Below are 57,671 nucleotides of genomic sequence, written 5' to 3'. Positions count from 1 at the left end.
GGTGACGAGATAGGCGCCGTCGGGCCGGGACGTGCGGACCTGTTCGGGGGGCACCACGGCCACGCCTTCACCGGTACGCGGCACATCGAGCACCACTTTTCCGGTGTGCCCGGCTCCGCCGACCAAACGAATGGCAACGGCAGCGTCGTGAATGGGATAGTGCGTGGTCTGCGGCACCGGCAGCGTGCCCTCGACCGTGTGTTGGTAGACGGTTTTCAGCAGGCGCCGGACGGTGTGCGGGTGGCTGTGTGTCAGCAGCGCCAAGTCGACGGCATACAGCGACAGGTTGCGGCGGAACGGGAACAACCCGAGCCGAGTGTCGCCGTAGATGTCACGTTTGCCGATCTCCACGAATCGCCCGCCAAAGGCCAGCAATTCGATCCCAGCACGTTGTGCGGCGCCGGGCAGCGAGTTGAGTACGACGTCGACACCATACCCATCGGTGTCGCCTCGGATCTGCTCGGCGAACTCGGTGCTCCGTGAGTCGTAGACATGCTCGACACCCATGTCGTGCAGCAGTTGTCGCCGCTGGGCACTGCCCGCGGTGGCGAAGATCTCGCATCCGGCGGCCCGTGCGATCGCGATCGCCGCCTGCCCGACACCACCGGTCCCCGAGTGAATCAGCACCTTGTCGTCCGAGCAGATGCGAGCCAGATCGTGCAGGGCGTACCAAGCCGTCGCGGAGGCGGTCGGTACCGCGGCGGCGGCGGCCACCGGCAGCTCGGGCGGGAGCGTCACCGCCAGCCGGGCATCGCATCTGACGAATGTGCTCCAGCAGCCATTGGCGGACATGCCGCCGACGTGATCACCGATCCGATGCTCGGTGACATCCGGCCCGACCGCGGTCACCACACCGGCGAAGTCGATGCCCAACTGCTGTCGGTAGCCCTCGAAGGTGGGATACCGCCCGAAAGCGACCAGAACGTCGGCGAAGTTGACACTCGATGCGGTCACCGCGACCTCGATCTCGCCCGGTCCCGGCGCGACCCGGTCGAATGTGACGAACTCCAACGACTCGAGGTCGCCGGGAGTGCGGATCTGCAGGCGCATACCGTCGCGTCTGTATTCGACGACGGCGGTTCGCCGTTCGGCCGGGCGTAACGGACCGGGACGCAGCCGGGCGGTGTACCAAATGCCATTGCGCCAAGCGGTTTCGTCCTCCTGCGACCCGCTCTGTAGTTGGCTGGCCACCAGGGCAGCGACGGTCTCGTCGTTGTCGACGTCGATTGCGGTGGCACCCAGGTGCGGATGCTCGGAATCGATCACCCGCATCAGTCCACGCAATCCCGCCTGTTCCAAGTTGGCAAGATCGCTCGGCAGCACGCTCGCCGCGCTCCTGGTCACCACGAACAGCCGCGGCGGCTCACCGGGCAGCTCCGCGAGCTCGCGGGCAATACCCACCAGCTGTGACACATAGTCGCGGCCGCACTGTGTCAAACCACCCGTTGGCGGGCCAGTCACCACGACAACACCGGTGAGCCTGCCTCCGAGCAGCGAACGCAATTGTGCGACATCCGACGCCGAAGCCACGCTAGTGCTCTGGGCACCAACGGCATTCAACGCGTCGGCGAGTTGCGCGGTCAGCGGATCAGCTTCGGACGCACTGAGCAGCAGCCAGGATCCCGCATCGATCTGCGGCACCTCAGGCAGCTCACCCCGCTCCCACTCGATGGTCAACAATCGCTCGTCGAACACCCGGTTCGCGCGTTCATGTTCGGAAATCCCTGCGGCCAGCCGTAATCCCTCGACGGTCAAAAGTACCGTTCCGGCCTGGTCGAACACGTCGAGATCGGCTTCGCATTCGCCGGCTCGCGACGATGACGTGACCCGGGCGAGGCAGTAGTGCGCGCTGCGCGTCGAGTGATAGTTGCGCAGCCTACGCACGCCCACGGGCAGCATCAGACCACCGACAGTCGCCTTCTGGACCTCGGGATGAACAAGCACCGACTGGAAACACGCATCAAGCAGGGCCGGGTGGCTGGCATATGCCGACTGCTGAGATCGGATGGCTCCAGGCAGCGCGACCTCGGCGAGCACTGTGGTGACGTCCCCGCGCGCCGTGTGCACCGCAACTAGGCCTGAAAAAGCCGGACCATACTGAATACCTAAGCTGTTAAACATTTTTCGCAGTTCCTCACCGCTCATGCTGGACTCATGGGCGGCGGTCAGAGCGTTCGTGTCGTACCCGGGCGGCTGCGGCATCTCCTCCAATGCGTGCAGCATCGCGCTGGCCCGCCGTGCGGGCTCGCCTTCCTGATGACTCTCGACTGCGAACTGTAGGATCCCAGGCGCGGCGATCGTCGCGGCCGATGAGACCACCGTCTGCTCGTCCAGCAACAGCGTCTGCTCGAACTTGATGTCGCGCACCTCCGACAGCTCGCCAAGAGTGGTGCGCGCCGCGGCCAATGCCATCTCACAGTAGGCCGCACCGGGAAACGCAGCCACGTTGTGTATCCGATGGTCACCGAGCCACGGATGCGCCCCGGTGCCAACCCCGGCCTGCCAGACGTGACGCTCCGGTTCCTCCAACAGGTGCACATGGGCCCCAAGCAGCGGATGAACCGCCTGGACCGCGCCGGTGTGCGAGCGGTGTGAATCCTCACGGCTGAGCATCAGGGTGTGGTGCGTCCAGCTCGGCAATGGCGCATCCACCAAGCGCCCATCAGGGTACTGGACAGAGAAGTCCACCTTGGCGCCGGCGTTGTGCACGTCGGCGACGAAGCCGCGCAACCCGAACGGCAGCTGTTCCCCGCGCCGCATCGCGGCAAGCGTTGCGATCGGCATGTCGAGACTGGCGGCGTTCTGCTCGACCGCGTAGGTGAGCAGCGGATGCGGAGCCAGCTCGCCGAACACTCGGTACCCGTCCTTGAGCGCGGCCTGTACCGCCGCCGCGAATCGCACCGTGTACCGCAGGTTTTCCACCCAGTACTCGCCGGTGAACGACGGTCGCTCGCGCGGATCCCACAACGTTGCGGAGTAATACGGAATTTCCGGCGCCGTCGGATCGACCTCGGCCAGGACCTCGAGCAACTCGTCCAGGATGGGATCGACCTGCGGTGTATGTGAAGCGACGTCCACAGCTACCTCGCGTGCCAGCACATCCTGCTGCTCCCAGGCCGCCACCAGGTCACGTATCGACTGCGTGGCGCCGCCGACGACGGTTGAGGTCGGAGAGGCAACCACCGAGAGCACGACGTCGGAGATCCCACGAATCGCAAGTTCTGACAACACTTGTTGGCCGGGCAGTTCCACCGATGCCATCGCGCCACTACCGGCGATGCGCGACATCAGCCGCGAGCGCCGGCAGATGACTCGCAATCCGTCGTGCAGCGACAGTGCTCCGGCGACCACGGCTGCCGCAGCCTCGCCGAGCGAGTGCCCGATGATGGCACCAGGACGTACCCCATACGACTTCAGGGCCGCGGCCAGGGCGACCTGCACCGCGAAGATGGTGGGCTGCACCCGGTCAATACCGCTGACCGTCTGTGGCGCCGACATCGCTTCGGTCACCGAAAACCCTGACTCCCTAGCGATCACCGGCTCCATCGCCGCGACGGTGGCGGCGAACACCGGTTCGGCTACCAGCAGTTCAGTGCCCATCCCGGGCCACTGAGAGCCTTGCCCGGAGAACACCCACACCGGCCCGCGGTCGTCGTGCCCCACTGCGGGCTGATAGGGAATCTGATCGCCAGCGACGTCCCGCAGCGCCGCGCTCAGCTCGTCAAAACTGCTCGCCGTCACAACCGTCCGGACGGGTCGGTGTGCACGGCGGCAGGACAGCGTGTAGCCCAGGTCCCGCATGCTAACTCGACTGCCCGCGTTGCCGTTCTGGTCGACCCAATCCGCCAGCCGGGCGGCCGTGACGTGTAGTTGCTCAGCCGAGGTAGCCGACACCGGAAACAACGCCAGCCCACCGGCTTCGGGAGTGAGCTCAGGTCCCGAAGCCGCTGGTTCTGATACCGGCGCTTGCTCCAAGATGGCATGCACGTTGGTACCCGACATTCCATACGAGGAAACCGCAGCGCGACGTGGCTGTCCGGTGTTGTCCGGCCAGGATGTATTCGCTTGCGGCACAAAGAGTTCAGTGTCAATCTCAGCCAGCTGATCAGGCAGCCGGCAGAAGTGCAGGTTCTGCGGCACAACCCCATGCCGCAACGCCAGGATTGTCTTCATCAACCCCAGGGGCCCCGATGCCGACTGCAGGTGACCGAAGTTTGTTTTCACCGACGTCAGCGCGCACGGACCCTCGGTTCCGTACACCGCGGCCAGGCTCGCGTATTCGACCGGATCTCCAACGGGGGTGCCGGTGCCGTGGGCTTCGACCATCCCCACCGTCGACGCTTCGACGCCCGCTGCAACCAACGCTTGCTGATACACCGCGATCTGAGCCTGCGCCGACGGCGCCGCGATATTCACGGTGCGGCCATCCTGGTTGGCTGCGGTGCCACGAACGATCGCCAGCACACGATCACCGTCGCGCACCGCATCCGGTAGCCGCTTCAGCAGCAGGACCACGCACCCCTCACCGGACACGAAGCCATCAGCTGCTTCGTCGAAGGCATGGCAACGCCCGGTAGGCGACAACATGCCTTGCAGGGAACCCGAGACGGACTTCCGCGGTTCTAGCGTGACAACCACACCACCGGCAAGAGCGAGATCGCTTTCACCGTCATCCAGGCTGCGGCAGGCTTGATGCACAGCCGTCAACCCGGACGAGCACGCGGTGTCCACCGTGACCGCGGGGCCATGCAGTCCGAGTGTGTAGGCCACTCGCCCGGACGCGAAACTGTTACTGGTGCCGGTGAATCCGTACGGTCCTTCCGCGGCGCCGCAATCCGCGGACAGCAGCTCGTAGTCGCCGTGTGTCAGTCCTACGAAGACACCTGTTTGTGATTCAGCGAGCGTCGCCGGGTCCACACCCGCGTGCTCGATAGCCTCCCACGACACTTCCAGCAGCAAGCGGTGCTGTGGGTCGATCGCGGTCGCCTCCCGCTCGGTCAGGCCGAAGAAATCGCAGTCAAACCCGCCGACGTCGTCCAGAAAGGCGCCCCAACGCGATACCGATCGACCAGGGACACCAGGTTCGGGGTCGTAGTACACGTTCGCGTCCCACCGGTCAGCGGGAATCTCACCCACCAAATCGTCGCCGCGTAACAGCGCTTCCCAGAGGCGTTGTGGGGAATCGATGCCGCCCGGGAGCCGGCAAGCCATGCCGATAACGGCGACCGATGTGGCGGTTGCGGTGCGCACTACGCAGTCCCCCTGTACCAGCCGTGGGTGAATGCTCCCAAACCCCATTTACCAACACATTCGGGCTCAGGATTGTTTAGCGTACTAACTTCATGGTAGTGGCTCAAGACGAAAGCATCGCATGCTGCAAGGTCCGATACAACGGGAAAACTGTTGTGGGACTTGTTAATCTGCAGGCCACAGCACGACGAAGAACACATTATCCAGCCAACTCACAGGCCGTTGCCATGCCGCTACCAGACGTCGTAGGCCTGGGAAAGTTAAGGTAGCAACACTGCTCGACAGCCACAGCAGCATGCACCGCGCGTGTGATCCGCACGAGCCGCACGGGCGCGAGCAGACGCAAAAGGCCCCGAAATCCGTTGGATTCGGGGCCTTTTGCGTCTGCTCGCGCCCAACGTGGGTGCTTGGCTAGGGTGAATCCTTGTGGATCCTCACCGCGACCTGGAATCGCGGGCCTTTGCCGGCAACTGGCGGGTATACCAACAGCAAGCGTTGGACGCGTTCGACGCCGACGTCGCTGCCGGCGACAACCGTGCCTATCTGGTGCTGCCGCCGGGTGCGGGCAAGACGATGATCGGCCTGGAAGCAGCGCGCCGGCTGGGGCGCCGGAGTTTGGTGTTGGTTCCCAACACGGCGGTGCAGGCGCAGTGGGCCGCCGCGTGGGATAACAGTTTTCCGTCGTCGGACCGGTCGGCATCGAAGTGTGGAACCGAGCGTGGCCTTGCCTCGGCGATGAACGTCCTGACGTATCAGTCGCTTGCCGTCATCGACGCCGAAACCGATTCGACAGTCCGGCGGGAAGTCCTGCGCAACCGCGACCAGCAAGCGTTGCTGGATCTCCTGCACCCCAACGGGAGGGCGGTGATCGAGCGGGCGGCGACGCTAGGCCCGTGGACGCTGGTGCTCGATGAGTGCCACCATCTGCTAGCTACGTGGGGCGCCCTGGTCAGTGCGTTGGCGTCGGTCCTCGGAGCGCAGACCGCGCTGATCGGTCTAACGGCGACCCCGGCCACAGAGCTCACCGCGTGGCAGCACACCCTGCATGATGAGCTGTTCGGCACCGCCGACTTCGTGATCCCGACACCCGCTCTGGTTAGGGAAGGCGACCTGGCTCCCTACCAAGAGTTGGTCTATCTGACCCAACCGACGCCCGAAGAGCAGGCCTGGATCGGCACCCACCGGGCGCGCTTCGCCGACCTCATGCTGGCCCTCATCGACCAAAAGGTGGGCAGCATGTCGTTGGCCGCGTGGCTGCACACCCGGATCGTGGATCGAGCGACGCGCGAGGGCAATCAGATCGCCTGGTCGACGTTCGAGCGTGCCGAACCCGACCTCGCGTGCAGCGGCCTGCGCTTCGCCTACGACGGCCTGATTCCACTACCCGACGGCGTGCGCCTGCGCGAGCAGCACCGAATTGCGCCCGATGCCCAGGACTGGGTTAACGTATTGACCGACTTCAGCGTCGGGCACCTGCAACAAAGCGCGGATCCGCGCGACGCGCACGCGCTGACCGCGATCAAGCGGGTGCTACCCGGCCTGGGCTACCGGCTGACCAGTCGCGGCGTACGCGTCGCGACCTCGCCAGTAGACAGACTGTGCGCGCTGTCCGAATCCAAGATCGCCGCGACCGCGCACATCCTCGACACCGAGGACGCCGTCTTGGGGGCGCGGTTGCGGGCGCTGGTGCTCTGCGATTTCGAATCGATGACCGGCGCCCTTCCCACATCGCTGAAGGGCGCACCCGTCAGCGAGCAGTCGGGTTCGGCCCAGCTGGTTGCCGCCATGCTCGCCGCGTCGGATCACCGCCGCCGCACCCCACTGCACGCCCTTCTGGTAACAGGTCAAACCTTCGCCTGCCCGGCCGCGATCGAAGATGACCTGATCGCCTTCTGCGCCGAGCGCGGCGCGCTCGTCACCGCCGAGCCGCTTGACGCCCACCCTAGTCTGCGGGTCATGCGCGGCACCGGCGGCTTCACGCCACGTACGTGGGTCGCGCTGGCTACCGAATACTTCCTGGCCGGCCGCGCCCGCGTCCTGGTCGGCACCCGTTCGCTACTAGGTGAAGGGTGGGACTGCGCGGCGGTCAACGTCAATATCGACCTGACGAGCGCAACCACCCAGGCAGCGATCACTCAGATGCGCGGCCGCGCCATCCGCAACGACCCCTCGGACGGTCACAAGGTGGCGGACAACTGGTCGGTCTGCTGTATCGCCACAGAACACCCGCGCGGTGATGCCGACTACCTGCGCCTGGTGCGCAAACATGACGGGTACTACGCGGCAACCCCGCAGGGGCTCATCGAATCGGGTGTGACGCACTGCGATCCGTCGCTGTCGCCGTACGGTCCTCCGGTCACCGATACCCACGCCATCACGGCGCGAGCGCTGCAGCGCGTCGCCGAACGCGCCCAGGCGAGATCCTGGTGGCGAATCGGCGAGCCCTACGAAGGAGTCGACGTCGCAACCATCCGCGTGCGCTCCCGCCAGCCGCTCGGGGTCGCCGCACCCCGCATCCCCGCCTCGGCATTGACCCCACCGGTGCCGGGACAGTTCAGTCCGGTCCGCCTGGCAAGGGGTGCCGTGGCCGCCGTTTCCGTGGTCGGCGCCAGCACCGCCACCGCAGTTGCCTCCGCCAATCTCGGCATGCTGGCGGGTGCCGGCACGGCCGGCGCCATCGTCGCGGCGGGTGTTGGCCTGGTGGCAACCGCTGCGGCGGCCGAAAGCCGCCGCCTGGACCACGCGCCCAACGCGCTCGAGCAACTGGCCGCCGTCGTCGCGGATGCGCTGTACGCCGCGGGCGGCGCACAGCGAGGATCCGCGGCACTACGGTTGGCCTCCGACCCCGAAGGCTGGATCCGGTGTCAACTCGACGGCGTGCCCACCGAGCAGTCCCTGCGGTTCACCGCGGCCCTCGACGAGCTACTGGCGCCGCTTGCCGAACCGCGCTACCTCATCGGACGCAAGATCCTCACGCCGCCCGCCCGGCCCGTTGCCCGGAGGCTGTTCGCGGTTCGTGCCGTCGTCGGGCTATCGCTGCCCGGCACGGTTGCCTGGCACGCCGTGCCCCGCTGGTTCGCACGAAACAAGGATCGGCGGCAACATCTGGCACAGGCATGGCGAAAGCACATCGGCCCACCCCGACAACTGCCAGCAGACTCCCCACAAGGGCAAGCCATCCTCGATCTGTTCCGCGGCGATAACCCGCTCTCGGTGACAACCCAGCTGCGCACGACCTGGCGGTGACCCGGCCGCAAGTTGCGTCTGTTCGCGCTAACAGGTGAGCCGTCCGACCGCCGCCGCAACCCGCTCGTCGGTGGCCGTCAGCGCCACCCGCACGTGCTGAGCCCCACCCGGGCCGTAGAAATCACCCGGTGCCACCAGGATGCCCCGCTGCGCCAGCCACGCGACACTGTCGCGGCACGGCTCGCCGCGAGTGGCCCATAGATACAATCCGGCGTCCGAATAGTCGACCGCAAAACCCGCGGAGCCCAGCGCCGGCAACAGCGCGGCACGCCGTTGTGCGTAGCGCTCCCGCTGTTGCCTTTCGTGCGCGTCGTCGTCCAGCGCGGCCACCATAGCCGCCTGTACCGGCGCCGGCACCATCATCCCGGCGTGTTTGCGCACCGCTAGTAGCTCGGCAACGATCTCGAGGTCACCGACGACGAAACCCGCTCGGTAGCCGGCGAGCGATGAGCTCTTCGATAGTGAGTGCACAGCCAGCAACCCGGTGTGGTCGCCGTCGCACACCGAGGGATGTAGCACCGAAACCGGTTCGGCGTCCCAGCCCAATCCCAGGTAGCACTCGTCGGAAACCACGAGAACGCCTCTGCCCCGGGCCCACTCGACCACCTTGCGCAAATGGTCGACACCCAGCACCCGTCCGGTCGGGTTGCTCGGCGAGTTCAGGTAGAGCAGTGCCGGGGATTGCGGACCCAGCTGGGTCAGCGCATCCGCACGCAGCACCCGCGTTCCGGCCAGGCGGGCGCCGACGTCATAAGTCGGATATGCCAATTCGGGCACGACGACCAGATCCGCACCGCCCAGGCCCAACAACGTCGGCAACCAGGCGATGAGTTCCTTGGTGCCGATAACCGGCAACACGGCCGCCTCGGTCAGCCTGGTGATGCCGTAGCGGCGAGCCAGCGCTGCCACCACAGACTCACGTAACCGTGCGGTGCCGGCGGTCGCCGGATAGCCAGGGGCGGCACTGGCCGCCGCCAGCGCCTCCTGGATCAGCGGTGCGACCGGGTCGACCGGAGTGCCGACGGAGAGGTCGACGATGCCATCCGGATGGGCCCCGGCCAGCGCTTTCGCGTCGGCCAAGGTGTCCCAGGGGAAGACGGGCAGAGACGCCGACACTCCGCCGCGAGCGGGTGCTGCCCCCAGCCGGCTCAGGCGTCCTCGCTCTGCGGCGCCAGATCCTTGACCGCTTGCGGGTCGTTCTCGGTCATGCCAACCTTGGCCGCACCGCCCGGCGATCCCAGCTCGGCGAAGAAATCGGCGTTGATCTGGGTGTAATGGCTCCACTGTTCGGGCACATCGTCTTCGTAGAAGATAGCTTCAACGGGGCAGACCGGCTCGCAAGCCCCACAGTCGACGCATTCGTCGGGGTGGATATACAGCATCCGGGCGCCCTCGTAGATGCAATCGACCGGGCACTCCTCAATGCATGCCTTGTCCTTGATGTCGACACAGGGTTCGGCGATCGTGTACGTCACGGACGTCTCCTCAACATGTCTTCCAGATACCGCTATGTGTGGGCTGCTGTCCACCTCGCCAAGGCTTCCTCCGGGCCCTGCTGAGGCAATGCGTTCGGTTACTGATACTAGACGTTGCACATACACGTCGACCACTTGGCACATGCGTCGGCGTACACGGTCAATATGCACCTAGTTGCATAGCAATCCGGCTTGCCGTCTATGCTGCCCGGATGGCGCTACCCCACGCGATCTTGGTGTCGCTGTGTGAACAGGCCAGCTCGGGCTACGAGTTGGCCCGCCGATTCGATCGCTCCATCGGCTATTTCTGGACCGCAACCCATCAGCAGATCTATCGGACGTTACGGGTGATGGAGAACAACAACTGGGTGCGCGCGACGACCGTGCTCCAGCATGGCCGGCCCGACAAGAAGGTATACGCGATCTCCGACAGCGGCCGGGCCGAGCTGGCTCGCTGGATCGCCGAGCCGCTCAGCCCGACCAGGCCCGGCCGCGGCAGTGCGCTGACCGACAGCAGCACGCGCGATATCGCCGTCAAGCTGCGTGGCGCCGGCTACGGAGACGTTGCCGCGCTGTATACCCAAGTCACCGCGCTGCGCGCCGAGCGTGTCAAGTCACTGGACACCTATCGCGGTATCGAGAAGCGCACCTTCGCAGATCCGTCGGCGCTCGATGGCGCCGCACTGCATCAATACCTCGTGCTGCGCGGCGGAATCCGAGCCGAAGAAAGTGCCATCGATTGGCTCGACGAAGTAGCTGAAGCGCTCCAGGAGAAGCGATGACAAATCCATACCCAAATCTGCTGTCCCCGTTGGACCTTGGGTTTACCACGCTGCGCAACCGGGTGGTTATGGGTTCGATGCACACCGGACTGGAAGACCGGGCCCGCCATATCGATCGGCTCGCCGACTACTTCGCCGAACGTGCACGCGGCGGCGTCGGGCTGATCATCACCGGTGGCTACGCGCCCAACCGCACCGGATGGCTGCTGCCGTTCGCCTCCGAACTCGTCACTTCGGCGCAAGCCCGACGGCACCGCCGAATCACCAGGGCGGTCCACGATTCGGGTGCAAAGATCCTGCTGCAAATCCTGCACGCCGGACGCTACGCCTACCACCCACTTGCGGTCAGCGCCTCGCCGATCAAGGCGCCGATCACCCCGTTTCGTCCGCGAGCACTATCGGCTCGCGGGGTCGAAGCGACCATCGCGGATTTCGCCCGCTGCGCGCAGTTGGCCCGCGATGCCGGCTACGACGGCGTCGAAATCATGGGCAGCGAAGGGTATCTGCTCAATCAGTTCCTGGCGCCGCGCACCAACAAGCGCACCGACTCGTGGGGCGGCACACCGGCCAACCGTCGCCGGTTCCCGGTCGAGATCATCCGACGCAGCCGCGCCGCCGTCGGATCCGACTTCATCATCTGTTACCGGCTGTCAATGGCCGACTACGTTGCAGAAGGCCAGAGTTGGGATGAAATCGTCGCGCTGGCAACCGAAGTGGAAGGGGCAGGCGCAACCATCATCAACTCCGGCTTCGGCTGGCACGAGGCCCGGGTGCCCACTATCGTCACCTCAGTGCCGGGCGGCGCGTTTGTCGACATCAGCAGCGCCGTCGCCGAACACGTCACTATCCCGGTGGTGGCGTCCAACCGGATCAACATGCCGCAGGCCGCGGAACGGATTCTGGCCGAAACCCAGGTGCGGCTGATATCAATGGCCCGGCCGATGCTGAGCGACCCGGACTGGGTGCTCAAGGCGCAGTCCAATCGGGTCGACGAAATCAACACCTGCATCTCCTGCAATCAAGCCTGCCTGGACCACGCATTTGCCAGGAAAACGGTGTCGTGTCTGCTCAATCCACGCGCCGGGCGCGAGACGCAGTTGGTGCTGTCCCCGACCCGGCGCGCCCGCTCGGTGGCCGTCGTCGGGGCTGGACCAGCCGGGCTGGCCACGGCGGCCAACGCCGCGCAACGGGGTCACCGGGTCACGCTGTTCGAGGCCAACGACTTTATCGGTGGACAGTTTGACATGGCCCGCCGCATTCCCGGCAAAGAGGAATTCAGCGAAACCATCCGGTATTTCTCGACGATTCTGGCCAAACACGGTGTCGAGGTGCGACTGGGCACTCGGGTGGCCGCCCAGGAGTTGACCGGCTACGACGAGGTCGTCTTGGCCACCGGCGTGGCACCGCGCATTCCGGCCATCCCCGGCATCGACCACCCCATGGTGTTAACCTACGCCGAAGCCATCACCGGTGTCAGACCGGTCGGGCGAACCGTGGCTGTCGTCGGCGCCGGCGGCATTGGCTTCGACGTCACCGAACTGCTGGTCACCGACTCCTCACCCACCCTCAACCTCAAAGAGTGGAAGGCCGAATGGGGGGTCGCTGATCCGCGAGAAGCCCGCGGAGCGTTGACGACTCCACTGCCGGCGCCGCCCGCCCGTGAGGTGTACCTACTGCAGCGCACCAAAGGCCCGCAGGGCAAGCGGCTCGGCAAGACCACCGGATGGGTCCACCGGGCGTCGTTGAAGGCCAAGGGCGTTCATCAGCTGTCTGGGGTGGACTACGAACAGATCAACGACGACGGCCTACACATCAGCTTCGGCCCGAAGCGCAGGCGGCCCCAGCTGCTGGCGGTGGACAACGTAGTGGTCTGCGCCGGCCAGGAACCGGTGCGAGATCTGGAGAGTGAACTGCGCCGGCACGGCATTAACCCGCACATCATCGGTGGCGCGGCGGTTGCCGCCGAGTTGGACGCCAAGCGCGCCATCAAGCAAGGCACCGAACTTGCGGCCAGGCTATAAACTCATTTCTCGGGCTGTAAACAACGTTGTTTCATCGCTGCTGACCTGCAGATTGGTATGGCCGCGCAGTGTCGCCCGATAACCAGTTTGAGAGAAGCAAGCCCACGGCGCCTGGTACCCTCGACCGCAGACGGCAACCGCTGGGCAGATGTCGTCGCCGTCTTAACGACGGTGCAATAGTTTGGGGAAGGTGTCCATAAATGAGGCTGTCGTTGACCGCATTGAGCGCCGGTGTAGGCGCCGTGGCAATGTCGTTGACCGTCGGGGCCGGGGTCGCCTCCGCAGATCCCGTGGACGCGGTCATTAACACCACCTGCAATTACGGGCAGGTAGTAGCTGCGCTCAACGCGACGGATCCGGGGGCTGCCGCACAGTTCAACGCCTCACCGGTGGCGCAGTCCTATTTGCGCAATTTCCTCGCCGCACCGCCACCTCAGCGCGCTGCCATGGCCGCGCAATTGCAAGCTGTGCCGGGGGCGGCACAGTACATCGGCCTTGTCGAGTCGGTTGCCGGCTCCTGCAACAACTATTAAGCCCATGCGGGCCCCATCCCGCGACCCGGCATCGTCGCCGGGGCTAGGCCAGATTGCCCCGCTCCTCAACGGGCCGCATCCCGCGACCCGGCATCGTCGCCGGGGCTAGGCCAGATTGCCCCGCTCCTCAACGGGCCGCATCCCGCGACCCGGCATCGTCGCCGGGGCTAGGCCGCAAGCAGGGCGTATGTGGTAGTGCGCTGGCGCGCCGGGCGGCCGATGCCTTCGGCGATCGCGACCAGCTCAGCGACGGTCTTGGCCGATCCGTGTTCGGAACCGGCCATCCGCGAGATGGTCTCCTCCATCAGCGTGCCGCCCAGGTCGTTGGCGCCACCTTCGAGCATCACCTGGGTGCGCCGCACTCCAAGTTTCACCCAGCTGGTCTGAATGTGCGAGATGCGGCCGTGCAACATGATCCGCGCCAAAGCATGTACCGCGCGGTTGTCGCGATGGCTGGGCCCGGGGCGCGCCGCACCGGCCAGGTACAACGGTGAATTCTGGTGCACGAACGGCAACGGGACGAACTCGGTGAAGCCGCCGGTACGGTCCTGAATATCGCGCAGCACGTTAAGATGGGCGACCCAGTGCCGTGGACTGTCCACATGCCCGTACATCATCGTCGATGATGACCGCAGACCCACCTCGTGGGCGGTCGTCACGATTTCGATCCACAATGACGTCGGCAGCTTGCCCTTGGTCAGCACCCAGCGAACCTCGTCGTCCAGGATTTCCGCGGCGGTACCCGGGATGGTATCCAGCCCGGCCTCGCGCAGGCCGATCAGCCACTCGCGAATGCTCAGCCCGCTCTTGGTGACGCCGTTGGCGATCTCCATCGGGGAAAACGCGTGCACATGCATGGAGGGCACCCGCGCCTTGACGGCACGAACCAGATCGGCGTAGCCGGTGACCGGTAGCTCGGGATCGATACCGCCCTGCATGCATACTTCGGTGGCCCCGGCGACGTGGGCCTCCCATGCCCGGTCGGCGACCTCTCCGACCGACAGCGAGTAGGCGTCGGCGTCACCCTTTCGCTGGGCGAACGCGCAGAACCGGCAACCGGTGTAGCAGATGTTGGTGAAGTTGATGTTACGGTTGACCACAAAGGTCACCTCGTCGCCGACGACATCGCGGCGCAACGAATCAGCCAGTGCGGCAACGGCTTCCAGCGCAGGACCGTCGGCGGTGGCAAGCGCCAGATACTCGCCGTCGGTGCAGCCGGCGGGCGCACGCTCCGCCGATCGCAGGGCGGCAAGCACATCGGTGTCAATGCGTTCCGGAGCGCGGACCGCCAGCTCGTGCACCTGCTCGCGGATCGATTCCCAGTCACCGAAGGCGCTGGCCAGGTCGCTGCGCACTGCGGTATTGCGGCCCTGAGTGTCGATCGCTGCGCCCAGATCGACCCGGCCCCAGGACGCCACGTCGTCGGGCTCCTGCCACGGCATGCCCACCGGGTTGACGTCGCGGGCCAGGCCGGTCGCCGGATCCGCCAGCGCCACCACATGTCCCCGCACCCGCGGGTCGATCCACGCCGCGCCCGCCTGTACGTATTTGGGTTGCGCGGTCAGCCGCTGCACCATGTCGTAGCCGGCTTCGGCGGTGACCGCCGCCAGCTCGTCCAAAGCGGGCCAGGGCCGTTCGGGGTTGACATGGTCGGGCGTCAACGGTGAGACACCGCCCCAGTCGTCGACCCCGGCGCCAACCAGCGCCCGGCATTCGTCGCCAGACACCAGGTTCGGCGGCGCCTGGATGCGCATGCCCGGGCCCAGCACCAGCCGCGCCACCGCAACCGTCGCCAGGTAATCCTCGATTCCGGCATCGGGGAAGGCGGCCATCGCGGTGTGTTCCTTGGCGCGGAAGTTCTGCACGATCACTTCTTGGATATGCCCGAACTCCTTGTGCGACTTGCGAATCGCATGTAACGTATCGGCGCGCTCGGATAGCGTCTCGCCGATGCCGACCAACAGACCGGTGGTAAACGGAATGGACAACCGGCCGGCGTCGGTCAGGACACGCAGCCGCACCGCCGGGTCTTTGTCAGGGCTGCCGTAGTGGGCGAGCCCCTTGGTTTCGAACAGCCGTCGCGAGGTCGTCTCCAGCATCATGCCCATCGACGGCGCCACCGGTTTGAGCCGCGACATCTCCGACCAGCTCATCACACCCGGGTTCAGGTGCGGCAACAGCCCGGTTTGCTCCAGCACACGGATTGCCATCGCGCGCACGTAGGACAACGTGGAGTCATAGCCCCGTTCGCCGAGCCATTCGCGTGCCTGGCGCCAACGCGCCTCCGGACGGTCACCGAGAGTGAATAGCGCTTCCTTGCAACCGAATTCGGCACCTCGGCGGGCAACGTCGAGGATCTCGTCGGGTTCCATATACGTGCTGGAACCTTGGGCGCGTAGCTTGCCCGGCACGGTGACGAACGTGCAATAGTGGCAATTGTCCCGGCATAACCGGGTGACCGGGATAAACACCTTGCGCGAATAGCTGATCGCCAACCTGCCGCTGGGCCCGTGCCGGCCGGCCGACACGAGACCCGCATCGCGCACCCGCGCGGCGCTCGCGCACAGGTCGGCCAGCTCGTCACCGCGTGCGGTCATCGCTATGGCCGCCTCATCCACGTTCAGCGTGACACCATCTCGGGCCCGTCGCAGTACCCGCCGCAACGCTGAGGCATTTGCCTGGGGCGGTACAACGGGACTCGGCAGAGCGGTGGACTTCCGACCTACAGGCTGCGGCACGTTGGTATACCTTCCCTGCAATCTGATATCATCCGCACGCCCCACCAGGTGAGATGCTGGCCAACCTTGGCGCCATAAGCGCAACAGTAGCGCCAGGCCGAGCTCGGCACGCCGTCGACCGTCCGGCACCAACGGTTTGGTGGAGTAAGGCGCAGGTCACAGCCGATCGCGATACCATCCGTGAGAGGCCAGCGTCTGAACAAGCCCCCGGCGACAGCCGCCGCGTGGTGAACCAGGAGAAGGTACGAGATGTCGTTTGTGTTCGCGGCGCCAGAGGCACTGGCGGCGGCCGCTGCGGACATGGCCGGTATCGGTTCGACTCTTAACGCCGCCAATGTGGTTGCGGCGGTTCCCACCACCGGAGTCCTGGCCGCAGCCGCGGACGAGGTCTCGACTCAGGTCGCCGCGCTGCTTTCCGCGCATGCTCAGGGGTATCAGCAGCTCAGCCGGCAGATGATGACAGCCTTCCACGACCAGTTCGTGCAGGCGCTGAGAGCAAGTGCAGACGCGTATGCAACCGCCGAGGCCAGCGCCGCGCAGACCATGGTGAACGCCGTGAATGCGCCCGCAAGAGCGTTGCTGGGGCATCCACTGATTAGCGCCGACGCCTCGACGGGTGGGGGCTCGAACGCGCTGAGCCGGGTCCAAAGCATGTTCCTCGGCACTGGCGGCTCCAGTGCACTTGGCGGTAGCGCCGCTGCAAATGCCGCTGCCAGCGGTGCACTGCAGCTCCAACCCACCGGTGGGGCCAGCGGTTTGTCCGCCGTCGGCGCCCTGCTGCCGCGCGCCGGAGCGGCCGCCGCCGCGGCGCTGCCGGCTCTGGCCGCCGAGTCGATCGGCAACGCAATCAAGAATCTCTACAACGCCGTCGAACCGTGGGTGCAGTACGGCTTCAACCTCACCGCATGGGCGGTGGGATGGCTGCCCTACATCGGCATACTGGCACCGCAGATCAACTTCTTCTATTACCTCGGCGAGCCCATCGTGCAGGCAGTCCTGTTCAATGCGATCGACTTCGTGGACGGGACAGTCACTTTCAGCCAGGCACTAACCAATATCGAAACGGCCACCGCGGCATCGATCAACCAATTCATCAACACCGAGATCAACTGGATACGCGGCTTCCTGCCGCCGTTGCCGCCAATCAGCCCGCCGGGATTCCCGTCTTTGCCCTAACTTCGGACTAGCCAGATCCGTCAGCTTGGACCCTGCGCCGCCACAGCACCCACGCCGGTGGCACGGCCCCTGCCACGACGAACACCAGCGCGCCGTAGACCAGCAGGCCCTGGCCACCCAGAATGACATCGTCGCCAGGGCCGCCGAAGCTCATCGCCGCTACCGTCAGTAGCCACGCCCACAGGGGCAGCGCGGCCACCCGCGACGATGTGGTCCATCGCGCTGCGGCCCACACCAGCGCAGCATTGACCAATCCACTGATCAAGGCACTGATCGGAAACGGAGCCGAGCCGATATACCAGGGCATCAGCAGAGCCCCGGCAAGCGCAGACACGACCCCGTCGACAGTCAACAGGGCCAGGACAACCAAACGGATTGCTCGATCTGTCGCGCCGGTGGTCAGGTTGGCACGCTGTCGATCTGAGAGAGTATCGACCCGATGACCCACTGCAGGCTGTCGAGTCGGTCCTGCCAATGCTGCAGGTTAGGGTCCAGGTCGGGGTCCATGGGGTTCCTTCCGTGGCTGCCTGGTTGGCAGCCTACGTGCCGGACGCGGTGAAGCCCAGACCGGCGAGCAGATCAGTTTCCCAGCCACGTTCATCGCGGGCGCCCGCGGAGCCGCCGGCGAGCACGTAATGCTCATCGGCCAGGATGGGCAGTGCCAGGTTGTTCGACAAGGCGGCGGCCCGGCCGGTCGGGCCGACGACAACTTGGGTGGCATGGGCAGCCAGTGCCGCAACCTTGGCGGCTCGCGCCTGCTCATCGGCCTCGACGACGGCGTCGATACCGTCGTCGGAGTACCCGAATGCAATCTCGTCGGCCCGCGGCAACACCCATTCGGGTCGCAGATCGTCGGGGACCAGGGCTCGCGCGCCCGAAATGAGCGCGCTCAGACCCAAGACCGTCCAGTAGAACTTCGGCACCGTCCACGGGTCGCCGGGGTGATCTGCGGTACCGGACCCAACACCCGCTGCGGCCACCGCGGCGGTAGTGACGGTGTGGGTGTGCACGTGGTCAGGATGACCGTAACCGCCATTGGGGTCATAGGTCACCACGACATGCGGCCGCAGCTCGCGAATGATCGCGACCAATGCCCCGACGGTCTGCCGGGGGTCAGCATCGACGAATCTCCGCTGACTCCGCTGGTCTGTGCCGGCCATGCCGGAGTCGCGCCAGCGACCCGCGCCGCCAAGGTAGATCGGTGCGCTGACCCCGAGCGCTCGCAACGCCGCGGTGAGCTCGCCGATGCGGTAGCCACCGAGTTGGTCCGCATGATCGGCGGTGAGTTGAGCCCAGCGATCGCCAATGACCTCGCCCTCCTCACCCAGGGTGCACGTGACGACATGGACCTGTGCGCCACGGGAGGTGTAGTGCGCGATGGTTGCGCCGTTGCTCAGGCTCTCATCGTCGGGGTGTGCATGAACAAACAGCAGCCGCGGCGTCTCAGACATGGAGGCACCCTACCGGGCGAGCGTCGAAAAAATTCCTCAACAGAATCGCTACCGTTTTGTGACCGAAGCCGTTATGGTGAAAATACCTTAGTGAACGATTCCGTCTACAATGCCGTGCGGAACCCCAAGTCGTCGCTGACCCCCACCATCAGACCACGTCAGTGGAAGGAGATGCACGCGTGTCTTTTGTCACCACACGGCCCGATTCGATTGGGGAAACGGCCGCCAACCTCCACGAGATCGGGGTGACGATGAGCGCCCATGATGACGGGGTCACGCCGCTGATCACCAATGTGGAATCCCCCGCCCACGATCTTGTGTCCATCGTGACGTCGATGCTGTTTTCCATGCACGGCGAGCTGTACAAGGCGATCGCGCGCCAGGCCCATGTGATCCACGAGTCATTTGTCCAAACACTTCAGACCAGCAAGACTTCGTATTGGCTCACCGAATTAGCCAACCGCGCGGGCACCTCCACCTAGACAGCGGTTGAGCGACAATGGATTTCACAATTTTTCCGCCGGAGTTCAACTCCCTCAACATCCAAGGTAGCGCTCGTCCGTTTCTAGTAGCCGCGAACGCCTGGAAGAATCTGTCCAACGAGCTGAGCTACGCGGCCAGTCGGTTCGAGAGTGAGATCAACGGGCTGATCACATCGTGGCGGGGGCCATCGTCGACGATCATGGCAGCTGCGGTCGCCCCATTTCGGGCCTGGATTGTCACGACCGCTTCCCTGGCTGAACTCGTCGCCGACCACATCAGCGTCGTGGCAGGCGCCTATGAAGCGGCGCACGCAGCACACGTGCCGCTGCCGGTGATCGAGACCAACCGACTGACGCGCCTCGCTCTCGCCACGACCAACATTTTCGGGATTCACACCCCCGCGATCTTTGCCCTCGATGCACTGTATGCCCAGTACTGGTCCCAAGATGGCGAGGCGATGAACCTCTACGCCACAATGGCGGCGGCCGCCGCACGGCTGACACCGTTCTCGCCCCCGGCGCCGATCGCCAACCCGGGCGCGCTGGCCAGACTTTATGAACTGATCGGTTCGGTGTCCGAGACGGTGGGGTCATTCGCCGCGCCGGCGACCAAGAATCTGCCTTCGAAGCTGTGGACGCTGTTGACGAAGGGCACCTACCCGCTCACAGCCGCGCGAATCTCGTCGATACCCGTGGAATACGTGTTGGCCTTTGTCGAGGGCAGCAACATGGGCCAGATGATGGGCAACCTCGCCATGCGGAGCCTGACACCCACGCTCAAGGGCCCGCTGGAGTTGCTACCCAACGCGGTCAGGCCCGCGGTGTCGGCAACATTGGGAAATGCGGATACGATCGGGGGGTTGTCGGTGCCCCCCAGCTGGGTTGCGGACAAATCGATTACGCCGTTGGCCAAAGCCGTCCCGACCTCCGCGCCGGGCGGTCCGTCGGGAACCTCGTGGGCCCAGCTGGGATTGGCAAGCCTGGCCGGGGGCGCTGTGGGCGCCGTCGCGGCAAGAACCCGTTCCGGAGTGATACTGCGGTCACCCGCCGCCGGCTAGCAAAAGGGCCTCACCTGATGCATCGATCGAACCGCGCCGGCGGAAAAGCCGCAGTTGGCTAGTATCGCAGCATGACGGTGAGCGCACCCGCAAAGGCCAACCCGTACCGGCGGCGCGGCGAGGTGCTTGAGCGTGCGCTCTACGATGCGACGCTGGCCGAACTCGAATCCGCCGGATACGGCGGGCTGACCATGGAAGGCATCGCGGCACGCGCCCAAACCGGCAAAGCCGCGTTGTATCGGCGGTGGGCCGGCAAACATGAGCTGGTGCTGGCCGCGGTGCAATACGCTTTGCCGCCGGTACCCGAGCCGCGCGCTGACCGGTCGGCAAGGGAGAATCTGCTGGCGGTGTTCACCGCCAACTGCGAAATCCTGGCCGGCAAGACGGCCCTCCCCAGCATGGAAATCGTCAGCCAGCTCCTACACGAGCCCGAGCTGCGCGCCATCTTCATCAACTCGGTGTGGGCCCCGCGGCTGCGAATTGTCGAGTCCATCCTGCAGGCGGGCGTGCGTTCCGGCGAAATCGACCCGGCAACTCTGACTCCGATGACCGCACGAATCGGACCGGCCTTGATCCATCAGCATGTCTTGTTTACCGGATCCCCGCCGGACCGTGAGCAGCTCACACGCATTATCGACGCCATGATCCTCACCACCGGCGAACGCCGCGAGAGCTAGCCGACGATTCCGCCGGCGTGACCAGGGCTATTGCCCGGTCTTCACCCATTGGCCGGCGTCGCCGACGATGCCCACTGGCACCGCACCAGACAGGCTGACGTTCTGCACGCTCGGGCCGGCCGCGACGATCGTGGTGTCCTGCAGGATCGGCAACACGGTCGACATATTCCACAGTCGCGGTTCGACCGCGGTGATCACGTCGTTGATGTTCTTGGTGCCATTGAGTGCGGCATCGATGTTCGACTGGATGCTGCGGTCGCAGATGCCGGTGAGATTCGACGGCGCTTTTACCAGCGCGCCCGGGTCGGATGGGCGGCGCGGCGCCGTTGGTGGCGGTGTCGCGGTGTCGGGCGCGGCGGACGGCGTAGGGCCAATGGGAGCGGACGGGGCCGTCGTCGGCGCATTCGCAGCCGGGACCGTCGTCGCCTGCAATGCGGGACAGCCGTAACGAGAGGCCAGCAGCGTCGCCAGGTTTCCGCCGGCTTGGCGCCAGCCCACAATGGCGTCTACCCGATTGTCGTTCAGCGCGTCGTGATAGAGCGTGACCGGGTCTAACGCCAGCACAGTCGCGGCGATGCCGACGTCGCGCAGCTGGTCGGCAGCAGTGTTGGCGACCGCCACCGAGGTCGGATCGTTCGCGGCCACCCCGATGACCAGCGTTAACTGTTCGCCGTCCTTGCTGATCCGGCCGCGGATGACTTCCGGCGGCCCGGTGCTCACCGACGTGGTCGTCGAATCGGGGACCGACGGCGCCGGCGACACCGACGTGTTGGTGTCGACCTGGAATCCCGATGCCTCCAGCAGACCCAGCGCGGCGGCGCTGCTCATTGCGGGAGGCGCGGTCGGAACATAACCCGGGTCACTCGGCGAACGAATCTGCGCCTGGTCCAAGGTGACGGTGTTGTCGGTGCCGGCGCCCACGGCGGCAAGTAGGTCCACGTCCAGCAACCCCAAAATCGCCTTGCGAACCTGGGTGTCGGCCAGCTTGGGAACGTTTGCCCGCAGCGTGAACTGCATGACCCGCGGTGTCACGATCCGGGCGGTCCGCACGTCGGGGATGGCCGACAACTGGGCGAAGGCCGCCGAGCCACCATGCACCTGGGCGACCTGGGTGTCTCCGTTACGTACCGAATCGGCCAGCGCGGCCGGCGCCCCGGCCCGGCGGAAGAGAATGATGCCGGGTTTGGAAGGTGGGCCCCAGTAACGGTCATTGCGGGCGATCAGGATCTCATCGCGCTGTGGGTCGATGTTTTCCACCCGAAACTGTCCACCTGTCACCGGCAGCGCTCGAGCCAAACCGGACGCGAAGCCCCCTGGTATGTCCTTGACGATGTGCGCCGGCAGGATGTCGGTGAACAACTCACGCCAAGCGGGGTAGGGCTGTGCGAACGTAACGACGGCCTGCTTACCGCCCTCGAGCGACTGGACACTGGTGATCAGGTGGTATCCGGCGGGGTCGACGACGCCCGGCTGTGTGACCATCTGCTGCCACAGATACCAGAAGTCGTCGGCGGCGATCGGGGCGTTGTCCGTCCACTGCGCCTCGGGCCGGATCTTGTAGGTCACCGTGAACGGGTGGTTGTTGGTCACGTCGGCGGAAACCAACAGGGTCGGGTCCATCTCCCAGCGCGAACCGGTCGGCGTGTTGGGATCCGGAATCGGCCGGAACGCGCTGGGCAACACCAACGCACTGATTGCGGCGTTCACCGGCGACAGGTCGGACAGCAAATGCGGGTTGAACCCGGGGCCGATCCAGTCGATGCCCATGATGATCTGGGTAGGGCGGCGCGGCGGGGGCGGTGTGCTGCGCGGCGTATCAGTGCTCTGGGGTGCCGGCGGCGGGCTGACCGTGCACCCGGCCAACACCATACACGCCAGCGCGACCAACGCGCCGACCGTCACACAGACGCGGCGGACTGGGCTGGGCACGCCCATCAGGCTATCCAGTACCCCCACGAGCGTAACCCGGCTGCGAAAAGCCGGGCTGGATTTCGCAGTGGCGTTACGCTCGCGCGGCCAGCGCGCCAAGTTGCTAGCCACGCGCCTTGGTGCGCGCCCGGCTGCGAGCCCGGGCGGCGGCGGCCAGCTCGACTTTGCGGATCCGCACGATCTCCGGGGTCACCTCGACGCATTCGTCGGGCGCACATAACTCCATGGCGCGCTCGAGATCCAGCTGCAGCGGCTTGGCCAGCGTCTCGATGACATCCGCGGTCGATGAGCGCATGTTGGTCAGCTTCTTCTCCCGGGTGACATTGATGTCGAGGTCCTCCGGACGGGGGTTGATCCCGACGACCATGCCCTCGTAGGTCTGTTGGCCGGGCTCGACGAAGAACTGCCCCCGATCGGCGAGTTGCAGCAACGCGAACGGTGTGATGGCGCCGGCCCGGTCCGATACCAGAGAACCGGTGTGGCGGGCCCGGATCTCCCCCGCCCATGGCCGGTATCCGTCGAACACCGCATGCCCGACACCGGAGCCACGGGTCTCGGTGAGGAAGTCGGTGCGCCACCCAATCAGGCCGCGACTGGGAACCACGAAGTCCATGCGGACCCAGCCGGTGGTGTGGTTGGCCATCTCCACCATGCGGCCCTTGCGCGCGGCCATCAATTGCGTGACCGCGCCGATGTACTCCTCGGGGCAGTCGACGGTCATCGACTCGAATGGCTCGTGCAGCGTGCCATCGATGGTCTTGGTCACCACCTGTGGCTTACCCACGGTCAATTCGAAACCCTCTCGGCGCATCTGCTCGACCAGCACCGCCAGCGCCAGCTCGCCGCGACCCTGTACCTCCCAGGCGTCCGGGGCGCCGATGTCGACGACACGAATCGACACGTTGCCCACCAGCTCGGCATCCAGCCTGCTTCGGACCATGCGCGCGGTGAGCTTGTGACCACCCACCTTGCCCGCCAGCGGCGAGGTGTTGGTGCCGATGGTGACCGAGATCGCCGGCTCGTCCACGGTAATCCTGGGCAGGGCAACGGGATTCGCGGAAGCGGCCAGCGTGTCGCCGATCATGATCTCGGGCAGGCCGGCGACGGCGACGATATCGCCGGCGACGGCAGCGTCGGTTGGTTTGCGTTCCACGCCTTCGGTGGCCAACAATTCGGTGATCTTGGCAGTGGTGACGGTCTGCTGACCATCCACCTGACGGATCCACGCAACCTGCTGGCCTTTGCGGATGCGGCCGTTGTAGATGCGGATCAGCGCCAACCGACCCAGAAAGGTCGACGCGTCCAGGTTGGTGACCAGCGCCTGCAGCGGTGCGTCCGGCTCTCCTTTCGGCGGCGGCACATGCTTTTCGAGCACCTCGAACAACGGATCCAGGTTGGTGCCGTCGGGAACCTGGCCGTCGGGCGGCGCCGTGGTGCTCGCCACCCCGGCGCGCCCGGATGCGTACAGCGTCGGCAGGCCCAGCGCGTGTTCGGCCGCTGCGGCCGCTTCGTCGTCAAGGTCGGACGCGACATCTAGCAACAGGTCGTGGCTGGCGTCCACGACCTCGGCGATGCGGGCGTCGGGCCGGTCTGTCTTGTTGACCACCAGAATCACCGGCAAATGGGCGGCCAGCGCTTTACGCAGAACAAACCGCGTCTGCGGCAATGGACCCTCGGAGGCGTCGACCAGCAGCAGCACCCCGTCCACCATGGACAGCCCGCGCTCCACCTCGCCACCGAAGTCCGCGTGCCCCGGGGTGTCTATGACATTGATTACGGTGACGGTTCCATCCGGGTGATGGCGGTGCACGGCGGTGTTCTTGGCCAGGATGGTGATGCCCTTCTCCCGCTCCAGATCGCCCGTGTCCATCACCCGTTCCTGCAGCTCACCGCGTTCACGCAGCGCCCCGGACTGCCGCAACATGGCGTCAACCAGGGTGGTCTTGCCGTGGTCGACGTGCGCGACGATGGCAACGTTGCGGAATGGCACGACGGTGATTGTGGCAGAGAACTACCACCCACGACGACGCGGCGCGGAACCGATCAATTCGTGCTTGGCCGCCACCTCGCGGCTGCGGTACACGATGTAGGGCCGGAACAGGTAGGCGATCGGCGCGCTGAACGCGTGCACCAATCGGGTAAACGGCCAGAGCGCAAACAGCGCGAGCGCGATCAGCACATGCACCTGGTAGTACAGCGTCGCCTGGGCCATCAGATCGCCACGCGGCGCTAGCATCCAGATCGAGCGGAACCAGACCGACACCGAGCGCCGGTAATCGTGCATATCGCCCTCATGGGTGGCGCCCATCAGCGTGCATGCCAGGCCAGCCACGATCGCGCACACCAGCACCAGGTACATCAGCTTGTCATTCCGAGTGGTAGCCAGCCACACCGGTGTCTGGATGCGCCGCCGATAGATCAGCAACCCGATACCGAGCAGAGTGGCGAAACCGGCGGGCGCGCCAAGCAGCAGCGCCTGCAGATGGTACAGGTGATCGCTCATGCCGAACGCTCTGGTCCAGGAATCCGGAATGAACAGGCCCATCACGTGGCCCATGATCACCAGCAAGCTGCCGAAATGGAACATCGGGCTGCCGATCGACAGCAACCGCGACTCGTAGAGCTGCGACGAGCGTGTGGTCCAGCCGAACTTGTCGTAGCGATACCGCCACCAGGTGCCGACCACCGCGATCGCCACAACGACGTAAGGCGCGGCATCCCAGAAGATCTCAACCAAGTCCAAGACGGCCAAGGTCAGGCCCCCTCGGCGCGCTTGGGCGGGACGGTCAAGGTAAACGGTTGCAAACCAACGGCTTCCGCGGGCGGCCCCGACTGAGCTAGGCGTTGTGCCCGACGCACTTCCTGGTTGGTGGCAGCGGGCAGTGTCTCGCAGATCGCCGCCACGGTGTACTCATAGGGTGACTTGGCGTCGGCCAGCGCGCCGCGCAACACGTCGATCGGCACACGGTGCTCGGTCAGCAGCCGACGTCCGGCCTCGGGGTCGACGGTGGCGGCGAACTCGAGCACGACGGGCAGGTAGTCGGGCGCCTCGGTACGCGGCGGCTTGACGCCGGCGTCTCGATAGGCGGTGGCGAACGCCAGCATCTCCCGGCCGCGGTTGCGGGTGTCCCCGGCGGTCCAGTACGTCAGATACATCGTGGATCGGCGTCGCATATCGAAGGTCTCGACGTACTGCGCCGCCGCGGCCATCGGCGCCAGGGCACGCAACTCCGCTACCGTTCGCCCTAGCAGCGCCGCCGCCGGGCCCGTTTGGTGGGCGCGCAGCGCATCGACCATGTGCAGCCGCTCGGCCAGCCCGTCATCCGGATAGGCCAGCAGTAGCGAGGCCGACTGCCACACCAGTCGGTCCCTCATTGTGGTGGCGCTCGACCGCTCTCGGACACGAGACAGCAACTTCATCGCTGGACCACATCCTTGCTGGGCTGAGGCTCCGGGAAGAGCCCCGCCGCTGCGCCGTTGGGGTCCCAGTTGAGCAGGTTGACCCGGGATCGGCCAGCGCCGCCGGTGGCCGCGCTACCGGCATGCTGCAGAGCGTGGAAGCTCTCCACGGCGATTGGCACCGGAGTAGGGCTGCCCTGCCCGAACGGACCGGACTCGTACATTCCCGGTCCGCCGTCGACCGACAACGAGCACCCCATATCGTCGGTCATCGCCGCGGCCGGCAGCTCCCCCGCGTACGACGTCGGAATGACATAGCGCTCTTCATATTTCGCCACAGCCAACAGTCGGTACATCTGGTAGATCTGCTCCTCGGTCATCCCGACCGATTCCGGGATGTGGGGCTGGGTCTCCCGGCCCAGGTTGATGTCGCGCATGTAGCAGCGCATCGCCGCCAGCCGCCGCAACACGCCCGCGACCACCTCGGTGTCGCCCGCGGTGAACAGCTCGGCCAGATAGGCAATCGGAATCCGCAGTGCGTCCAGCGCGCCGAACAAATTGCCCAGGTCCTCCCCGTCGTGCCCGTCGCGGCTGACCGCGTCGACCACCGGCGACAGCGGCGGGATGTACCAGACCATCGGCATGGTCCGGTACTCCGGATGTAGCGGCAGCGCCACCCGGTAGGTGTTGATCAACGCGTACACCGGGGACCGCTGGGCGGCCTCGATCCACTCGTCGGCGATGCCTTCCGCGCGCGCCCCGGCGATCACCCGCGGATCGTGCGGGTCCAGCAGGATCCGGCGCTGCGCCTCGTAGAGGTCGGTGTCGCTTTCCACCGACGCGGCCTGCAGCACCTGATCGACGTCATAGAGCACCAGACCCAGATAGCGCAGCCGCCCCACACACGTTTCCGAGCACACCGTCGGCAACCCCACCTCGATGCGCGGATAGCACAGGGTGCACTTTTCGGCCTTGCCGGTCTTGTGGTTGAAATACACCTTCTTGTATGGGCACCCGGACACACACATCCGCCAGCCGCGGCAGCGGTCCTGGTCGACGAGCACGATGCCGTCCTCGGTGCGCTTGTACATCGCCCCCGACGGACACGACGCCACACACGACGGGTTCAGGCAGTGCTCGCAGATCCGCGGCAGGTAAAACATGAAGGTCTCTTCAAGCTTCAGCTTGACCTCTTGGTTGACTTGGTTGACCTTCTTTAGCACCGGGTCGTTCGGCACGATCTCTGGCGACCCGGCCAGGTTGTCGTCCCAGTTGGATCCCCACGACACCTTCATCGGATTGCCGCTGATCAGGCTTCGCGGCGCCGCGGTCGGAAAGGTGTCACCCGCCGGCGCCGATGTCAGGTTTTCGTAGTCATAGGTCCACGGCTCGTAGTAGTCGCCGATAGTGGGCAGCTTGGGGTTGGCAAAGATGCGCAACAGCTTATGGATCCGGCCGCCGTCGCGCAGCCGCAGCCGGCCCTTCTTGTCGCGCACCCACCCCCCGCGCCACCGCTCCTGATCCTCGTAGGTGCGCGGGTAGCCCACACCCGGACGGGTTTCGACATTGTTGAACCACACGTACTCGGTTCCCGAGCGATTGGTCCAGGCCTGCTTGCAGGTCACCGAGCAGGTATGGCAACCAATGCATTTGTCGAGGTTCATCACCATCGCCATCTGCGCCATGACCTTCATCGTCTCGCTCCGCAAGCGTCGCTCGGGCCCTTCATTGGTCAGTACCGCACTTCCTGGCTGCGGCGGCGCACCACGGTCACCTCGTCACGCTGGTTACCGGTCGGACCCAGGTAGTTGAACGCGAACGCGTGCTGGCCGTAGCCACCGGCCAGGTGGCTGGGTTTGATTCGTACGCGGGTCAGCGCGTTATGGTTGCCGCCGCGTTTGCCGTTGGTCTCGGTGCGCGGCGTGTCCACGGTGCGCTCCTGCACGTGGTAGACGAACACCACACCCTCGGGCATCCGGTGGCTGACGATTGCCCGGCACACGTAGATGCCGTTGGCATTGACCGCCTCTACCCAATCATTGTCGCGCACATTGATTTTCGCCGCGTCACCCGGGCTCATCCACATCGTCGGACCGCCACGGGACAACGACAACATGTATAGGTTGTCCTGGTAGGTCGAGTGAAACGACCACTTGGAGTGCGGCGTCAGATAGCGCACGGTGAGCCCGAGTCCATCGTCGGTCGGTCCGAGCTCGGGCTGGTTGAACAGCCGCGCCATGTCCAGCGGCGGCCGATAGACGGGCAACTGCTCGCCGAGTTCTTCGACCCAGTCATGCGCCAGGTAGAAGTGCATACGCCCGGTGAGCGTGTGAAACGGCTTAAGATGCTCGATGTTGATCGTGAACGGCGCGTAGCGGCGGCCACCGCTCTCGCTGCCCGACCATTCCGGGCTGGTGATCACCGGCACGGGACGCGCCTGGGTATCGGCGTAGGTGATGCGGCGTTCCTCGCTGCCCTCGGCCAGATGAGCCAGCCGCTGCCCGGTACGCTTCTCCAGCTCGAGGAATCCCTCGACCGCGAGTCGCCCGTTGCATGTGCCGGACAGCGCCAGGATCACGTCAGCCATCCGCTTAGCCGTGGTGATCGCCGGACGACCCACCGCCACACCGGAATTCATCACCCCGAAGTTGGCTGCCAGCTCGCTGACCTCCCGGAAGGGATGGACGGTATATCCCTTGGTGGTCATCCCGAACTGGTCGATGAGCGGTCCCAGGGTCAGCCACTTGTCGTAGATCGCGGTGTAGTCCCGCTCCACCACAGTGAGCTTGCTCATCGTCCTGCCTGGCACCGGGACTTCTCCGGTCGCCAGCCAATCACGTTCGGTGCCATCGGGATATGCCATCTCATCCGGGGTGTCGTGCTGCAGCGCGGTCAGCACCACATCGGTGCGAGTGCCCAGATGACGTTTCGCCAGCGCACTGAAAGCACGCGCGATGGCGGCGAATGCGTCAAAGTCCGAACGGGTTTCCCACGGCGGATCGATCGCCGGACTGAACGAGTGCACGTACGGGTGCATATCGGTACTGGACAGGTCGGATTTCTCGTACCAGGTCGCGGCGGGCAACACGACATCCGACACCAGCGTCGTCGACGTCATCCGGAAGTCGATCGACATTATCAGGTCGAGCTTGCCCTCTGGAATGTCGCTGTCCCACACCACATCCCGGGGATGCACACCGTCGGTGGGAGGGTCGGACTGTACGTTGGAGTCGGTGCCCAGCAGATGCCGCAAGAAATACTCGCCGCCCTTGCCCGACGAGCCGATCAGGTTCGCCCGCCAGACGGTGAGCACCCGCGGCCAGTTGACCGGGTTATCCGGATCGGTAATCGAGAGCTTCAGCTTGTGCTGGGCAAGTTGTTCGGCGACGTAATCACCCACGTCGCGGCCCGCGGCGCGGGCCTCGTCGGCGACATCGAGACTGGACCGATCGAATTGTGGATAGAACGGGCTCCAGCCCATCGCCGTGGCCGAGGTCAGCAGGTCCATGGTGTGCTTGCCGGCGAACCTGCCGCGACCCACCGGGCTGGCAAGCTTGTCCGCGCCGTAGCCGTCGTAGCGCCATTGGTCGGTGTGCGCATACCAGTACGACGCGCCGGGCACCTGACGCGGCGGCCGCGACCAGTCGGTGGCCATCGCCATCGTCTGCCACCCGGTCAACGGACGCACCTTCTCCTGGCCGACGTAGTGCGCCCACCCGCCGCCGTTGCGTCCCATCGATCCGGTCAACATGAGCAGCGCCAACACCGAGCGGTACATGACATCGCTGTGGAACCAGTGACAGATTCCGCCGCCCATGATGATCATCGACCGTCCTCCGGATTCGGTCGCGTTGCGGGCGAATTCCTTGGCAAACCGGATTGCCTGCGCGGCCGGCACACCGGTGATCGACTCCTGCCAGGCCGGGGTGTTCTGCTGGGTTCGGTCGTGGTAGCCGGTCGGCCATTCGCCGGGCAGCCCCGCACGCGCCACCCCGTAGTGGGCCAACATCAGATCGAACACCGTGCACACCAGATGCTTGCCCGCCCGGCGCACCGGCACCCCACGCGACACCGTCTCACCGTGCCCGTCGATGGTGTCAAAGCTGGGCAGCGTAACCAGTTCAGCACTGCGATCGCCGTTGACAGCCTTGTCCATCTCCACACTTAGCGCCGGCACCACCGAACCCAGGTCCAGGTTCCACTTCCCAACACCGTCCTCACCGAAACGGAATCCCAGTGAGCCCTGCGGCACGACAACGGTATTCGTAAGCTCATCCAGCAGGGCGGGTTTGAACGCCGCGTTCTCACTTTCTTCACCAATGTCGGCCGCGGTCAAGAACTTTCCGGGAACCAGCAGGTCGCCCCGCTTTTCCAACTTGATCAAAAACGGCAGGTCGGTGTAGCGGCGCACATAGTCGACAAAGAACGGAACCTGGTTACGGACGTAACATTCCGACAGGATCACGTGGCCCATCGCCATCGCCAGCGCGGTATCGGTACCGGCGGCGCACCGCACCCACTCGTCGGCGAACTTGGTGTTGTCGGCGTAGTCCGGGCTGACGACAACGACTTTAGCGCCGCGGTAACGGGCCTCCGCCATCCAATGTGCGTCGGGCGTCCGGGTGATCGGGACGTTGGAGCCCCACATGACCAAATACGACGCATCCCACCAGTCGCCGGATTCGGGCACGTCGGTCTGGTCGCCGAACACCTGCGGCGAGGCCACCGGCAAGTCGGCGTACCAGTCGTAGAACGACGTCATCACGCCGCCGATCAGCTCCACGAACCGGGACCCCGCGGCATGGCTGACCATTGACATCGCCGGAATCGGCGAGAAGCCGGCGACCCGGTCCGGGCCGTATGTCTTGATGGTGTGCACGTGGGCGGCGGCCACCATCTCGCTGGCCTCGGCCCAGCTCACCCGGACCAGCCCACCCTTGCCGCGGGCCTGTTGATAGCGGCGTCTGCGCTCGGGATCCGCCTGAATGTCGGCCCACGCCAGCACCGGGTCGCCCAGGCGGGTCTTGGCTTCCCGGTACATCTCAACCAGCACGCCCCGGGCATACGGATAGCGCACCCGCGTCGGCGAATAGCTGTACCAGGAGAACGACGCGCCACGGGGACAACCTCGTGGCTCGTATTCGGGCCGGTCCGGGCCCACCGACGGGTAGTCGGTCTGCTGGGTTTCCCAGGTGATGATCCCGTCTTTGACGTAGATCTTCCATGAGCAGGATCCGGTGCAGTTGACTCCGTGCGTGGATCGGACCACTTTGTCGTGACTCCACCGATCGCGGTAGAACACGTCACCTTCGCGGCCGCCGCGCCGGGTTACGGTGCGCAGGTCGGCCGAGAACTCACCTGGGGTGAAGAAGCGCCCGCTGCGCTCCAGCAGCTCTTCGAGCGGTCCACCGACGTGAGGTGTAACGGTCACGGGATGACCCTCCTCGTCATGAGCGGTGTGGGGCCGGGCCGTCGGCGCGCGACCGCACTCGCTGGACGTTACGGGCTGGCCGGCCGCGCCGCATTGCGCCCGTCAAGCCCCGGTCCGCCGGGTCGGGGACCCCTCTCGTCAACATCGGGTATCTCGATGGATGGGCGGCAGCGTCCTGCCCGGAAGTTGTCGCCACGCGTCCAGAAAACCATCGTGATCGCTACGGGCATGCAAACCCAAGTTAACATTTTGTCACGTTGTTCTAACCAAGTTGACGGCGGCCACCGTCAACCACACCGTCGGTTTCCTAACAGCGACGGTGGACATCTGCGGCGGACCCGTTGAGGGTTCGCGCCAGGTCCGCAATCCAGCCGCGGTCGGCTGGTACCCAGTCGACATCGTGCAGTTCGGCCGCCGTCACCCAGCACAGCGCCCGGTGGTCACGCGCACGCGGTTCGCCGCCAAGCAGATGCACGCGATAGGCCCGCAGCGTCGTCGTGCCGTTCAACGCAATATCGTCGCCCACACGGTCGCCCACCGCGAGGTCGGCGACCTCGAGTCCCAGTTCTTCGGCGAGCTCTCGGGCCAGCGCGGCGCGCTCGGTTTCGCCGGCGGCGACCTTACCGCCGGGAAGTTCCCAACGACCCGCCAACTCCGGTGGCCGAACGCGTTGCGCCACCAAGACCGTGCAACCGCGGACGATGGCTCCGGCAACCACGATCTGATTCAGCATGACCTGTGACGGTATACCGTCGAGGTATGGCTGTGTTAACGGATGAGCAGGTCGACGCCGCACTGCACGACCTCAACGGCTGGCAGCGCGCCGGTGGTGTCCTGCGTAGGTCAATCAAGTTTCCGACGTTTATGGCCGGTATCGACGCCGTACGCCGGGTGGCCGAGCGAGCCGAGGAGGTAAATCATCATCCGGACATCGATATCCGTTGGCGAACAGTAACTTTCGCGCTGGTTACGCATGCGGTAGGTGGTATCACGGAAAACGACATTGCGATGGCGCACGATATCGACGCAATGTTTGGGGCCTAATTGGCCATGCGCCGCGGCCGAATGCGCACGTAACGCTCGGAGGCGGCGATCCAGCCCAAGGTCGCCAGCGTCGCCACCACGTAGACCAGACCGGCCCAGGCCAAATACCACGGCCGGCCGATTTGCCAGATGCTCGGTTGAGCAAAGCTCAGCAACCACGGCACGCCGACGATGGTCAACACCAACCAGCCCCAGCCCAAAATCCGGGCGCCCGGGCGCTCACGCGCTGGCCCGTCAATCAGCCAGATCATCAGCGGCACTAGCCACACCCAGTGGTGAGTCCAGGAGATCGGCGAGAGCAGCAGGCCGAACAACTCGACCACCAATAGTTTGCCCAGCCGATCGGACCTGTCGAGCGCACGCCAGGCCAGGATGGCCAATACCGCCGTACTGGCGATCGCAGCCAGAACCAGCGGACCAAAACCGGCGTCGTGACCGAGAATCCGGGAAATCGCGCCGCGCCAGGATTGATTGAAGGAGGTGGCGATGGGCCCAACCCGGCCTGCGTCGCCCAACAGGTCGGTGAAGTAGTAGCGGGCTTCATCGCCGACGACCAGTAGCGACACGCCGACGGTGGCAAGGAACACGACCACCGAAAATGCGGCCGCATGCAACCGCCGAACGCCGACGAGGTAGACAGCGGTAATCGCCGGCGTCAACTTGACACCCGAGGCCACCCCGACCAGCAGTCCCGATAGCCACCACCGCGGGGTGTAGACCGCCCAAAGCGCCGCCAGCATCAGCAGCACGTTGATCTGCCCATAGTCAAAGGTGCTGCGCAACGGCTCGATCCAGATGGCGATCGCCGTCCATAACATCGCGGCGAAATGACCGGTCTCAGCGGTGCCCCCCATCAGGCGCTGGCTGATCCGAACCGCGCCGTAGAGCGCGGCCATCGTCACTACTTGCCACAGCAGCGCGATCAGACCGAACGGCACCAAATGCAACGGGTAGAAGACCACAGCCGCAAACGGCGGATAGGTGAACGGCAGCGGGAAGTCCGGGGTCTGATCAGCGTAGACGTAGCCATACAGGGTGCCGGGATGGTCGAGGGACGCTGCACCGCTCACGTAAACGTGCAGGTCGACGAAGTTTGCGCCGTTGGGCGCCAGATAGGTCCAGGCGAGTCGCGCACCGACGCTGAGGACCAGTAGCAGCACGGCGGCGCGTGTCTCCCGGGCCGGTGGTGAGGTCACGCGCCTGGCGGCCGCCGGGGTGGATGAGGTGGTGTCTATCTGCCTGACTTTAGCGATCGCCGAGCGCACCGGGCCGTCGATCAGGGTGCGGCACATCACTCGGGTGCCCGGTCACCACAACCACTCGTATCCGTAACAATCACATAAATGCCACACGTGTCACTTGAGTCACATCTGCACCGCGATACGTTCGGCGAGACCCGTCACCGCTAACCAGGGAGAGACATGCCAACCATCTGGACGTTTGTCCGCGCCGCCGCCGTCTTGGTCGGTTCATCCGCCGCACTACTTACGGGCGGTATCGCTCACGCAGATCCGGCACCGGCGCCGGCGCCTGCTCCCAACATTCCGCAGCAGCTGATCAGCTCGGCCGCCAACGCACCGCAAATCCTGCAAAACCTCGCGACGGCTCTGGGCGCCACTCCGCCGCTGAGCGCCCCCAAAGTTGCGGAACCCGCACCCGCCGCCCCCGGGATAACCGCCACCTTTCCAGGACTGACGCCGGCCGCACCGGCGGCAGCCGCGGCCCCCGCGCTAACTCCGTCCATTCCCGGAGTGAACGCCCCGATCCCGGGGATAACCCCGGCGGCACCGGCGCTCCCCGTCACCGCCCCGGCGGCAGCTCCGACCATTCCCGGAGTGAACGCCCCGATCCCGGGGATAACCGCACCGGCCCCGGCGGCGGCCGCGGTGCCGGCCTCCGTTCCCGGCGTGCCGTCGGCGAAGGTCGACCTACCGCAGCTGCCCTACCTTCCGCTCCAAGTGCCGCAACAGCTTTCGCTGCCAGCCGACCTACCGGCGCTCGCATCGGGGGTCATTCCGGCAGCGCCCATCGCGCCGACGCCGCCGGCTCCCGGCGCGCCCGCGTTACCGCCCGGGCCGCCGTCGTTGCTCGCCGCGCTGCCCTGACGCATCTGTGAGAAGGCTGACCAACACCGAACACCGGGAGAACACCACCGTGGCAAGCACTTGGAGTGTGTGCAAAGGTTTGGCCGCCGTCGTCATCACCTCGGCTGCCGCGTTCGCGCTGTGTCCGAACGCGGCAGCCGACCCGGCGACGCCGCAGCCCAACCCCACTCAACAGCTACCGGGCTTGCCGGCGTTGGCCCAGCTGAGTCCGATAATCCAGCAAGCGGCGATGAACCCGGCACAGGCGACGCAACTGCTCATGGCCGCAGCGTCTGCGTTCGCCGGCAATCCGGCAGTGCCCACCGAATCCAAGAACGTCGCTTCCTCGGTGAACCAGTTTGTGGCTGAGCCGACCAATCCCGACTCTGCTGCCCTGGGTGTGCCGGCGCCTCATGGTGTCGCCCTGCCCGAGGCCATCCCGGTGCCGCATGTGCCCCCACTGGGCGCCGAGCCAGGTGTGCAGGCACATCTTCCGACCGGCATCGATCCATCCCACGCCGCGGGCCCCGCACCCGCTGTGGCACCTACGGTTACGCCGCCGGTCGCCGCGCCGCCGGCTTCCGCGCCGGCACCAGCACCTGACGCAGCCCAACCGGTTGCGGTACCGGGGCCGCCACCGGCGCCACCTGCGCCGCGCGCCGCCGCTCCGGCGCCGGCCTCGGCGGCACCGGCGCCAGCGGCCGCTCCGGCGCCTGCCTCGGGCTTCGGCGCCGACGCTCCGCCCACACAGGACTTCATGTACCCCTCGATCGGCCCCAATTGTGTGGCGGACGGCAGCAATTCCATCGCGACCGCGCTGTCGGTGGCGGGGCCCGCCAAGATCCCGCTGCCCGGTCCCGGACCCGGCCAGACCGCCTACGTGTTCACGGCCGTCGGCACGCCGGGGCCCGCCGACGTGCAGAGGTTGCCGCTGAACGTCACGTGGGTGAACCTGACCACGGGAAAGTCCGGCAGCGCCACCCTGCGGCCGCGTTCGGACATCAATCCGGACGGACCGACCACGTTGACCGTAATCGCCGACACCGGTTCAGGCAGCATCATGTCAACGATCTTCGGGCAGGTGACCACCAAGGACCGGCAGTGCCAGTTCATGCCGACGATCGGCTCAACGGTGGTGCCCTAGCACCAGCGGGAATGGTCCATCAGTACGCCATGAACAATATGGCGTCGCGGTCGTACTCCAGGCCGGGATGAACGCTGGCAAGGTGGGCCTGAGTCAGCTCGACCAGCTCGTCCTCGTCCTTGCCGGTGATGGCTTCGCCGCACGGACACGTCAGGTGTGTCTTCACGTTGGCGCCTTTCCCTCTGCCTTGGCCGCCGCTTTCCTTTGCCTCTTGTGCGATCGCACCTGCCCAAGCGACCCGGCGTCGACGATATCGGCGACGGATAGATAGGTGCCGGGCTGACCGAACTCCCCGGCTGCCACCTGCCAACCCTTCGGCGTCACTCCGTACTGCTTGCCAAGCAACGCGAGAAAGATCCGCGCCTTCTGCTCACCGAAGCCGGGTAACCCCTTAAGCCGCCGCAGCAACTCGTTCCCGTCAGGTTCGCCGGCGGTCCACAATGCGGCCGCATCCCCGTCGTAGCGGTCCACGATGATCTGCGCGAGCGCCTGGATGCGTTTGGCCATCGAGCCCGGAAATCGGTGTATAGCAGGCCTTTCCGAGCACAGTGCGACGAACTTATCCGGGTCGTAGTCGGCGATGTCGCCGGCGTCAAAGCTACCCATCCGATCGGCGATCTTCTTCGGCCCGGCGAAGGCGGTCTCCATCGGCACCTGCTGGTCGAGCAACATGCCCACCAGCAACGCGAATGGGTTGGCGTTCAGCAGCGCGTCGGCTGCCGGCTCTTGGACAAGCTGCAGATTTGGCACGTCCTCAGTGTAGAGCTGTCGGGACGGACCTCTTGATGAGCATCTTCGGCAACGTTCGGGTCGCCGCTGAGCAGCCGCGCCCCGTGGCTAGCCGCTCTTGCGGCGGAATTCCCGACGGCTCGCCACCGGACCGTGCGCCCGCGACTGCTTGCCGCCGCCATCCTTATGATCGGATCCGCTCGACGACTGTGCCATCTTGCGGTCGAGGGCTTCCCGGAACTTGCGCTTGGTCTCACCCTCTGAGCTGGACTCTTGCGGGGACTTCGATTCACCCATACCCGCAGCCTAGCCTCGCGACGATGCGGGCCGCAGGATGCGGCACGGCGAGGAGCGAGGCAATCCGACCCAGCCTCGCGACGATGCGGGCCGCAGGATGCGGCCCGCCGAGCAGCGAGGCAATCCGACCCAGTCCGTAGGTCCGCAGCCCCGGGGGTTAGCGCATACCGGGCGGCAGGCCGTATACGTGCGAGATCGGCAGCGTCAGCAACACACGCCGATCGGTGACCATCGCCTGCCGGTAGTCGTCCCAGTCCGGATGCTCGCCAGCGATGTTGCGATACAAGGCAATCAGCGCCTCCACGGTGTCGTCATCGGGCGCCGCCGCAGGAGGTGTCAGTTGCGCAGTGCCCTCAGCAACGGCGTATGACCATCCGTCGTCGGCGTCGACCAGGATCGAAGCCCGTGGGTCGCGACGCAGGTTGCGAGTCTTGGCTCGCGGCTCGGCGATCGATACCTGTATCAGCAGTTTGCGCGGGTCGAAGTGATATTGCACGTTGGACAACTGGGGGCGCCCGTCGTGCTTAATGGTGGCCAGCACCCCAATGGAGTTTCCACTGATTACGGCCAACAGCTTGTCGTCGAAGACTTGGCGGGCCATGCCAAGAGCCTACGTCGCCGTTGCGTCATTCTCCGGCGGCCTGGTGCAATCGGGTATGGCCAAGTTCGCGGCGTTTCTGCGCGGTGTCAACGTCGGCGGCGTCAACCTCAAGATGGCCGAGATGGCGACGGCGTTGACCGATGCGGGATTCTGCAATGTGCGCACCATCCTGGCCAGCGGCAACGTGTTGCTGGAGTCGACGTGCGGTGCCGCGGAAGTGCGCGAGAAGACCGAAGCCACGCTACGCGAACGATTCGGCTACGACGCGTGGGCGTTGATCTACGACGTCGATACGGTGCGCACCATCGTGGCGGCATACCCATTTGAATGCGAGCTCGAGGGATACCAGTCGTACGTCACCTTCGTTGCCGACGCCGCGATACTCGACGAGCTATCCGCACTCGCCGACACAGCCGGCCCTGACGAGAACATCAGTCGTGGACCCGACCCTCTTGGCGTCCTCTACTGGCAGGTACCCAAGGGCAGCACCCTGGACAGCACCATCGGCCAGACGATGGGCAAGAAGCGCTACAAGTCGTCGACCACGACCCGCAACCTGCGCACGCTGGCTAAGGTGTTGCGGTGAGTGCCCATAAGCCCGCCAAACAGCGGGTCGCACTCACCGGAGTCTCCGAGACCGCCTTGCTGACGCTGAACGCCCGGGCCGCAGAGGCCCGCCGCCGCGATGCCATTATCGACGATCCGATGGCGGTAGCCCTGGTCGAGTCGATCGACTTCGACTTCGCGAAGTTCGGCCCTACCGGCCAGGGCTTCGCCCTACGAGCACGGGCCTTCGACATGGCGGCACAGCATTATCTCGATCAGCACCCAGCGGCCACCGTGGTGGCGTTGGCGGAGGGCTTGCAAACCAGCTTTTGGCGTTTGGACGTGGCCATCCCGGGCGGCCAGTTCCGTTGGCTGACAGTTGACCTGCCACCGATCGTCGATTTACGGACACGGCTGCTGCCGAGCTCGCCGCGCGTGTCGGTGTGTGCCCAGTCTGCGCTGGACTACAGCTGGATGGATTCCGTCGATCCCGCCGGCGGGGTGTTCATCACCGCCGAAGGATTACTGATGTACCTACAACCCGAACAGGCACTGGGGTTAATCGCCCAATGCGCTCAAACGTTTCCTGGCGGCCAAATGCTCTTCGACCTGCCGCCGCGCTGGTTCGCTGGGTGGAGCCGGCTCGGGTTACGAACCTCGCTGCGCTACAAGGTGCCGCGCATGCCGTTCAGCATGTCCGTCGCGCAGGCCGCGGACCTGGTAAATAAGGTGCCTGGTGTCGTCGCGGTCCGCGATCTGCGGGTGCCACCGGGCCGTGGCCTGTGGGTCAATATGGCGCTGTCGACCGTTTACCGCCTGCCCGTATTCGATCCGCTGCGGCCGTGCCTGACTTTGCTGGAATTCAGTCGTCCGGCACGTGGGTGAGATAGCGCATCGCATCGGACTTCGTCAGCCCCAGCGCTCGCGCCACGCCGACATATTCCTTGGCCGCGGCAGCCATCGCGGCGTCGGTCGGATCGAAGCGGGAAATGAAAGTGCCGAAGCGTCCCCGCGTTTCGACGATCGCCGCCGATTCCAACTCGCGGTAGGCGCGGGCCACGGTATTGGCCGCCACGCCCAGCTGCCCGGCCAAGTCACGCACCGTCGGGAGCCGGGTGCCGGGCGGCAATGCGCCGGCGCGGACTCCGTCGATCACCTGGGTTCTGAGCTGGTCGAACAACGGCTTTCCCGCCTTCACGTCGACCCGTAACCAATCCCGCAGCTCCACGTACCCAGTATCTACCAAGCACAGCTATGTTTGTGGGATGCGAGTGGCGGTGCTCAGCGGCGCGGGGATCTCCGCGGAAAGCGGTGTACCGACGTTCCGCGATGACAAGAACGGATTGTGGGCCCGATTCGACCCTTACGAGCTGTCCAGCACGCAAGGCTGGCTGCGCAACCCCGAGCGGGTCTGGGGATGGTACCTATGGCGCCATTATCTGGTGGCCAACGTCGAACCCAACGACGGGCATCGCGCGATCGCCGCCTGGCAGGACCATGCTGAGGTCAGCGTCATCACCCAGAATGTCGACGATCTGCACGAGCGCGCCGGCAGCGGTGCGGTGCATCACCTGCACGGCAGCCTTTTCGAATTTCGTTGTGCACGTTGTGGTGTGCCCTACACCGACGCCCTTCCGGAGATGCCCGAGCCTGCGATCGAAGTGGAGCCGCCGGTCTGCGACTGCGGCGGTCTGATCCGGCCCGACATCGTATGGTTCGGTGAGCCGCTGCCAGAGGAGCCGTGGCGGAGCGCGGTCGAGGCGACAGGGAGCGCCGACGTGATGGTCGTGGTGGGGACCTCGGCGATCGTCTACCCGGCGGCCGGTTTACCCGACCTGGCGCTGGCGCGCGGCACTGCCGTGATCGAAGTCAATCCCGAGCCCACGCCGTTGTCCGGCAGCGCGACGATCAGCATCCGCGAGTCGGCCAGCCAAGCGTTGCCGGGGCTGTTGGAGCGCCTGCCCGCCCTGCTGAAATAGTCGCCTATGGGCGCCGAACGTGAACTCAGGGCGACGGTTTGCCGGGCGGAATCTCGCCCTGGATGCACGCTCGCCGGTCTCGGCTAGGGCGTGTCTCCCAATTTCGGAGTTCCCACTCGGGCGTGGATGACGGCGCAGGCCAGCAGGACGCCGCCGAGGTAGGTCAGGGCGTATTTGTCGTAGCGGGTTGCGATGCCGCGCCACTGCTTGAGTCGATGGAAGCCGCGTTCGACGGTGTTGCGTAGCCCGTAGAGCGCGGCGTCGAATGCTGGTGGCCGCCCGCCGGCAGACCCCTTGGCCTTGCGCCGGTCGATCTGATCTTGGCGTTCGGGGATGGTGTGCTTGATCTTCTTAGACCGTAATGCGGCACGGGTACTTGGGTGTGAGTAGGCCTTGTCGGCGAGTAAGCGGAAATCCGTGCTGCCCAGGGCGTATTCGGTGCTGGCATGGCGATAGTCGTCGAGCAGGGGCAGCAGTTGCGGGTTGTCGCCGGCCTGGCCTGCGGTCAACCGGATCCGCACCGGGGCTTCGCGCTGATCGGTCAGGGCATGGATCTTGGTGGTCAGCCCGCCGCGCGAGCGGCCGATCGCATGATCGTCGGGTTCATCGGCGGATTTCTTGTAATTCGACAGTGCCCCCTGTGGCGAGCGTGTCCGAGCAGGCGCCCGCCGAATGCTGGTGTGCCCGCACGTTCGTGGAATCCACCGACAGCAGCTTCTCGATATCCTCGGCCACCTCAGCGTCCACCCCGAACACCGCGGCAACGTGGGCGAACACCTCGTCGCAGGTACCATCCAGCGACCAACGGTGATGGCGCTTCCACACCGTTTGCCACGGCCCGAACTCAGCGGGCAGGTCCCGCCACGGACTTCCCGTACGGAACCGCCACGCGATCCCTTCCAGGATAAGCCGGTGATCGCTAAACCGTCTGCCGGGCTTGCCCTCATGCGACGGCATCAACGGCTCGACCACGGCCCAGAACTCGTCCGAAATCACACCCACTCGCGTCACCGGCCAATCCTCGCTGGCCAGTAACCTAAAAATTTGGGAGACACGCCCTAGTACTGCAGCCGTGGATAGGGATTGCTGACGCTGGCGTGTCTGCGTGCACGCGGCATTTGGTGGCGGCAGTCGCTATGGCGCGGCTGTTTTCGCTGTGAGCGAAACGTTCTGCCTCACTGATCATTCCGAGCCTATGACGGCCCGGTTCTTGTCAGTGGTGCTTCGTAGAATCCGAGGCATGAGGTCGGACACGCGCGAGGAGATCTCCGCGGCGTTGGATGCCTACCACGCCTCGTTGTCGCGGGTGCTCGATCTCAAGTGCGATGCGTTGACCACCCCGGAATTGCTGGCGTGTTTGCAGCGACTCGAGGTCGAACGGCGCCGCCAGGGCGCCGCCGAGCACGCCTTGATCAACCAACTCGCTGGGCAAGCCTGCGAGGAAGAGCTCGGCGGGACGCTGCGCACGGCGTTGGCCAACCGGCTACACATCACTCCCGGTGAGGCCAGCCGCCGCATCGCCGAAGCCGAAGACCTCGGTGAGCGCCGCGCCCTGACCGGTGAACCGCTGCCAGCGCAGTTGACCGCGACCGCGGCCGCTCAACGTGAGGGCAAGATCGGCCGAGAACACATTAAGGAGATCCAGGCCTTCTTCAAGGAGTTGTCCGCCGCGGTGGATCTGGGTATCCGCGAGGCCGCCGAGGCCCAGCTGGCCGAACTGGCCACCAGTCGGCGTCCCGATCACCTGCATGGCCTGGCCACGCAGCTGATGGACTGGCTGCACCCCGACGGCAACTTTTCCGACCAGGAGCGTGCCCGCAAGCGCGGCATCACGATGGGTAAGCAGGAATTTGACGGGATGTCACGTATCAGCGGTCTGCTGACCCCGGAGTTGCGGGCCACCATCGAGGCGGTGTTGGCCAAACTGGCCGCACCGGGGGCGTGCAACCCCGATGACCAGACCCCGCTCGTGGATGACACACCGGATGCGGACGCGGTGCGCCGCGACACCCGCAGCCAGGCGCAACGCAATCATGATGCGTTTTTGGCCGCGCTGCGGGGCCTGTTGGCCTCCGGTGAGCTGGGCCAACACAAGGGGCTGCCGGTAACGATCGTGGTGAGCACCACGCTAAAGGAGCTGGAAGCCGCCACCGGCAAGGGGGTAACCGGTGGTGGTTCGCGGGTGCCGATGTCGGACCTTATCCGGATGGCGAGCCACGCCAACCACTATCTGGCATTGTTTGACGGCGCTAAGCCGTTGGCGTTGTATCACACCAAGCGGTTAGCTTCCCCGGCGCAGCGAATCATGTTGTACGCGAAGGATCGTGGCTGCTCCAGGCCGGGTTGCGACGCCCCGGCCTACCACAGTGAGGTCCACCACGTAACGCCGTGGACAACCACCCACCGTACCGACATCAACGACCTCACGCTGGCCTGCGGCCCCGACAATCGCCTTGTCGAAAAAGGCTGGAAGACCCGCAAAAACGCCCACGGCGACACCGAATGGCTACCACCACCACACCTCGACCACGGCCAACCGCGAATAAATCGATACCACCACCCCGCGAAAATCCTGTGCGAACAAGACGACGACGAACCACATTGACACCCAACAACGAAGACGTTGCCGGTCGCATCACAGAATCACTGAAGCAGATGCGGACCGACCCGTCGGCACAGCCGGCACCAGAGCAGCCGATCGCCGCGGCGACAAGCTTCTACCCGTCGACGAACATGACACCCTGGTCACGGGTGAGCACGGACTTGATTTCTTCGCTATTGGTCGGCGCTGTTGAGGCACAGCACGCCGCTGACGGCCGTCGCGTCCTCGCTGTGCTCGGTCTGGTGGAGCGCGCTGCCCGCGGCCGAACATCGTAAATCAAGCGTATTCGTCAACAGATATCATCAATGTCGGCGCTGGACTATTCAAATCATCGATATACTGGTGGCCTGGTCCTTCGCCATCGATCAATGGCGATAGTCACGCAGATCGTCACGGACATCGTCGGCGTCCCAGCTGGCCCGTGCCAACAGATGCTGCAACCCATCGGGGTGGTATCACCGCGGTGCTCGGCGATGGTCCAGCAATTCTTGCGGTCCAAGCCCGAAACCATCCCGGCCATGAGTTCACCGGCATGGCGCAACGGCTGGTGCCGGGCGAAACGCGGCGCGATCCGATCCAGCACCGCCGAGAACTCCGCCTGCCACCGATCAGGGTCTACGCTATGAGCCGCGGCGACCGCGGCATATTGAGAAGTTGTCACAAACTGAAAACAATGCCGCGGTCACCGCCCTGACCAGCGCAGACACGCCAGCATCAGCAATCCCTATCTACGGCTGCAGTACTAGCTATAGCTAGGTCCGGTGCGCGCGGCCCAGAGCCAACTCTGACACCGGTAGCGGCACCCAGGCGGGAAATGCCCACTCCCGCCGGGAGCTGTCCACCACGAATCCGGCGTCGAGGATCGCGCGTTCGGTATGGCGATGCGTGTGACAGTTGCCCGCCAGCCTGGGCCAAAATGTCGCGTCGACGAACCGCTGCACCCGGCCCCGAGCGCCGGCGCTGGCCACATGCTCGAGATAGCGCAGCTCCCCGCCTCGCCGTAGTAGCGAACGCAGGTGCGCCAGCACCGCGCCCGGGTCGCTCACCGAGCACAGCACCAGCGAGCAAACCACCGCGTCAAACGTCTCGGTGTCGCGGAACTCCTCGACCGTCTTGTCCGTCACGACTATCGGAACGGGTGCGTCAGCGGCCGCGATGCGGGCCTTGGCAGCAAGCCGCGGCTCGGGCTCCATGGCGATGACCTGTTCGACGGCCACCGGGTAGTAGGCAAAGTTCGTCCCGACGCCGGCCCCGACTTCCAACACCCGCCCCGACAAACCGGCCAGATTCTCCCGGCGGAGGGCTCGTATTGCTTCGGCTTCGTGTGCGGCGACCACGGGCCAGATCCGGGCGAAAAGCGGGTGGTCGACCCTGGACGCCGAAGCGGCCGCGCCTGACGTCATGGCCAGGATTCCTCCGATGGTCCTCGTCGTTTCTCCGATGGGCGACGTGCCTGCACCCAGTCCGCCAGCTGCCGTAATGTGGCGTTGGGGCCCCGCCGGGCACGTTGCCGGCGAAGACCATTCATCGAGACGTCAACCATTGCGCGTCAGCGAGGCAGGGATCGTCTGACCGTCGCTTCGTCCGGCAATCTTGCCCAACCCACCGGCGTGGGAACGTCTCCTCGAAACCGGCTCTGCTGCCTCGCTGACACCGAACCGCTCATGCAGCCACGCCAGGGGTCTCGGTGCCCACCAATTCCAGCGGCCCGTCACATGCATGAATGCTGGGACCACGACCATCCGCACCAGTGTGGCGTCTGCAGCCACGGCTAAAGTCAGGCCGAGGCCGAACATCCGCATGAACGACACGTGCGCAGCGATCAACGCGGCGAACGACATGGACATCACCAACGCTGCCGCGGTGATCACCCGACCGGTGCGGGCCACGCCGAGCGCGACGCTCTCGTCGTTGGCGGCGTGCACCTCTGCGACGCTTCTTCGCGCGGGTCGCGCGGCTCCGGATTCCAACCAGTACTCCCGAATCCTGGAGACCAGAAACACCTCGTAGTCCATGGACAAACCGAATGCGATGCAAAACAGTAGGACCGGCATATTCGCCACCAACGTCCCGCTCGGAGTCGTTCCCAGGGCACCGAAATGGCCTTCCTGGAAGATCCACACCAACGCGCCAAACGCCGCGGTCAGCGATAACACATTACAAACCAACGCTTTCGCCGGCAGCACCACGCTGCCGGTGAGCAGGAACAACAGTACGTAGGTGATCGCGGCAATTAGCCCTAGCACCATCGGAAGCCGATCGGTCACCGCGTCGACACTGTCGCGGTTGACCTGCGCGACACCGGCCATCACGACGGATCGACCGGCCGGCCCTGCCACCTGGTGCAACCGCTTGAGCTGGATATCGGAGGCTCGCGAAAACAGCGGCGCCGTGCTGCTCACCGTCAGGAACGCGCTGCCCTCAGCCAACCCGGTGGCCCCGCGCGGCGTTCCCACCCAGCTGCCGTCTACGAACGTGCCCGTCGGGGCGGCTACCGCGGATACGTCGGGCACCCGGGACAACTCGGCTGCGTAGCTGTCAAGTTCGACCGGGCCGAGACCACGAGCGTCCGGGACGACGATGGGTATCTGCGTCGCAGGATCGTGGCCAAAGTCATCGCGCAAGATATCGCCGACTTGACGGGCCGACGCCGACCGCGGCAACACCCGGTCGTCCGGGAAACCCCACTTCACCGACAAGAACGGCAGCCCGAGCAGCACCAGCAGCGCGACAACAGCCGTACCGACCGGCAGCCAACGGCGCATCACGAACTTGCTCGACCGGTACCAGAACAGTTGCTTGACCGGTTTGTGCACCGGATCGGGCCGGCCCAGCAGCCGACGCACCAGTCGGCGCACGTCCAACGCATCTAGCCGAGGACCTAGCAACACAATCGCGGCCGGGGTGATCACGATCGACGCGGTCGCGACGAATGCCACGGTAGCCACGCCGGCGTAGGCGAACGACTTCAGAAAGTACATCGGGAACAGCGCAGTCGCCGACATCGACAGCGCCACGGTGACCGCCGAAAACAACACCGTGCGCCCCGAAGTCGCCATGGTCCGGATCAGTGCTTCGTCTCGATCACTGCCCTCGGCGAGCTCGTCGCGATAGCGACTGACGATGAGCAGCGTGTAGTCGATAGCCAACGCGAGGCCCAACGCTGTACTCAGGTTGAGCGCGAAGGTCGACACCTCGGTGGCAAACGTAACGAGTCGCAATACGGCCATCGATCCCACAACGGCCAGTACGGCCTGGGCCATCGGCAGCCCGGCGGCCAACAGCCCACCGAACACCCAGATCAGCACCAGGAAGCTCAGCGGAATCGCGATCAACTCCATCACCAGCAGGTCGTCTTTGTTCTGCCGATTGATCTGGGCGTACTCCATCGCCGAGCCGCCGGCACGGACGGTGACGCCGTCGCGGTCATGGGCGACTTCGTCTGACAGGGTTTGGGCGTGGTTCTGCGCGTCGTTTTCGCCGCCTTTGACGTTGACGACGATCAACCCCGATTTTCCGTCGGTGCTGAGCAGGTCGGCGGCGGCAGTCGGTGGCACAGTCCACGGCGAGGTCACGTTGTAAACCAACGGCGACCGCCGCAGCACCTCGACGATGTCAGTCCCGACCTCGCGGGCAGGTGGGCTGTCGGCGCCCGCGGCTGCCGTAACCACGATCAGCATTTTCTGACCGCTCTGGCCGAACTTGTCGGTCAACACCTCGATTGCCCGTGCCGACTCCGATCGCGGATCTTGGAAACCCCCGGGCGACAGGCTGTCAGCCACCGGAACACCGAAGACCGCTGCGGCGATGAAGACGAAGACCGCAAACCCGATGATTCGGCGCGGCGCAGCGATGGCGAGCCGAGCGATCCTCTGCAGCATGTTGCGTTTCCTCCGCAGCCGGTGCTGGTCGCGCGGACCCGCACCAAATCCGCGATGACTTATCTGCGATAAGTTACAACTGTCAAACAACGCCTGCCATAGATACGGATGCGGGCGCTCGAGTGGTTCACCTGCCGCATGCCCGCGATGCCGGCCACCATGCCGGCGCAGCACCCTACCGACCGGTAGGAATTGCCACTGTTTTCCGAATCGTGACTCACTAATTCCTTAATGGCGGCTTTTAGGCTCGCTGTCATGTGGATCGACGACTCGAGTGCCGACGTCATCAAGGCTGACTTCGAGGCTCTCTACCACGGCGACATGCTGGTAGAGGGCGACACCTCCGAGCAGCTCGAAGACTTGCACCCGCTGCCCACCGCGAGCTGAGCGACACCATGGGCATGCTTGCACGGCTCCTCATGGCCGAACCAGCCGTCAGCCGATGGTTTCGTCGGTAAGTTCTTGTTCCCGATTCCGGTCCCCCGCAACGCGGGGGTCTTTCTTTTGGTGCGGCTTAGCGCGGCGCCATGCGGATGGCGCCGTCCAGACGGATGACCTCGCCGTTAAGCATCGGGTTTTCGATGATGTGCAGAACTAGCGCCCCGTACTCGTCGGGGTTGCCCAGCCGCGAGGGATGCGGCACCTGTTGGCCCAGTGAGGCCTTGGCCTCCGCCGGCAATGAAGCCAGCAGCGGGGTGTCGAACAGACCCGGCGCAATGGTGACCACCCGGATCAGCTTGCTGGCCAGATCGCGGGCGATCGGCAGGGTCATGCCAACTACGCCGCCCTTGGACGCCGAGTAGGCGGCCTGGCCGATCTGACCGTCGAATGCCGCCACCGAGGCGGTGTTAATGATGACGCCGCGCTCTTCCCCAATCGGTTCGGTCTTGGCGATCCGCTCGGCGCCCAGTCGCAGCACGTTGAAGGTGCCGACTAGGTTGATGTCCACGATCTTGCGGAACGCGGCCAGCGGGAACACGCCGTCGCGACTCAGTACGCGAATCGCGTTGCCGGTGCCGGCGCAGTTGACGACGACCCGCACCGGGCCGAGCGAATCCGCCAGCTCTAGCGCGTTGCTGACGGCGGCTTCGTCGGTGACGTCGGCTTGCGCAAAACGCGCGCGATCGCCGAGCCCGCCAACCACGTCGTCGCCGCGGAGGTCCACGACGACCACCTGTGCCCCAGCGTCCAATAGCCGCTTGGTGGTGGCCAGACCCAGGCCTGAGGCGCCACCGGTGACAACGGCTACGGCGTCTTTGGTCTTCATACGAATCCTTCCCTATCCGTCCCAGTCGGTGAGCACTGCCTCGATGTCGATCGTGGCGGCCGGCGGGCGTGGCTGGCTCGAAGCGGTGCGGGAGAACCGCGGAGCCGGCATGGGTTGCCATCCGCCGTTGGCTTCATAAAAGGTGTTTCGCTCGATGATGTGCGGCTCGTTGTGCACCTCACCGAACGCCAGCACCGGCGTCACACAGGCATCGGAATTGGCGAACACCGCGCCCCAATGGTCACGGTCGTGGCTCGCGAACGCTTCGGTCAGCAGCGCCCGCAGTTCGGGCCAACGGGCGCGGTCGTTTTGCGGGGGCAGCTCGGCGGCGTCTAGACCCAATCCGGCCAGCATGGCCGCATAGAACTGCGGCTCAATGGCGCCGACAGCGACGTAGCGGCCGTCGGCGCATTCGTAGGTGTCGTAGTAGGGTGCCCCGCCGTCGAGCATGTTGGCCCCTCTTGTGTCGGTCCACATGCCCGTCGCTCGCATCGCCCACATCATCTGAATCAGCACGCTGGACCCGTCGACCATCGCCGCATCGACGACCTGGCCCTTGCCGGAGCTCTGCCGCTCCCATAGCGCGGCCAGGATGCCGACCAGCAGGAACATCGAGCCGCCGCCGAAGTCACCAACCAGGTTCAGCGGCGGCACCGGTCGCTCGTCGCCCCGGCCAATGGCGTGCAAAATGCCGTTCAGCGAGATGTAGTTGATGTCGTGACCGGCCTGCTGACTACGCGGGCCGGTTTGGCCCCAGCCGGTCATCCGCGCGTAGATCAGCCGGTCGTTGACCTTCGCACATTCTTCCGGACCCAATCCCAGCCGTTCGGTGACGCCGGGACGGTAACCCTCGATCAACACGTCGGCCTTGGCGATGAGTTTGAGCGCAAGCTCGAGTCCCTGATCGGACTTCAGGTCGGCGGTCACGATACGCCGGTTACGCAACATGGCGTCTCTCGAAATACCGTCGACACTTGACGGGCGATCGATGCGCACCACGTCGGCACCGAGGTCCCCCAGGATCATCGCTGCGTGCGGGCCCGGCCCGATGCCCGCCAGCTCGACAACTCGCAACCCGCTCAGCGGACCCGCCATGAATGTACCGGCCTTTCGTCTCCCATTGACGCCCTCGACGGCGTATCGACGAAGATCATGTCGCCGCAGCTCGGTGACGGCGTCGTCGATTAGTGTTAACCACATGTCGAACTACCGGATCGACACTCGGACAATTGTCCCGGGTCTCGCCGTCACCCTGGCCGACGGGGTGCTGTCGGTGACCATCGATCGCCCGGAGAGTCTCAACTCGCTGACCAAGCCGGTGCTGGCAGGGATGGCCGACGCGATCGAGGGCGCGGCCACCGACCCACGGGTGAAGGTGGTGCGCCTCGGGGGCGCCGGTCGCGGCTTCAGCTCCGGAGGGGCAATCAGCGTTGACGATGTGTGGGCCAGTGGCCCGCCTACCGACACCGTCGCGGAGGCCAACCGCACGGTGCGTGCCATTGTGGCACTACCACAACCGGTCGTTGCCGTCGTGCAGGGACCAACCGTCGGCTGTGGCGTCTCCCTGGCGCTCGCTTGTGACCTCGTATTGGCCTCCGACAATGCGTTTTTCATGCTCGCTCACACCAACGTGGGGTTGATGCCCGACGGCGGCGCGTCGGCGTTGGTTCAGGCCGCGATCGGCCGCATCCGCGCCATGCATATGGCGCTGCTGCCGGACCGGGTGCCGGCCGCCGAGGCCTTGTCCTGGGGCCTGGTCAGCGCCGTCTATCCGGCCGCCGACTTCGATGCCGAGGTGGACAAGTTGATCTCACGGCTGTTGGCCGGCCCAGCGCTGGCTATCGCCAAGACGAAGAACGCGATCAATGCGGCCACGCTCACCGAGTTGGCACCCACTCTCCTGCGCGAATTGGATGGCCAGGCCCTCCTCCTGCGTACTGACGACTTCGCCGAGGGCGCAACGGCATTCCAGCAGCGCCGGACCCCCATGTTCACCGGCCGTTGAGCGCTCTCGGCCCGCTAGCGGTCCCGCGACTGGGCCGCGTCGATGCCCGTGTACTCACCGATTACTCCAACTGCTGGTTGGGCATGTTTGCGGAGCATCATTAACCACTCTGTGTAGCTGGCCCTCATTTAGGATGCTGCACATGCCAGATTCCGGGATTGCCGCATTAACGCCGGTCACAGGCCTCAACGTCACCCTGACCGACAGAGTGTTGTCGGTGCGCATCAACCGCCCTAGCAGTCTCAACTCGCTGACCGTGCCAATCCTGACGGGGATCGCCGACACGCTGGAGCGCGCGGCGGCCGATCCCGTGGTCAAGGTGGTGCGCCTAGGCGGGGTGGGCCGCGGTTTCAGCTCCGGAGTGTCTATGTCTGTGGACGATGTGTGGGGCGGAGGGCCGCCGACCGCCATCGTCGAAGAGGCCAACCGCGCAGTACGCGCCGTGGCCGCGCTACCGCACCCGGTTGTAGCTGTCGTTCAAGGACCAGCGGTCGGCGTCGCTGTCTCGCTAGCGCTGGCGTGTGACTTCATATTGGCTTCTGATAGTGCATTTTTCATGCTCGCCAACACCAAGGTAGCGTTGATGCCCGACGGCGGCGCATCGGCGTTAGTCGCCGCGGCCACCGGCCGGATCCGGGCGATGCGGCTGGCGCTGCTGGCCGAGCAACTGCCGGCCCGCGAGGCACTGGCCTGGGGCCTGATCAGCGCGGTATATCCGGACAGCGACTTCGAGGCCGAGGTGGACAAGGTGATTTCACGGTTGCTGGCCGGCCCGGCGCTGGCGTTCGCCCAGGCCAAAAACGCCATCAATGCAGCCGCCCTCACCGAATTGGAACCCACGTTCGCGCGCGAATTGGATGGACAGGAAGTCCTGCTGCGAACACACGACTTCGCCGAGGGCGCAGCGGCGTTCCTGCAACGCCGCACCCCCAACTTCACCGGTTCCTGAACGCGCGTCAGACCGCGAACAGCGGGGGCAGCGCGAACACCATGATCAGGCCCCACACGAAGTGGGTCAAGATCGGTGCCAGCACTCCACCGCTGGCCCGGCGCTCCAACGCACACACCGTACCGACGAAGATCGCTGCGAAGCCGAGCATCAGATTCGCGCTGGCCATGGTGGCGCCGACGTACAGGACGGTTGAGATGGTCACCGGATAGCGTCGTCCCAGCGCGGTGTAGAGCGCACCGCGAAAGAACATCTCCTCGGCGATGCCGTTAATCAAGGTGATCAGCAGGATCGGCAGCAGAGTTCCCTGATGGGCGAATTGCAGGACGCGGGCTATCGGTTCAGCTGCGCCAGGAATTGCCCTGACGATCATTGCACCCACCCCGAAGATGCCTGCTAGCAGCAGCCCGACAGTGGTCCCGGTGATGACCGGACGCTGATTGCGACCGCGCCAACAGATGCCACCCAGATGCAGCGGTCCAGACATCAGTGCGCCGGCGATCCACACGGCTGCCAGCGCGAGCGTCAGCCAGTAAAAGCTCGACTCGCCGGGCGTCCGCCTCAGCGAAAAGCCCAGCATCACAGCGCCGATAACCAACGTGACGCCGACGACCACACGGCGGCGGCGCACGATTCCCGGCGGTTCATGATGGGGCACAGCGACATTGGTGATCGCACGACGAAACTCGGCAAGCACGCTGCTGCGGTATGGAGTGGTGGATTGGCTCATGCAGGCCGGACTTTCGCGGTTGGAGTGGTCAGGATGTGCAGGCTGGTTCGCAGGGTGCCAGCGGGCGGGCCGGGGTTCACCGGCCCAGGCGTGGGCCCAGCGAGGGGCGGTGTAATCTCGCGGCATCCAGCGCTGCCGGTGCTGACACAGGTGTACGAACCCGCATTTCTGGTGGCACTGCTCACCACGATCCGCACAGCGTCCAACCTAGCGCGGCGACGATACGGGCCGTGGAACGGCCCGAGGAGAAGCCGCGCAATCCAGCACAGCGCGGCGACGATACGGGCCGTGGAACGGCCCGGCAATGGCGGTCCCACTCGCCAGAATCTGAACCCATCCGGCGCCAGTAACGTGGCTGACAATATGGAGTCGATCGCAGGGGGAGCTATTCCACCGTTCGGGCTGGGCTGCATCGCCGGTCCCGCCAGGATAGTGTGCATAGGCCCGGGTTTTTCCTCCGAGTCGGTGCTTCTTAGGTGGTAGGGCCGTGTACTACCTGCTGATCCTGGCGGTCGTCTTCGAACGGCTGGCGGAGCTGGTGGTGGCCCAGCGTAACGCGCGGTGGTCTTTCGCGCAGGGCGGCAAAGAGTTTGGCCGCCCACACTATGTGGTGATGGTTATCCTGCACACCGCCCTACTGCTGGGCTGCGTCGTCGAACCGTGGGCCTTGCACCGGCCTTTCATACCGTGGCTCGGCTGGCCGATGCTGGCCGTAGTGGTGGCAAGCCAGGGCCTGCGCTGGTGGTGCGTCAAATCGCTGGGCAAGCGGTGGAACACCCGGGTAATCGTGTTGCCGCACGCCACGTTGGTGCGGCGGGGCCCCTACCGGTGGATGCGGCATCCGAATTATGTTGCGGTGGTGGCCGAAGGGTTCGCGTTGCCACTGGTGCACACGGCGTGGTTGACCGCACTGGTTTTCACCCTGGCCAATGCGACCTTGCTGACCGTTCGTCTGCGGGTGGAGAACTCCGTTCTGGGCTACATATGACCAGCTACGACACCGACCTGTTGGTCGTCGGCGGCGGCCCCGGCGGACTCGCCACGGCATTGCACGCACGCGCGCGTGGACTTTCGGTGATCGTGGCCGAGCCTCGCGAGAATCCCATCGACAAGGCGTGCGGCGAGGGGCTGATGCCCGGTGGCCTGGCCGAATTGACCTCGCTAGGCGTGGACCCGGTCGGTCTGCCCTTTCATGGGATTGCCTACGTTGGTGAACATCGTCGGGTGCAGGCGCGGTTTCGCACCGGGCCGGGGCGGGGCGTGCGACGCACCACGCTGCATGCGGCACTGGCGGCACGAGCCAAAGAGCAAGACACTGAATGGATCCGGTCGCGGGTAGCCACTATTCAGCAAGACGCACATGGTGTGACCGCCGCCGGCGTTCGCGCGAAATGGTTGGTGGCAGCCGATGGACTGCATTCGGCCGTCCGGCGCGCCGTCGGGATCAAAGCCACCGCCGGGACACCACGGCGATACGGGGTGCGCTGGCATTACCGGCTGCCGGTGTGGTCGGACGTCGTCGAAGTGCATTGGTCCCGTTGGGGTGAGGCTTATGTGACTCCGGTGGAACCGGATCTGGTCGGCGTCGCGATCTTGTCCCGCCAACGACCCGAACTTGCCTGGTTTCCCAGCCTTGCACACCATCTGCAAGACGCGAGCCGCGGACACGCACGTGGCTGCGGTCCCTTGCGCCAGGTGGTCTCCCGGCGCGTCGCGGGGCGGGTGCTTTTGGTCGGTGACGCGGCCGGGTACGAAGATGCCCTAACCGGCGAAGGCATCAGCCTTGCCGTCAAGCAGGCCGCCGCGGCGGTGAGCGCCATCGTCGACGACACACCGGCGTCGTATGAGGCCGCGTGGCACCGGATCACTCGTGATTACCGGCTAGTCACCCGCGGGTTGGTGCTGGCCAGTACGCCACGCGCGGCACGCCGTGCCATCGTGCCGCTGTGCGCACTTCTGCCCACGGCATTCCGGTACGGGGTGAACATCCTGGCGTACTGAGACAGCCCAGGATCTGGTGTTGTCGGCGCGTTGTCACATCCGCCACATTGGTTCTCCCGGGAAGGATGCTCGTTGTGCCCACCTCAGCGCGACACTGCGCCCCGGCATCGGGATAAGTCCCACAAACGTTGGCAATGCGACAGTGCTGGCTGACGGTACGCCCGCCAAGCCCATCCAAGGCGCCGAGACGATGCAGCGGGCCCGCCACACCGGTTCCTGTTTCTCGGCGAACGCCCGAGGTCCTGCGATCTCATCAGGGAACCCATCTCGCGCTGGGTGCGGAGTCCCTTCGTCGACGACGACCCCGTCATCGACACCACAGGCGATCCGCTTGCTGGCCTGCACCGACAGCGACGCGTTGACGGTCACCCGCACGGCCAGGTGAGGGCGGCCTCGACGACCGAACCCTCCTTGACGACCCGGTTGATCAGGCCCCACTCCCAGTCGTCGGATGCGGTCAGCGGCTCACCGGTACACCCCCGGCGGCGGCGATCAGCCCGCGTTTGACCTCCGGCAAACCCGAATTAGGTGTGCTCGTCGGCCACCACCAGGTCGCTGGCCAGCGCTGGCTCGGCACCGTCGTCCAAGGCCGTGCCACTGACCGCGGCGCTGGTCGGCTTGTCGATGAAATGGTGCCTGTAACCGGCGATGCCCCACTCGCCGTGATGCGGGTGGTACGGGTTCTCCCGGCGTGCGATCGCCTTGAGGTCGGCACCGGCGCAAAGCGACTTGTCGCCGGCGCCGGTGATCACCACGGCCCGCACATCGGGGTTGTCGTGCGCTTCTTCCAGCGCGTCTCCAACCACGATGCTGACGGCACCATTGACCGCATTGCGGGCTTCCGGCCGATTGATCGTAATGACCATGACATTGTCGCGGTACTCGACAACGCCGCCGGCTGGCTATCGGTCGCTGTCACAGCAACTCCACAATGGTGGCATTGGCTTGGCCGCGGCCCTCGCACATCGTCTGTAAGCCGTAGCGAATTCCCTTGTCCGGCATGTGGTGTAGCACTGTAGTCATCAACCGTGCCCCCGAGCCGCCGAATGGGTGGCCAAGCGCGATCGCGCTGTTGGGGTTGAACAGGGGGTAAGCGCTTTGGCGAAAACGCTGAGGCCGCCCTGCGAATCTCATAGTGTTTTGATTGCCAAGCTGCATGAGGTGTCGAGCGATCGGCCCAGTGTTGGTGGTGGGAGGCGCGCCATGGAATCTGGGGTCAAGCAGGCGGGACCGCGGCGCTGCTTCGCGCCGGGAGGATCGGGCTGTGCGTATTCAGCCAGCGGAGGTTTGTGGTCACGGGAGGGGATGGCCCGGGCACGTCCAGCTGCGGAAGGGATGGCGTGATGAGTTTTCTGGTGTTGCCTCCCGAGGTCAATTCCGCGTTGATGTTTGCCGGTGCGGGCTCAGGCCCGACGCTGGCCGCCGCGGCGGCCTGGGACGGGCTGGCCGCCGAGTTAGGCCAAGCGGCGAACTCGTTTTCGTCGGCCACCGCAGCGCTGGCCGACACCGCCTGGCAAGGTCCGGCGGCGACGGCGATGGCCGCCGCGGCAGCCCCCTATGCCAGCTGGCTAAGCACGGCAGCAACACGCGCGCTAAGCGCGGCCGCACAGGCCAAGGCGGCCGCGGCGGTGTATGAAGCCGCGCGGGCGGCCACCGTGGATCCACTGCTGGTCGCCGCCAACCGCCACCAGCTGGTGTCGCTGGTGCTATCAAACCTGTTCGGCCAAAACGCCCCGGCGATCGCGGCGACCGAGGCAGCCTACGAACAATTGTGGGCCGCCGATGTCGCGGCCATGGTGAGCTACCACAGCGGGGCCTCGGCGGTGGCCGCCCAGCTGGCCCCGTGGGCACAGGCGGTGCGCGCCCTGCCCAACCCGACGGCGCCCGCACTGGCCTCCGGCCCCGCTGCCCTGGCCATCCCGGCATTGGGTATCGGCAACACCGGCATCGGCAACATCTTCAGCATCGGCAACATCGGCGACTACAACCTAGGCAACGGCAATACCGGCAACGCAAACCTAGGCAGCGGAAACACGGGCCAGGCCAACCTGGGCAGCGGCAATACCGGTTTCTTCAACTTTGGCAGCGGCAACACCGCCAACACCAACTTCGGTAGCGGGAACCTCGGCAACCTCAACCTGGGCAGCGGCAACGACGGCAACGGTAACTTCGGCCTGGGGAATATCGGCGATGGCAACCGGGGCAGCGGGAACGTCGGCAGCTTCAACTTCGGCACCGCCAACGCCGGTTCCTTCAACGTGGGCAGCGCAAATCACGGCTCTCCCAACGTGGGCTTTGCGAATCTCGGCAACAACAACCTGGGCATTGCGAATCTCGGCAACAACAACCTGGGCATTGCGAATCTCGGCAACAACAACATCGGTATCGGGCTCACCGGCGACAACATGATCGGCATCGGCGCACTGAACTCCGGCATCGGCAACCTCGGCTTCGGCAACTCCGGGAACAACAACATCGGCTTGTTCAACTCCGGCAACAACAACATCGGCTTCTTCAACTCCGGCGACAGCAACTTCGGCTTCTTCAACTCCGGTGACACCAACACCGGTTTCGGGAACGCGGGCTTCACCAACACCGGCTTCGGGAACGCGGGCAGCGGCAACTTCGGTTTCGGGAACGCAGGCAACAACAACTTCGGGTTCGGCAACTCGGGATTTGAGAACATGGGTGTCGGCAACTCGGGTGCCTACAACACGGGCAGCTTCAACTCGGGCACCTTGAATACCGGAGACTTGAACTCGGGCGACTTCAATACCGGCTGGGCCAACTCGGGCGATATCAACACTGGCGGCTTCCACTCCGGAGACCTGAACACCGGGTTCGGCAGCCCGGTGGACCAACCGGTGATGAACTCCGGCTTCGGCAACATCGGCACCGGCAACTCGGGCTTCAATAACTCCGGCGACGCGAACTCCGGCTTCCAGAACACCAACACCGGCGCCTTCTTCATCGGTCACTCGGGTCTGCTCAATTCCGGCGGCGGCCAGCACGTGGGCATCAGCAACTCGGGAACCGGCTTTAACACGGGCCTGTTCAACACCGGCTTCAACAACACCGGCATCGGAAACTCGGCCACCAACGCCGCCTTCACCACCACCTCCGGGGTGGCCAACTCCGGCGACAACAGCTCAGGCGGGTTCAACGCCGGTAATGACCAGTCCGGGTTCTTCGACGGTTAGCCCCCGGATTCCAGCAGCCTGCGCCGCGCGAGATCCTTCGCATTGGCCCGCCTGACCGCCACCGTCATGGCGGGTGCGGCGATTCCCGCGAAGCGGGAAGGCTCACCACGGTTTTACAGCGTCATCCTCGTCGTACCGTTCGGGCCGTCCTCCCACAGGTAGACCGTCTCCATCGGGAATGGCCCTTGCTCGTCCAGGTCGGCCGCCTCGTACGGACCGTCGCCGGTGACGACGTCGCCGCCGCGGGCGCCGGTTACCCGGACCGTCGTGGCGGTGGCCGTCGGGTGCAGCACGGCGCCGCCACGGATCGCGGCGGCGTGCTCCTGCCCGAACTTCTGGTAGGCGGCCATGTCAGCGGCCTGCTCGGGGGCCGACCAGTCGACGTCTCTGGTGCAGGTGAGTGCGGCGTATTGCGGCCTGTTGACCCATCATGGTCCGGGCCTATCCCGAATCTCACCCACATGACGATCGCGGCGGGCCCGATGAGGACATCCGGCGCCGAGCGATTTTGCCGCCGGCCGGGCCATGCCGGCCGATGTCACCGGAGTAGCCTTGACCACGCAGCTGGTCTGCTGGCGTCCGAAAGGGCGTCGGCATCGAGCGGGGCAACGATGCTTCGCGAGAGGGAACCTGGTGAGAATCCGGGACTGTCCCGCAGCGGTATGCAGGAACGACCGCCGTCTTGGAAGTAGACAAGCACTGGTCTCAACGACTGGGAAGCGACGGCCAGTAGGAGCACCCACCGGGTGCGAGCCTGCGAGTCCGAAGACCTGCCAGCCGTGCCGGACGCGCCGCGCCCGGCGGCTCATCGCCTCGTGGAATGGGCGTTTGGCCGTGCCTGTTGCCGGGTGCATCGGTGTGCACCTCAATCGGATCGGCTGCGCGTCCGCGGGCGGTGAACCACCCGTCGATCGAAGGACAGCACGTGACCCAGCCTGTACGTCGTCAACCCTTTACCGCAACC

Annotated in this window: 48 protein-coding genes, 4 pseudogenes and 1 riboswitch (2 of these 53 only partly in view); of the genes and pseudogenes, 23 read left to right on the top strand and 29 right to left on the bottom strand. The window is 65.5% G+C overall.

Annotated features, from left to right (window positions below; genetic code table 11):
* Positions 1–5,250 carry the 5' portion of a sulfolipid-1 biosynthesis phthioceranic/hydroxyphthioceranic acid synthase gene (gene pks2, locus FF952_RS06305; protein WP_015631277.1) on the bottom strand. Its footprint begins 1,008 nt before the window's first position, so only the first 5,250 of its 6,258 coding nucleotides appear in the window; it begins with the start codon at positions 5,248–5,250; its stop codon lies off the left edge, out of view.
* 426 nt (positions 5,251–5,676) lie between these two features.
* Between pks2 and FF952_RS06300 the strand changes: the two genes are divergently transcribed.
* A complete protein-coding gene (locus FF952_RS06300; protein WP_003406189.1) occupies positions 5,677–8,496 on the top strand; it encodes a DEAD/DEAH box helicase family protein in 2,820 nt (939 codons plus the stop codon).
* Positions 8,497–8,523: 27 nt separating this feature from the next.
* On the opposite strand, the gene dapC is transcribed toward FF952_RS06300, so the two are convergent.
* Positions 8,524–9,612 carry a succinyldiaminopimelate transaminase gene (gene dapC, locus FF952_RS06295; protein ID WP_003903345.1) on the bottom strand — a complete coding sequence of 363 codons (1,089 nt, stop codon included), beginning with the start codon at positions 9,610–9,612 and terminating at the stop codon, positions 8,524–8,526.
* Positions 9,613–9,644: 32 nt separating this feature from the next.
* Positions 9,645–9,971, bottom strand: coding sequence for a ferredoxin (gene fdxA, locus FF952_RS06290; protein ID WP_003406185.1), 327 nt, complete (start codon positions 9,969–9,971; stop codon positions 9,645–9,647).
* Positions 9,972–10,183: 212 nt separating this feature from the next.
* Here fdxA and FF952_RS06285 point away from each other — a divergent pair, with 212 nt between their 5' ends.
* The 3 genes from FF952_RS06285 to FF952_RS06275 all read left to right on the top strand — a co-directional run bounded on the left by FF952_RS06285 (position 10,184) and on the right by FF952_RS06275 (position 13,307).
* Positions 10,184–10,753, top strand: coding sequence for a PadR family transcriptional regulator (locus tag FF952_RS06285; RefSeq protein ID WP_003406182.1), 570 nt, complete (start codon positions 10,184–10,186; stop codon positions 10,751–10,753).
* Positions 10,750–12,774, top strand: coding sequence for an NADPH-dependent 2,4-dienoyl-CoA reductase (locus tag FF952_RS06280; RefSeq protein WP_003904566.1), 2,025 nt, complete (start codon positions 10,750–10,752; stop codon positions 12,772–12,774). Before FF952_RS06285 ends, FF952_RS06280 begins: the two co-directional genes overlap by 4 nt.
* A gap of 200 nt (positions 12,775–12,974) precedes the next feature.
* Complete coding sequence (locus tag FF952_RS06275) at positions 12,975–13,307, top strand: hemophore-related protein (protein WP_003406169.1); 333 nt, start codon at positions 12,975–12,977, stop codon at positions 13,305–13,307.
* 167 nt (positions 13,308–13,474) lie between these two features.
* Here FF952_RS06275 and FF952_RS06270 read toward each other — a convergent pair whose 3' ends face one another.
* Positions 13,475–16,045: a bifunctional FO biosynthesis protein CofGH gene (locus tag FF952_RS06270; protein ID WP_003406167.1), complete on the bottom strand. Its 2,571-nt coding sequence runs from the start codon at positions 16,043–16,045 to the stop codon at positions 13,475–13,477.
* Positions 16,046–16,294: 249 nt separating this feature from the next.
* Between FF952_RS06270 and FF952_RS06265 the strand changes: the two genes are divergently transcribed.
* On the top strand, positions 16,295–17,221 hold the full coding sequence (locus tag FF952_RS06265; protein ID WP_003898753.1) for a PE family protein: 927 nt from the start codon (positions 16,295–16,297) through the stop codon (positions 17,219–17,221).
* A gap of 7 nt (positions 17,222–17,228) precedes the next feature.
* Here the strand turns inward: FF952_RS06265 and FF952_RS06260 are convergent, their stop codons facing one another.
* Both FF952_RS06260 and mshB read right to left on the bottom strand, forming a co-directional pair.
* Complete coding sequence (locus FF952_RS06260) at positions 17,229–17,669, bottom strand: hypothetical protein (RefSeq protein ID WP_003406163.1); 441 nt, start codon at positions 17,667–17,669, stop codon at positions 17,229–17,231.
* A gap of 91 nt (positions 17,670–17,760) precedes the next feature.
* Positions 17,761–18,672, bottom strand: coding sequence for an N-acetyl-1-D-myo-inositol-2-amino-2-deoxy-alpha-D-glucopyranoside deacetylase (gene mshB / locus FF952_RS06255; protein WP_003406154.1), 912 nt, complete (start codon positions 18,670–18,672; stop codon positions 17,761–17,763).
* Between the two features lie 179 nt (positions 18,673–18,851).
* On the opposite strand from mshB, the gene lipX reads away from it, so the two are divergent.
* From lipX to FF952_RS06240, 3 genes are all read left to right on the top strand, one after another.
* Positions 18,852–19,154, top strand: a complete 303-nt coding sequence (gene lipX, locus FF952_RS06250; protein ID WP_003898752.1) for a lipase/esterase LipX — start codon at positions 18,852–18,854, stop codon at positions 19,152–19,154.
* A gap of 17 nt (positions 19,155–19,171) precedes the next feature.
* Positions 19,172–20,212 carry a PPE family protein gene (locus FF952_RS06245; RefSeq protein WP_003898751.1) on the top strand — a complete coding sequence of 347 codons (1,041 nt, stop codon included), beginning with the start codon at positions 19,172–19,174 and terminating at the stop codon, positions 20,210–20,212.
* A gap of 71 nt (positions 20,213–20,283) precedes the next feature.
* On the top strand, positions 20,284–20,889 hold the full coding sequence (locus tag FF952_RS06240) for a TetR/AcrR family transcriptional regulator (RefSeq protein WP_031656790.1): 606 nt from the start codon (positions 20,284–20,286) through the stop codon (positions 20,887–20,889).
* 27 nt (positions 20,890–20,916) lie between these two features.
* Here FF952_RS06240 and lpqW read toward each other — a convergent pair whose 3' ends face one another.
* The 7 genes from lpqW to FF952_RS06205 form a co-directional block, all read right to left on the bottom strand.
* Positions 20,917–22,824, bottom strand: coding sequence for a lipoarabinomannan biosynthesis protein LpqW (gene lpqW / locus FF952_RS06235; protein ID WP_003406102.1), 1,908 nt, complete (start codon positions 22,822–22,824; stop codon positions 20,917–20,919).
* Positions 22,825–22,921: 97 nt separating this feature from the next.
* A complete protein-coding gene (gene typA, locus FF952_RS06230; RefSeq protein WP_003406099.1) occupies positions 22,922–24,808 on the bottom strand; it encodes a translational GTPase TypA in 1,887 nt (628 codons plus the stop codon).
* 21 nt (positions 24,809–24,829) lie between these two features.
* Entirely contained in the window at positions 24,830–25,570 is a 741-nt protein-coding gene (gene narI / locus FF952_RS06225) for a respiratory nitrate reductase subunit gamma (RefSeq protein WP_003406095.1), read from the bottom strand.
* Between the two features lie 2 nt (positions 25,571–25,572).
* A complete protein-coding gene (narJ, locus tag FF952_RS06220) occupies positions 25,573–26,238 on the bottom strand; it encodes a nitrate reductase molybdenum cofactor assembly chaperone (protein ID WP_003911426.1) in 666 nt (221 codons plus the stop codon).
* A complete protein-coding gene (narH, locus tag FF952_RS06215; protein ID WP_003406090.1) occupies positions 26,235–27,911 on the bottom strand; it encodes a nitrate reductase subunit beta in 1,677 nt (558 codons plus the stop codon). Before narH ends, narJ begins: the two co-directional genes overlap by 4 nt.
* Positions 27,912–27,949: 38 nt before the next feature.
* Positions 27,950–31,648: a nitrate reductase subunit alpha gene (locus tag FF952_RS06210; protein ID WP_003898748.1), complete on the bottom strand. Its 3,699-nt coding sequence runs from the start codon at positions 31,646–31,648 to the stop codon at positions 27,950–27,952.
* Positions 31,649–31,955: 307 nt separating this feature from the next.
* The gene (locus FF952_RS06205; RefSeq protein ID WP_003406084.1) at positions 31,956–32,381 is read right to left on the bottom strand and encodes a (deoxy)nucleoside triphosphate pyrophosphohydrolase; all 426 of its coding nucleotides are present in this window, start codon (positions 32,379–32,381) and stop codon (positions 31,956–31,958) included.
* 26 nt (positions 32,382–32,407) lie between these two features.
* Here FF952_RS06205 and FF952_RS06200 point away from each other — a divergent pair, with 26 nt between their 5' ends.
* A complete protein-coding gene (locus FF952_RS06200) occupies positions 32,408–32,692 on the top strand; it encodes a 4a-hydroxytetrahydrobiopterin dehydratase (protein WP_003406082.1) in 285 nt (94 codons plus the stop codon).
* Here the strand turns inward: FF952_RS06200 and FF952_RS06195 are convergent.
* Positions 32,689–33,984 (bottom strand): mannosyltransferase, encoded by a 1,296-nt coding sequence (locus tag FF952_RS06195; protein ID WP_003900282.1) that lies wholly within the window; start codon positions 33,982–33,984, stop codon positions 32,689–32,691. The genes FF952_RS06200 and FF952_RS06195 overlap by 4 nt on opposite strands.
* 129 nt (positions 33,985–34,113) lie before the next feature.
* On the opposite strand from FF952_RS06195, the gene FF952_RS06190 reads away from it, so the two are divergent.
* Positions 34,114–34,797 (top strand): hypothetical protein, encoded by a 684-nt coding sequence (locus FF952_RS06190; RefSeq protein WP_003406075.1) that lies wholly within the window; start codon positions 34,114–34,116, stop codon positions 34,795–34,797.
* A 7-nt stretch (positions 34,798–34,804) separates the two neighbouring features.
* Positions 34,805–35,920 carry an Rv1157c family protein gene (locus tag FF952_RS06185; protein ID WP_003406066.1) on the top strand — a complete coding sequence of 372 codons (1,116 nt, stop codon included), beginning with the start codon at positions 34,805–34,807 and terminating at the stop codon, positions 35,918–35,920.
* A gap of 19 nt (positions 35,921–35,939) precedes the next feature.
* Here FF952_RS06185 and FF952_RS06180 read toward each other — a convergent pair whose 3' ends face one another.
* From FF952_RS06180 to FF952_RS06165, 4 genes are all read right to left on the bottom strand, one after another.
* A complete protein-coding gene (locus FF952_RS06180; protein WP_003406065.1) occupies positions 35,940–36,086 on the bottom strand; it encodes a hypothetical protein in 147 nt (48 codons plus the stop codon).
* Complete coding sequence (locus tag FF952_RS06175; protein WP_003406064.1) at positions 36,083–36,670, bottom strand: HhH-GPD-type base excision DNA repair protein; 588 nt, start codon at positions 36,668–36,670, stop codon at positions 36,083–36,085. Before FF952_RS06175 ends, FF952_RS06180 begins: the two co-directional genes overlap by 4 nt.
* A gap of 87 nt (positions 36,671–36,757) precedes the next feature.
* Positions 36,758–36,946 (bottom strand): DUF5302 domain-containing protein, encoded by a 189-nt coding sequence (locus tag FF952_RS06170; RefSeq protein WP_003406063.1) that lies wholly within the window; start codon positions 36,944–36,946, stop codon positions 36,758–36,760.
* Positions 36,947–37,103: 157 nt separating this feature from the next.
* Positions 37,104–37,547, bottom strand: coding sequence for a PPOX class F420-dependent oxidoreductase (locus FF952_RS06165; RefSeq protein WP_003406060.1), 444 nt, complete (start codon positions 37,545–37,547; stop codon positions 37,104–37,106).
* Between the two features lie 55 nt (positions 37,548–37,602).
* Here FF952_RS06165 and FF952_RS06160 point away from each other — a divergent pair, with 55 nt between their 5' ends.
* Both FF952_RS06160 and FF952_RS06155 read left to right on the top strand, forming a co-directional pair.
* Complete coding sequence (locus tag FF952_RS06160) at positions 37,603–38,133, top strand: DUF1697 domain-containing protein (RefSeq protein WP_031653774.1); 531 nt, start codon at positions 37,603–37,605, stop codon at positions 38,131–38,133.
* Complete coding sequence (locus tag FF952_RS06155; RefSeq protein ID WP_003898744.1) at positions 38,130–38,978, top strand: class I SAM-dependent methyltransferase; 849 nt, start codon at positions 38,130–38,132, stop codon at positions 38,976–38,978. Before FF952_RS06160 ends, FF952_RS06155 begins: the two co-directional genes overlap by 4 nt.
* On the opposite strand, the gene FF952_RS06150 is transcribed toward FF952_RS06155, so the two are convergent.
* The gene (locus tag FF952_RS06150) at positions 38,956–39,321 is read right to left on the bottom strand and encodes an Rv1152 family transcriptional regulator (RefSeq protein ID WP_003406047.1); all 366 of its coding nucleotides are present in this window, start codon (positions 39,319–39,321) and stop codon (positions 38,956–38,958) included. The two genes, FF952_RS06155 and FF952_RS06150, sit on opposite strands and share 23 nt — an antisense overlap.
* 37 nt (positions 39,322–39,358) lie before the next feature.
* Here FF952_RS06150 and cobB point away from each other — a divergent pair, with 37 nt between their 5' ends.
* Positions 39,359–40,072 (top strand): NAD-dependent protein deacylase, encoded by a 714-nt coding sequence (cobB, locus tag FF952_RS06145; protein ID WP_003406044.1) that lies wholly within the window; start codon positions 39,359–39,361, stop codon positions 40,070–40,072.
* 83 nt (positions 40,073–40,155) lie between these two features.
* Here cobB and FF952_RS06140 read toward each other — a convergent pair.
* Positions 40,156–41,083 (bottom strand): annotated as a pseudogene (locus FF952_RS06140) (IS5-like element ISMt1 family transposase).
* Positions 41,084–41,312: 229 nt separating this feature from the next.
* Here FF952_RS06140 and FF952_RS06135 point away from each other — a divergent pair.
* Together FF952_RS06135 and FF952_RS06130 are read left to right on the top strand one after the other, a co-directional pair.
* Positions 41,313–42,677, top strand: a complete 1,365-nt coding sequence (locus tag FF952_RS06135; protein ID WP_003898743.1) for an HNH endonuclease signature motif containing protein — start codon at positions 41,313–41,315, stop codon at positions 42,675–42,677.
* Positions 42,674–42,949 (top strand): hypothetical protein, encoded by a 276-nt coding sequence (locus FF952_RS06130; protein ID WP_003405990.1) that lies wholly within the window; start codon positions 42,674–42,676, stop codon positions 42,947–42,949. Before FF952_RS06135 ends, FF952_RS06130 begins: the two co-directional genes overlap by 4 nt.
* A gap of 1 nt (position 42,950) precedes the next feature.
* Here the strand turns inward: FF952_RS06130 and FF952_RS06125 are convergent.
* The 3 genes and pseudogenes from FF952_RS06125 to FF952_RS06115 form a co-directional block, all read right to left on the bottom strand.
* A pseudogene (locus FF952_RS06125) lies at positions 42,951–43,052 on the bottom strand (hypothetical protein); the annotation flags it as partial.
* Positions 43,053–43,426: 374 nt separating this feature from the next.
* Complete coding sequence (locus tag FF952_RS06120) at positions 43,427–44,077, bottom strand: class I SAM-dependent methyltransferase (protein ID WP_003405982.1); 651 nt, start codon at positions 44,075–44,077, stop codon at positions 43,427–43,429.
* A 132-nt stretch (positions 44,078–44,209) separates the two neighbouring features.
* Positions 44,210–46,555, bottom strand: a complete 2,346-nt coding sequence (locus FF952_RS06115) for an MMPL family transporter (RefSeq protein ID WP_003405970.1) — start codon at positions 46,553–46,555, stop codon at positions 44,210–44,212.
* A 255-nt stretch (positions 46,556–46,810) separates the two neighbouring features.
* Between FF952_RS06115 and FF952_RS06110 the strand changes: the two genes are divergently transcribed.
* Complete coding sequence (locus tag FF952_RS06110; protein WP_003405966.1) at positions 46,811–46,942, top strand: hypothetical protein; 132 nt, start codon at positions 46,811–46,813, stop codon at positions 46,940–46,942.
* Between the two features lie 127 nt (positions 46,943–47,069).
* Here the strand turns inward: FF952_RS06110 and FF952_RS06105 are convergent, their stop codons facing one another.
* Positions 47,070–47,822 carry a 3-hydroxyacyl-CoA dehydrogenase gene (locus FF952_RS06105; protein WP_003405961.1) on the bottom strand — a complete coding sequence of 251 codons (753 nt, stop codon included), beginning with the start codon at positions 47,820–47,822 and terminating at the stop codon, positions 47,070–47,072.
* Positions 47,823–47,834: 12 nt separating this feature from the next.
* Entirely contained in the window at positions 47,835–48,917 is a 1,083-nt protein-coding gene (mcr, locus tag FF952_RS06100; protein WP_003898740.1) for an alpha-methylacyl-CoA racemase, read from the bottom strand.
* A gap of 103 nt (positions 48,918–49,020) precedes the next feature.
* Between mcr and FF952_RS06095 the strand changes: the two genes are divergently transcribed.
* Both FF952_RS06095 and FF952_RS06090 read left to right on the top strand, forming a co-directional pair.
* Entirely contained in the window at positions 49,021–49,827 is an 807-nt protein-coding gene (locus tag FF952_RS06095) for an enoyl-CoA hydratase (protein WP_003405957.1), read from the top strand.
* A gap of 142 nt (positions 49,828–49,969) precedes the next feature.
* Positions 49,970–50,776, top strand: a complete 807-nt coding sequence (locus tag FF952_RS06090) for an enoyl-CoA hydratase (RefSeq protein WP_003405951.1) — start codon at positions 49,970–49,972, stop codon at positions 50,774–50,776.
* Between the two features lie 7 nt (positions 50,777–50,783).
* Here FF952_RS06090 and FF952_RS06085 read toward each other — a convergent pair whose 3' ends face one another.
* Positions 50,784–51,506, bottom strand: coding sequence for a CPBP family intramembrane glutamic endopeptidase (locus FF952_RS06085; protein ID WP_003911379.1), 723 nt, complete (start codon positions 51,504–51,506; stop codon positions 50,784–50,786).
* 487 nt (positions 51,507–51,993) lie between these two features.
* Here FF952_RS06085 and FF952_RS06080 point away from each other — a divergent pair, with 487 nt between their 5' ends.
* Positions 51,994–52,494, top strand: coding sequence for an isoprenylcysteine carboxyl methyltransferase family protein (locus FF952_RS06080; protein ID WP_003405935.1), 501 nt, complete (start codon positions 51,994–51,996; stop codon positions 52,492–52,494).
* Positions 52,491–53,507 carry an NAD(P)/FAD-dependent oxidoreductase gene (locus FF952_RS06075; protein ID WP_031656788.1) on the top strand — a complete coding sequence of 339 codons (1,017 nt, stop codon included), beginning with the start codon at positions 52,491–52,493 and terminating at the stop codon, positions 53,505–53,507. The genes FF952_RS06080 and FF952_RS06075 overlap by 4 nt, the downstream gene beginning before the upstream one ends.
* 195 nt (positions 53,508–53,702) lie before the next feature.
* Here FF952_RS06075 and FF952_RS06070 read toward each other — a convergent pair.
* Positions 53,703–54,373: pseudogene (locus tag FF952_RS06070) on the bottom strand (enoyl-CoA hydratase-related protein); the annotation flags it as partial.
* Between the two features lie 49 nt (positions 54,374–54,422).
* Positions 54,423–54,587: pseudogene (locus FF952_RS06065) on the bottom strand (acetyl-CoA acetyltransferase); the annotation flags it as partial.
* Between the two features lie 263 nt (positions 54,588–54,850).
* On the opposite strand from FF952_RS06065, the gene FF952_RS20720 reads away from it, so the two are divergent.
* Positions 54,851–56,707, top strand: a complete 1,857-nt coding sequence (locus FF952_RS20720) for a PPE family protein (RefSeq protein ID WP_003405919.1) — start codon at positions 54,851–54,853, stop codon at positions 56,705–56,707.
* A gap of 113 nt (positions 56,708–56,820) precedes the next feature.
* Here the strand turns inward: FF952_RS20720 and FF952_RS06045 are convergent, their stop codons facing one another.
* Positions 56,821–57,057, bottom strand: a complete 237-nt coding sequence (locus FF952_RS06045) for a hypothetical protein (protein WP_003405917.1) — start codon at positions 57,055–57,057, stop codon at positions 56,821–56,823.
* 206 nt (positions 57,058–57,263) lie between these two features.
* Positions 57,264–57,499: riboswitch (cobalamin riboswitch) on the top strand.
* A 133-nt stretch (positions 57,500–57,632) separates the two neighbouring features.
* Here FF952_RS06045 and metE point away from each other — a divergent pair.
* On the top strand, positions 57,633–57,671 hold the 5' portion of the coding sequence (metE, locus tag FF952_RS06040; protein WP_003405914.1) for a 5-methyltetrahydropteroyltriglutamate--homocysteine S-methyltransferase. The gene runs 2,241 nt beyond the window's last position; only the first 39 of its 2,280 coding nucleotides appear in the window; it begins with the start codon at positions 57,633–57,635; its stop codon lies off the right edge, out of view.

Origin of the sequence: Mycobacterium tuberculosis complex sp. N0072 (assembly GCF_030323725.1) — a bacterium.
Lineage (GTDB): Bacteria > Actinomycetota > Actinomycetes > Mycobacteriales > Mycobacteriaceae > Mycobacterium > Mycobacterium tuberculosis.
The sequence above is the reverse complement of the archived record's forward strand: the minus strand, read 5'-3'. Positions and strand labels throughout refer to the sequence as shown.

Bases quoted from the DNA above. Each gene is read 5' to 3' on its own strand.
- narJ (WP_003911426.1), bottom strand. From the start codon at position 26,238: ATGAAGTTGCTGTCTCGTGTCCGAGAGCGGTCGAGCGCCACCACAATG.
- FF952_RS06110 (WP_003405966.1), top strand. From the start codon at position 46,811: ATGTGGATCGACGACTCGAGTGCCGACGTCATCAAGGCTGACTTCGAG.
- FF952_RS06165 (WP_003406060.1), bottom strand. From the start codon at position 37,547: ATGGCCCGCCAAGTCTTCGACGACAAGCTGTTGGCCGTAATCAGTGGA.
- FF952_RS06120 (WP_003405982.1), bottom strand. From the start codon at position 44,077: ATGACGTCAGGCGCGGCCGCTTCGGCGTCCAGGGTCGACCACCCGCTT.
- FF952_RS06090 (WP_003405951.1), top strand. From the start codon at position 49,970: ATGCCAGATTCCGGGATTGCCGCATTAACGCCGGTCACAGGCCTCAAC.
- FF952_RS06195 (WP_003900282.1), bottom strand. From the start codon at position 33,984: ATGTGCCGCACCCTGATCGACGGCCCGGTGCGCTCGGCGATCGCTAAA.
- FF952_RS06045 (WP_003405917.1), bottom strand. From the start codon at position 57,057: ATGGCCGCCTACCAGAAGTTCGGGCAGGAGCACGCCGCCGCGATCCGT.
- FF952_RS06160 (WP_031653774.1), top strand. From the start codon at position 37,603: ATGGCCAAGTTCGCGGCGTTTCTGCGCGGTGTCAACGTCGGCGGCGTC.
- FF952_RS06075 (WP_031656788.1), top strand. From the start codon at position 52,491: ATGACCAGCTACGACACCGACCTGTTGGTCGTCGGCGGCGGCCCCGGC.
- FF952_RS06205 (WP_003406084.1), bottom strand. From the start codon at position 32,381: ATGCTGAATCAGATCGTGGTTGCCGGAGCCATCGTCCGCGGTTGCACG.
- cobB (WP_003406044.1), top strand. From the start codon at position 39,359: ATGCGAGTGGCGGTGCTCAGCGGCGCGGGGATCTCCGCGGAAAGCGGT.
- FF952_RS06105 (WP_003405961.1), bottom strand. From the start codon at position 47,822: ATGAAGACCAAAGACGCCGTAGCCGTTGTCACCGGTGGCGCCTCAGGC.
- FF952_RS06285 (WP_003406182.1), top strand. From the start codon at position 10,184: ATGGCGCTACCCCACGCGATCTTGGTGTCGCTGTGTGAACAGGCCAGC.
- FF952_RS06245 (WP_003898751.1), top strand. From the start codon at position 19,172: ATGGATTTCACAATTTTTCCGCCGGAGTTCAACTCCCTCAACATCCAA.
- FF952_RS06280 (WP_003904566.1), top strand. From the start codon at position 10,750: ATGACAAATCCATACCCAAATCTGCTGTCCCCGTTGGACCTTGGGTTT.
- narH (WP_003406090.1), bottom strand. From the start codon at position 27,911: ATGAAGGTCATGGCGCAGATGGCGATGGTGATGAACCTCGACAAATGC.
- FF952_RS06190 (WP_003406075.1), top strand. From the start codon at position 34,114: ATGCCAACCATCTGGACGTTTGTCCGCGCCGCCGCCGTCTTGGTCGGT.
- FF952_RS06265 (WP_003898753.1), top strand. From the start codon at position 16,295: ATGTCGTTTGTGTTCGCGGCGCCAGAGGCACTGGCGGCGGCCGCTGCG.
- FF952_RS06275 (WP_003406169.1), top strand. From the start codon at position 12,975: ATGAGGCTGTCGTTGACCGCATTGAGCGCCGGTGTAGGCGCCGTGGCA.
- FF952_RS06240 (WP_031656790.1), top strand. From the start codon at position 20,284: ATGACGGTGAGCGCACCCGCAAAGGCCAACCCGTACCGGCGGCGCGGC.
- lpqW (WP_003406102.1), bottom strand. From the start codon at position 22,824: ATGGGCGTGCCCAGCCCAGTCCGCCGCGTCTGTGTGACGGTCGGCGCG.
- FF952_RS06170 (WP_003406063.1), bottom strand. From the start codon at position 36,946: ATGGGTGAATCGAAGTCCCCGCAAGAGTCCAGCTCAGAGGGTGAGACC.
- mshB (WP_003406154.1), bottom strand. From the start codon at position 18,672: ATGTCTGAGACGCCGCGGCTGCTGTTTGTTCATGCACACCCCGACGAT.
- FF952_RS20720 (WP_003405919.1), top strand. From the start codon at position 54,851: ATGAGTTTTCTGGTGTTGCCTCCCGAGGTCAATTCCGCGTTGATGTTT.
- FF952_RS06200 (WP_003406082.1), top strand. From the start codon at position 32,408: ATGGCTGTGTTAACGGATGAGCAGGTCGACGCCGCACTGCACGACCTC.
- FF952_RS06115 (WP_003405970.1), bottom strand. From the start codon at position 46,555: ATGCTGCAGAGGATCGCTCGGCTCGCCATCGCTGCGCCGCGCCGAATC.
- FF952_RS06135 (WP_003898743.1), top strand. From the start codon at position 41,313: ATGAGGTCGGACACGCGCGAGGAGATCTCCGCGGCGTTGGATGCCTAC.
- FF952_RS06095 (WP_003405957.1), top strand. From the start codon at position 49,021: ATGTCGAACTACCGGATCGACACTCGGACAATTGTCCCGGGTCTCGCC.
- mcr (WP_003898740.1), bottom strand. From the start codon at position 48,917: ATGGCGGGTCCGCTGAGCGGGTTGCGAGTTGTCGAGCTGGCGGGCATC.
- FF952_RS06085 (WP_003911379.1), bottom strand. From the start codon at position 51,506: ATGAGCCAATCCACCACTCCATACCGCAGCAGCGTGCTTGCCGAGTTT.